Raw genomic sequence first — 44,500 nt, 5'->3', positions numbered from 1 at the left:
CAGAACACAAACCAGCAATCGCCAATCCGCTTGAGTTTCACTAGAACGAAAGACTTCGTCGCCAGCAGCGCCGCCGCCCTCGTTCAGTGAGTGGGCTTATAGAACTAACCCAGGAGAACAGTCAACAGCGCTTTTCGAAAAATTTGATTTTTCTTTCAAGATATTGTTTTTACAGGAAAAGTTTCGGACGACACTCAAATGCGATCATTTCCCGGATTCCGACCGGCCTTACACGGCCACGAAAGATGAACGTCTTTCGACTTTTCGGGGAAAGAACACTCTTTTGTCCCCTGCGCCCCGACATCATCACAATCTGCTGGTCTTAAGAGGCACATGATTCACACAGGCAAATGCAGGCAGACTGCCTTTTCCTGAGTGATTTGACTTCCATGCCCAAAATATGCACATCTTTCGCCCCAGCCAGGATGGCCGATACATGCTCCCACAGACGCCTGATGTAAGGACGCGGACCCGACTGCCATGATGACGGAGAAAATGATGATCCGCTCGTTGGGCAACGAGCCTCCGCTTCTGGCAGACGGCAGACGCGCGCCCGACCGGCGCGAAGTTTCCTTGCGCTGGCTCTCGGGCACGTTCCTCACAGGCATTACATCATCCGTCCTGATGGGTGTCGCCCTTTTTGCCGCCCTTGATGGCCGCCAGCAATTGGCGATCCCCGCCGAAGCCTATGCAAGTGTTGCGGCGGACACGCATGAGGATACGACAGTGGTCCGCGGTGGCCGGCTGATCGCGCCCGCCATCGCCGCAAAACCGTCCGACCGTGCCATCATGGAAGTCTCAACCGTCGTCCACGACGGCGAAAAGGAAGTCGTCCGCCGCCAGCCCTTCGCGCATGTGAAGATGACGCTGGCCGCCAACCATGTGGCGACGGAGGACTATCCGGACTTCGATCCTCTGGCGATCTTTTCCGCCGACGAGCCGCAGCCCGCGCCGCAAAGCCGCACAGGCGCGCTTTACGGCTCCGACGTCGAATCCGAAGTCAGCCTGAAGACCATTCCCTTCCCGACCGGCAAGACCAGCATGCAGATGGCATCCGGCCTGTCGCTCGAGGAGGTCGAAGAGAATGTGCGCTCCAACGGCTCGGTGCTGACCGACGGCAACACGCAGCTCGCAGCCCTTTATTACGTCGATCCGCGTCGTTTCTCCAACGAGGATGCCGATGTCGATCTGACCGCCGGTCTGTCCGCCCGCGTGCTCGAACAGAACATGACGGTCTCCGCATCGGAATCGATCACGCCGCAGACCGAAGAATTCGCCGACGACATCCTGCCGGTGCGCGTCGACACGCCCATCGCCAAGGCGCTGACGGATTCAGGCTATCCGCAGCAATATGCCGATGGCATCGCCGGCTATATCGCGCAGCAACTGGGTTCTGGTGATCTCGACAAGGGCGATGTGCTGCGCATCGGCATCATTCAGAAGGGCGAACAGGCAAAGATCATCCGAGCCAGCGTCTATCGCGGCACGCGCCATCTCGTCACCGTAGCCGTCGACGACAAGGGCAGATATGTGCCCGGCAGCGAGCCGCCGATGTTGGATGCCATCGCCACCGCCTTCGATGACAATTCCTTCGCACCGCCCCCCGGCCAGAACCTGCCGCGCGTCTATGACGGCATCTATCGTGCTGCCCTTTCCTACGGCATGACCAAGGATATGACGGCGCTGATCATCAAGCTGCTCGCCAGCAATGTCGATTTTCAGGCGCAGTTGAGGCCGACCGACAGTCTCGAAGCCTTCTTCTCCGTCGCCGACAGCGCTGGTCAGGCGACCGAGGATTCCGAACTGCTCTATGTCAACGCCCGTTTCGGCGATACGCAGACGCGCTTCTACCGCTTCCAGGACCCCGAAGACGGCACGGTCGATTATTTCGACGAGAACGGCAAGAGCATCCGCCAGTTCCTGCTGCGTAACCCGGTTCCGAACGGCATCTTCAAATCGGGCTTCGGCATGCGCCGCCATCCGATCCTCGGTTTTGCCCGCATGCACACCGGCGTCGATTGGGCTGCACCACGCGGCACGGCGATCATCGCCGCCGGCAACGGCACGGTCGAAAAAGCCGGCTGGGATTCCGGCGGTTACGGCAACCAGACGATCGTGCGCCATGCCAACGGCTATGAATCCTCCTACAATCACCAGAGCGCCATCGCCAAGGGCGTCGTCCCCGGTGCCAAGATCCGCCAGGGCCAGGTGATCGGCTGGGTCGGCACGACGGGCGAATCCACCGGCCCTCACCTGCATTACGAGCTGATCGTCAACGGCACCAAGGTCGATCCGCTGCGCATCCGCCTGCCGGGCGGCAAATCGCTGCAGGGCGAGGCGCTGGCGAAATTCGAAGACGAGCGCAAACGCATCGATACGCTGCTCAACAACCAGACGCCGGACCAGGTGGCGAGCAAGTAGCGTCCATCTACGCTGCTTCCCCTCCAACAAACGGCCCCGACCATCCAACGAAAAATGGCGGCCGAAGCCGCCATTTCTCATTCATCCGGCAAACTGGATTTACGCTGCTTCGCTCACCGTCTGCCTCGTCCTGAACTGCAGCCGGTCCGAACCGCTCGTCACCGTCACCGTCGATCCATCCGGCACCTGGCCGGACAGGATCTGCTCGGCCAGCGGATCCTGCACGAACTTCTGGATCACCCGCTTCAGCGGCCTTGCGCCGTAGACCGGATCGTAACCCTTGTTCGCCAGCCAGTGCCGGGCTTCCTCGTCGAGATCGATGATGATCTTGCGCTCGGACAGCAAAGCCACCAGCCGCTTCAGCTGGATATCGACGATCGCGCCCATCTCCTCGCGCTTCAAGCGATGGAACAGAATGATCTCGTCGATGCGATTCAGGAATTCCGGCCGGAAATGCCCGCGCACGACCTCCATCACCTGCTCGCGAACCGTGTCGCTGTCGTCGCCATCCCTCAGTTGCGTCAGATATTCGGCGCCGAGGTTCGAGGTCATGATGATCATCGTGTTGCGGAAATCGACCGTCCGGCCCTGACCGTCGGTCAGGCGTCCATCGTCCAGCACCTGCAGCAGGATGTTGAAGACGTCGGGATGCGCCTTTTCGATCTCGTCGAACAGCACGACCTGATAGGGTCTGCGACGCACGGCTTCCGTCAGCGCTCCGCCTTCGTCATAACCGACATAGCCGGGAGGTGCACCGATCAGCCGGGCAACGGAGTGCTTCTCCATATATTCCGACATGTCCATGCGCACCATCGCCGTTTCGTCGTCGAAGAGGAAGCGGGCGAGCGCCTTGGTGAGCTCCGTCTTGCCGACGCCGGTCGGGCCGAGGAAGATGAACGAGCCGATCGGCCGGTTCGGATCCTGCAGGCCGGCGCGCGCGCGGCGGACGGCGCGCGACACGGCCTGAACCGCATCGCCTTGGCCGATCACCGATTTCGCCAGTTCGTCTTCCATCCGAAGCAGCTTGTCACGTTCGCCCTCCAGCATCCTGTCGACCGGAATGCCGGTCCAGCGGGAAACGATATGGGCGATATTGTCGGGGGTGACCACCTCCTGCACCATCGCGCCGCGGTCGCCATCCTGCTTCTCGGCATCGACGAGCTGCTTTTCAAGATCGGGAATGACGCCGTAGGTCAGCTCGCCGGCACGCTGGAATTCGCCTTTGCGCTGGGCGATCGCCAGTTCGTTGCGGGCATCATCGAGCTGCTTCTTGAGATCGGCGGCAAGGCCGAGTTTCTGCTTTTCCGCCTGCCAGCGGGCCGTCAGCGCATCGGCCTGTTCCTCGAGATCGGTCACTTCGGTTTCAAGCCGCTTCAGGCGGTCGGCAGACGCGACGTCCGTTTCCTTTTTCAGCGCTTCGCGCTCGATCTTCAGCTGCATGATACGGCGGTCGAGTTCGTCGAGCTCTTCCGGCTTGGAATCCACCTGCATGCGCAACCGCGCTGCCGCCTCGTCCATCAGGTCGATCGCCTTGTCCGGCAGGAAACGATCGGTGATATAGCGGTTGGAAAGCGTCGCCGCAGCCACCAGCGCCGCATCGGCGATGCGCACCTTGTGATGCTGCTCGTATTTTTCCTTCAAGCCGCGCAGGATCGAGATCGTGTCTTCGACCGTCGGTTCATCGACGACGACGGGCTGGAAGCGGCGGGCAAGGGCCGGATCCTTCTCGACATGTTTGCGGTATTCGTCGAGCGTGGTCGCGCCGACGCAATGCAGCTCACCGCGGGCAAGAGCCGGCTTCAGGAGGTTGGAGGCATCCATCGCCCCATCCGCCTTGCCGGCGCCGACCAGCGTGTGCATCTCGTCGATGAACAGGATGATCTCGCCGTTTTCCGCCCGGACTTCATTGAGCACGGCCTTCAGCCGCTCCTCGAATTCGCCGCGGTATTTCGCACCGGCAATCAGCGCGCCCATGTCGAGCGCCATCAGCTTCTTGTCCTTGAGCGATTCCGGCACGTCACCGTTGACGATGCGCAGCGCCAGGCCCTCGACGATCGCCGTCTTGCCGACGCCGGGTTCGCCGATCAGCACTGGATTGTTCTTGGTACGGCGCGAAAGCACCTGGATGGTGCGGCGGATTTCGTCGTCGCGGCCGATCACCGGGTCGAGCTTGCCCTCGCGGGCTTCGGCGGTGAGATCGCGTGCGAACTTCTTCAGCGAGTCAAAACCCTGCTCGGCATTGGAGGAATCCGCCGTCCGGCCCTTGCGGATGTCGTTGATGACCTGGTTGAGGCCCTGGGCCGTCACGCCTGCGTTCTTCAGCGTCGAAAAGGTCGAGGCCGAGGATTCGATCGCCAGCGCCTGCAGCAGGCGCTCGACGGTTACGAAGCTGTCGCCGGCCTTCTTCGCCGCTTCTTCGGCGGTCGAAAGGACCTTAGCGAGCGGTTGTGCCAGATAGATGTTGCCGTTGCCGCCGGAGATCTTCGGCAACTTGGCGAGAGCCGCGTCATTGGCCAGGCGGGCGGCCTTGGCATCGCCGCCGGCGCGCTCGATCAGCGACGCCGCCAGGCCCTGATCGTCGTCGAGCAGGACTTTCAGCACATGTTCGGGCGTGAATTGCTGGTGACCCTGCGCCAGCGCATAGGTCTGGGCGGACTGGATGAAACCGCGCACCCGCTCCGAATATTTCTCGATATTCATATTCTGCCTCCATGGATCGCCCTGCCCTGACGAGGCGCAGACCGATGATTGAGATCGACCCCCTGAAAAGGCAGGTCGCGCTTTGCCCGGCTGGGATTCGGGCGAAGCAGTTCGAAGAGAATATGGTAGCCTGTTCAGCGAGTTTAAAGAGCCCATAAAATGAAAATCCCCGGCACAAGGCCGGGGATTTTCAAGCTAATTCGAGTAGATGGCATGAACGTCACGCTCTCCCTGAAGGGGAAGCGAAATCCTCATTCCGATGTGACGTCAGCCAGCACTGGCGCCTCGGCAGAGGCACCTTCGCCTTCAGCGGCTGCTTCTTCGCCCTCGGCACCCCGACGCGGGCGACGGGGGCGGCTGCCGGTGCTGCGGCGGCGGGGCTGGCGTTCGCGCGGCTGGCCGCCGGCACCTTCCTCGTCCATGGCGACTTCGGCCGGAATGCCTTCGATCTCCGGCTGCGGGCCGGTTCCATCGATGACCTCGGACTGGGGTGCCGGCACAGGCGCCTGAGCGGCTACCGGCTTCGGCTGTGCCTGCGGCTGGTGCTGTCTGCTCTGCTGCGGCTGGTGCGGCCTGCTCTGCGGCGGCTGGACGATAACGACATCGTCGCCGTCATTGTCATTCTCATTGTCATTGTTGTCCATGTCGTCGCCGTCGCGGTCCGCACCGTCGCGATCATTGTACTCGCCGCGATCGTCGCGCTGGAAGCGTTCCTGCATCTGCGCCTGGGCGCTGGCGATGATACGATTATAATGTTCGGCGTGCTGGAGATAATTCTCGGCAATCACGCGGTCGCCGGAGCTTTGGGCGTCGCGGGCGAGCTGTGCGTATTTTTCGGCGATATGCTGCGCAGTACCGCGAATCTTCACATCGGGGCCGGAGCTGTCATAGGTCCGGGTCAGCGGATTGCCGCCCTTGCGGTTGAAATTGTTGTTATTGTTATTTCCACCGCCGCCGCCACCGCCGCCGTTGTTATTGTTGCCACGCCCTCGACCGCGCTTGTTCTGCTGTCCTGGCCTCATAGATCGTTCACCTGAATTCTCTGTTTGTGATGGATACATGGCACCAACCGCCATGACCGGAAAACCGGGTCAGGACCTTTGTGCCGCGAGCATACTGCGCCTTTGCGCCGACCTGCCGCTTGGTTCTCAAGTCAGTTTGACTGATTCACGCATTGGGTCGTGTTCAACCGTTGAAACTCTCGTTTAAAAGAGCGGACCCCCGAGGCAAACCAAGTACCGAACGAATCTCGTTCATTCCTATCTGCCCAACACGTGACCGCAACCTATATTGCTTCACCGGGAAATCCAAGCCTTTTCTTCGCAATAACAATAATGTCCTGTTCAATGCCGCATTATCGTCTCTCACGCGAGCGCGAACACGAGCACCCTGTCGTTCTGACCATAATCTTTTACGGATTTGAGGCACCTGAAGCCCTTCGCTTCAAAGATCGCCGTCACGTCGTTTCGCTGATCGTAGCCGATCTCCAGTCCGACGACCCCATCGGGCCTGATGAACCTTGCCGCATCCTTGGCTATGGCTTTGTAAGCGTCAAGCCCATCCGGGCCGCCATCCAGAGCCGCAGCCGGATCAAATTTGGTCACTTCGGGAGCGAGATCGTGAATGACATTGGAAGCAATATAGGGCGGATTTGAGACAATCGCGTGAAAGGATCCCTGGATGTTCTCGAACCAACTCGACTGTACGACCTGAAAACGATCCTGCAATCCGTTTCTTTCTGCATTCGATCTTGCCGTCAGAAGTGCATCCGCCGATATGTCGCTGCCGACACCTGACGCATCAGGACAGTCGCTCAAAAGCGCAAGGCATATCGCCCCCGTCCCGGTTCCCATGTCAAGGATATGGAGACGGCTTTGCACCTTTGCAAGGTCCTTGAGATAGACGAGAACCGTGTCGACCAGGATTTCCGTATCCGGCCGCGGTTCCAGCGTTTCCGCCGAGAGCCGAAGTGGCAGGCCATAGAATTCCCGCTCGCCGAGAATGCGATGCACCGGCTCATGACCGAGGCGCCGCTCCAGCGCCCTGAAAATCGCTTCGGCTTGCTCAGCAGAAAGCCTCTCGGCCGATCGCGTCAACAGCTCGGTCGGCGACAGTTTCAGAAGGCCCGCGACCAGCAGCCGCGCATCGGTCGCCGGGTCGACGATACCTGCTTCGGTGAAGCGGCGGCGCGCATCGGCAAGCATATCGGCGACCGTCGAGCTCATTGTTGCTCGCCGAGCTGCGCCAGCTGGCTGGCCTGGTAATCGGCCATCAGCGCGTCGACGACCTCCTCGATCTCGCCTTCCATCATCCGGTCGAGCTTATAGAGCGTCAGATTGATGCGATGGTCCGTTACCCGCCCCTGCGGGAAATTATAGGTGCGGATACGTTCCGAGCGATCGCCGGAGCCGACCTGGCTCTTGCGATCGGCAGAGCGCTCGCTATCGGCCCTCTGCCGCTCGGCATCATAAAGCCTGGAGCGCAACACCTGCATCGCCTTGGCGCGATTTTGGTGTTGCGATTTTTCCGAGCTGGTGACGACGATGCCGCTCGGCAGGTGGGTGATGCGCACGGCCGAGTCCGTCGTATTGACGTGCTGGCCGCCAGCACCCGAAGAGCGCATCGTGTCGATGCGGATGTCTTCGGCCCGGATCTCGATGTCGATCTCCTCGGCCTCCGGCAGCACCGCAACCGTTGCGGCCGACGTATGGATACGCCCACCCGCCTCGGTTTCCGGCACGCGTTGCACGCGATGCACCCCGGATTCGAATTTCAGCTTGGCAAAGACGCCCCTGCCGGTGATCGTCGCGATGATTTCCTTGTAGCCGCCGGCTTCGCCCTCGCTCGCCGAGAGCACCTCCACCTTCCAGCCCTTTTCCGCTGCAAAGCGTTCGTACATGCGAAACAGATCGCCGGCGAAAAGGGCCGCTTCCGAGCCGCCCGTGCCGGCGCGGATTTCGAGGATCGCGCTCTTTTCGTCGGCTGCGTCCTTCGGAAGAAGCAGGATCTGCATCTCCTGCTCAAGCACCTCGATCTGCTCTTTCACCTCGGGCAGCTCCAGCTCGGCGAGTTCGCGCATCTCGCGGTCGACCGACCTGTCCTCGAGCAGCGTTTCGAGATCGGCAAGCTCGGAGACCGCCTTCTCATAGACGCGGATCTTCGTCACGACAGGCTGCAGCTCGGAATATTCGGATGCGAGCTTCACATAGACATCGGCAGCCGGGCCAGCCGACATGCGCGCCTCGATCTCGCCGAAACGACGTTCCAGCTCGCGCATCTTTTCAACGGGAAGCTTCGCCACCCTTCACTCCGATTCTTCTTAATCTCTGTCTAAAGGGGAATATTGTGGCTCTCGGCGAAGCGGGCAAGCACCTCGCGCATCGGCATCAAGGCGTGGTGATCGTCCAGCACCTCGTCCATCGCCTTCGTCAGTGCCCCGACATCCAGCCCGAGCAGCATCGCCTTCACCGGCCCGATCGAGGCCGGCGACATCGAAATCGATCGGAAGCCGATGCCGAGCAGCGCCATCGCCGAGATCGGTTTGCTGGCGAGTTCGCCGCAGAGCGTCACCGGTGTCTTGTTCCGGTCCGCCCCGCGCACGATATCGCGCAGGATGCGTAAGAACGGCTTGCCGAGCGGATCGAAGCGGTCCGAAACCCGCGCATTGCCGCGATCGACCGCCATCGAGAACTGGAAGAGGTCGTTCGAACCTACCGAGACGAAATCGACCGCCTCCATCAGTTCATCGAGCTGCCAAAGCAATGCAGGCACCTCCAGCATCGCGCCGAATTGCAGCTTGCGCGGCAGCCCGTGGCCGAAGCGCGACAGATGCTGCACTTCCTTCTGCAAGAGCTCGCGCACCATCTTCAGCTCGGAAACCTCGGTCACCATCGGCACCATCAGCTTCAGCTCGGTGTCGGCCGATGCCTTCAGCAGAGCACGCAACTGGGTGCGCAACAGACCCGGCCGGTCGAGCGACAACCGGATGGCGCGCCAGCCGAGGGCGGGATTTTCTTCCTCATGGCCACGAAAATAGGGCACGACCTTGTCGCCGCCGATATCGAGCGTACGGAAGGTGACGGTGCGGCCCGCCGCCTGCTTTATCACATTGCGGTAGAACTGCTCCTGCTCCTCCGCCTTCGGCATGGTGGAGGCGATCATGAACTGCAGCTCGGTGCGGAAGAGGCCGATGCCCTCGGCACCCGATTCCGAAAGCTGCGGCAGGTCGACCAGCAGGCCGGCATTCATCATCAGCGCAATCCGTTGCCCATCCTTGGTCACCGGCTCGACGGCGCGCAGCGCCCGGAACTGCTCCTGCCGCCTGGCGCGGAAGCGAACCTTCTCCTCGTAGGAACGCCGGTGATCAGCCATCGGCCGCAGATGCACATGTCCCTCGTCGGCATCGATGATCACGGCATCGCCATTCTCGGCGAGCGCCACCACGCCCGCCGCCTGACCGATGACCGGAATGCCCATGGCGCGCGCGACGATCACCACATGGCTCGTTACCGCCCCTTCCTCCAGCACCAGCCCGCGGACATTGGAACGCGGATAATCGAGCAGTTCGGCTGCTCCCATGGCGCGCGCCAGGATGATCGCATCGCTGGGGAAACCTTCGCCGGACGTCCGGCCGGTATAACCGGTCAACTGTCTGAGCAGACGGTTCGCCAGATCCTCGAAATCATGCATGCGTTCGCGCAGATAAGGGTCGGTCAACCGCATCATCCGCGCCTTGGTGTCGCTCTGCACTTTCTCGACGGCTGCTTCCGCCGTCAGGCCGTTGCGGATCGCCTCCTCGAGCTTGCGCACCCAGCCCTGGTCATGCGCAAACATGCGATAGGTTTCGAGCACCTCGCGGTGTTCGCCCTCCATCGACACGTCGCGACGCGACAGCATGTCGTCGATCGAAATCCTGAGCGAGCCCATGGCTTCGGCCAGCCGCCGGATTTCCTTCTCGGCATCCTCGTTCAGCAAGTTGGTGACGACGATGCGCGGCTCGTGCAGCACGACGTAACCGAGGCCGATGCCGTCATTATAAGTATCGCCGTCCACGGTGACCGAACGCGTCAGGTCGAGTTCGAGGCCTGGCTTGGTGATCTTCTTGAGCTCGCCGGTGGCGATCATCTCTGCAAGCACCATCGCCGTCGTCTCGAGCGCTTCCAGCTCTTCCTCGCGATAATTGCGGCTCGCCTTGTTCTGCACAACGAGAACACCGAGCGAGCGCCCGGTCCTGAGGATCGGCACGCCGAGGAAGGAATGGTAGATCTCTTCGCCCGTTTCCGGCAGGTAGCGGAAGGCAGGGTGCGACTGCGCGTCGGAAAGGTTGAGCGGCTGGGCCGAGGCCGCGATCGTGCCGACCAGGCCCTGCCCCATCTTCAGTTGCGCCAGATGCACGGCCTCGCGGTTGAGGCCTTCGGTTGCATAGAGTTCGAGGACACCGTCGGCGCGCAGCACATAGACGGAGCAAACCTCCGCCACCATGTTGCCGGCGATCTGGCGGACGATCCGGTCAAGACGATCCTGCGGCTCCAGCGGCTCCGCCATCAACTCGCGCAGCCGCCTGAGCAGCACGCGCGGACCGCCGGAAAGGTCTCTCATGGCGTCTCAAGCTCCCGAAACAACGCACTCAGTCCCGGCGGGCCGGCCCTCGTCTCCTCAACCTGAAGGGGCAGGCCGCCCACTGGGAATCAATTCTTATCCAGACCGTAGCAGGAATGCAAAGTCCTGACAGCGAGTTCTGCATAGGGACCGTCGATCAGGATGGAAATCTTGATCTCGGAGGTGGTGATCGCCTTGATGTTGATGCCTTTTTCGGCAAGTGCACGAAATGCGGTAGCGGCAACGCCCGCATGGCTGCGCATGCCGATGCCGATGACCGATACTTTCACCAGCCCCGATTCGTTCTGCACGACATCGTAGCCGATCTTCTCCTTATGGTCGCCGAGCACCTTGATCGCCTTCTCGACGTCACCTGATGGCACGGTGAAGGTCATGTCGGTCTTCGACCCGTCCTCGGAAATATTCTGGACGATCATGTCGACATTGATATGGGATTCGGCGAGCGGCCCGAAGATCGCCGCGGAAACGCCCGGCCGGTCGGCAAGACGGCGAAGCGAGATCTGAGCCTCATCCTTGGCATAGGCGATGCCGGTGACTACTTCCTGTTCCACGATTTCATCCTCGTCACAAATCAGCGTTCCGGGCGGGTTCAACAGATCGCCCATGCCCGGAGCATCGGGATCTTCGAATGATGAGCGCACGAAGGTGCGCACCTTGTGTACCATGGCAAGCTCGACCGAGCGCACCTGCAGTACCTTGGCGCCGAGCGAGGCCATTTCCAGCATTTCCTCGAAGGCGATCTTCTTCAGCCTGCGCGCCTTTGGCACGATGCGCGGGTCGGTCGTGTAGACGCCGTCGACATCGGTATAGATATCGCAGCGATCCGCCTTGACAGCTGCCGCGATTGCGACGGCCGAAGTGTCCGACCCGCCGCGCCCGAGCGTCGCGATACGGTTGTCGGGTCCCAGCCCCTGGAAGCCGGAGATCACGGCGACCTGCCCCTCGCCCATCCGTTTGACGATGTCGGAGCCATCGATCTCCATGATCCGTGCCGCGCCGTGCGCGTTGTCGGTGCGGATCGGGATCTGCCATCCCTGCCAGGAACGCGCATTGATATCCATCGCCTGCAATGCGATCGCCAGCAGACCGGAGGTCACCTGCTCACCCGATGCGACCACCGCATCATATTCCCGCGCATCGTAGAACGGAGAATTGGCGCCGATCACCTTCGGCGTGCCCTGGACCCAGCCGACCAGTTCATTGGTCTTGCCGGACATAGCCGACACCACCACCGCCACCTCGTGCCCGGCATCGACTTCGCGTTTTACATGGCGGGCAACGTTCTTGATGCGGTCCAGGTCAGCGACGGACGTGCCGCCGAATTTCATTACAATGCGTGCCATATGCCTCTACCACGACTGGCGCCGGGAAGCGGAAAACCGGACCCGGCATCACGAAAGCTCTGGGGCAGACCGTTTGGGCCAGAGAGCCGGATTCCCAACTTCTGGAATCGCTCTAAAAGCCCAGGCCCCAAAGGCCCCAAGTTGCGGCGTCTCTTAGCGAGTTTGGCGGGGGGAGGCAAGCGCGCGCGACAAAAGCTATTGGCGAGCGGCTCCGTGCTTGTCAGTCCCCTGATCTGCGCCTCTTGACTTATGCCCCCGATCGTCCGACTTCACATGTCACGAATGAAGGAGCGGACGATGACGGAAGGCGCCAGAAGCACGATCGACCAGGGCGAAGTGGACCGCTTCTCGGCGATGGCGGCGGAATGGTGGAGCCCGACCGGCAAGTTCAAGCCGCTGCACAAATTCAATCCCGTCCGGCTCTCCTATATCCGCGACAAAGCCTGCGAGAATTTTAGCCGTGATCCGAAAAGCGCGCGCCCGCTCGAAGGCCTGCGCGTGCTCGATATTGGCTGCGGCGGCGGCCTGTTGTCCGAACCTGTCGCCCGCATGGGCGCCTCCGTCGTCGGCGCCGATCCGTCCGAGAAGAATATCGGCATCGCCTCCACCCATGCGAAGGCCTCCGGCGTTTCGGTCGACTATCGCGCCGTCACCGCCGAGGAACTCACTGAGGCTGGCGAGACCTTCGATATCGTCTTGAACATGGAGGTTGTCGAGCACGTCGCCGATGTAGAATTCTTCATGACCACCTGCGCGAAAATGGTCCGCCCCGGCGGCCTGATCTTCGTTGCCACCATCAACCGCACGATGAAGGCGGCAGCGCTTGCCATCTTCGCCGCCGAGAACATTCTGCGCTGGCTGCCGCGCGGCACGCATCAGTACGAAAAACTGGTACGTCCGGAAGAACTGGAAAAGCCGCTGGTGGCAAGCGGCCTTGAGATCAGCGACCGCACCGGCGTCTTCTTCAATCCGCTGTCGAACCAATGGAACCTGTCCAAGGATATGGACGTGAATTATATGCTGCTGGCGAAGCGGTCGGCATAGTTCGCGCCGTCAATAAGCCGGCTACACTTTCAGCAGCGCGAGATGCAGATAGGCGGCCAGACGCGCCGACTGCATGTCAGTTCACGTCCTCCGGCAAAACGGGAATGGCCGCGATCTCGATGCCTTCTTCCAAGAGCGCCTGCGCCTCGTCGACCGTCGCGTGGCCGATGATACCGCGGGCATCCGCCTCGCCGTAATGGATCTTGCGGGCTTCCTCGGGAAACTGCGTGCCGACGTCCTCGGAATTCGCCTTGACCGCCGCAACGGCCTCCTTGAGTTTTTGCAGGGCCTCGCGGCGCATGGCATCCATCGCCAGCGTCTGCCTCTCGTCCTTCCCGCGCGCGGTCGACACCGAAGGCGCCATCAACAGCTTGGAAATGGCGGCGGAATGACAGACCGGGCAGGTCAGGAAACCGGTTTCGACCTGACGATCGAAATCGGCGCTTTCCGAAAACCAGCCTTCGAATTCATGGGCATTGTCACAGGTGAGGGAATAGCGGATCAAGCGGCGACGCCTCCGGCGATTGCCCCCGCAATCTTCTCGACCGAGAATTCCCGACCATTCCTCAGGTTCGGGATCTTGTCATGTGCGGCCTTGACCGCGGCGGGATCAATCTCGGCGACGATAACCGCCTCGCCGGTGGCGCCGGCCGACGCCAAAACCGTGCCCCAGGGATCGATGATCATCGAATGGCCGAAGGTCTCGCGCCCGTCCTCATGCCGGCCGGCCTGCGCGGCGGCGATGACGAAGACCCCGTTCTCGATCGCGCGTGCCCTGAGCAGGATCTCCCAATGCGCCTCGCCGGTCTGCTTGGTGAAGGCGGCAGGAACTGTCATCACCTCGGCGCCGGCCACCGCCTGGGCGCGGAAGAGCGCGGGAAACCGCACGTCGTAACAGATCGCAAAGCCCATTTCGGCAAAAGGCAGCGACAGGACGCGGGCCTCCGAGCCGGCCGTATAGGCCGCACTTTCACGCCAGCTCTCGCCATTGTCGAGGTCGACGTCGAACATGTGGATCTTGTCGTAGCGATTGAGAACCCTGCCGTCGGGACCGAACAGGAAACCGCGATTGGCGATCTTGCCATCGGCAAGGGCAATCGCCGTCGAACCGACATGCATGTGGATGCCGAGTTCTATGGCGAGCTCTGAGCCGGTCTTGACGATGATATCATGCGCTTCGTCGGCAAGCACGGCGCGTGCCGCTGTACGGTCGCGCTGCAGCATGCCGGTCATCTCGGGAGTCTGCACATAGGTCGCGCCCTGGCCAGCGGCCTCGCGCACCAGCCGCGCCATGGCGGCGGCGTTCTTCACCGGATCGACCCCGGAGCACATCTGGACAGCGGCGGCCTTGAAGCTCATCGGTTCTTCCTCAAGCCGCCAGCAACGGGTCGAGCTTGCCGGCCCGATCGAGCGCAAAGAGATCGTCGCAACCGCCGACATGATCGGCGCCGATGAAGATCTGCGGAAAAGTGGTACGCCCGTTCGACTTGCCGATCATCTCCTGGCGAAGATCCGGCGAAAAGGTCGCGTCGTGCTCGACATATTCGACACCCTTTTCTTCGAGAAGGGACTTGGCGCGGGTGCAATAGCCGCAGAACTGCCGTGTATAGATGGTGACGGGTACCATAATCTCTCCAGACCGATGCCGGGTATTTCTGTCATATAGGCTCGGAGAGAGCCCTTGCAAAGGTCAAAACCGTTATCTCGGCCGCACCCGCCTTGCGCAGTGTCCGGCTTGCCGCGGCGACCGTCGCCCCCGTTGTATAGACGTCGTCGATAAGGACGATGCGCTTGCCGAAAATGTCGTTTTCGCAACCCTTGGCGATCGCAAAAGCGCCCCTGACATTGTCTTCGCGCGCCTTGGCGCCAAGGCCGACCTGCTGGCTGGTGCGCTTGACGCGCATAAGCGTGGCGGCAAGCAGCGGCTTGCCCGAGAGCCTTGCCATATGGCGGGCAAGCTCTGCTGCCTGGTTGAACTTGCGCGTCAGCATACGGCTACGGTGCAGCGGCACCGGGATCAGCGCATCGCAGCTCTCGACCGTCCCGTCGGAAGCGCGCAGCATCCAGGCGGCCATCATCGGCGCCAGATCGGTGCGATCGCGATATTTGAGCCCATGAACGAGATCGCGGACGGCACGGTCGTGGGTCGCCGCCGACCGCAGCCGGTCGAAGGGCGGCGGGTTGGCGATCGCCTCAGCACTGAGGATGCCGGCGCCGAGATCATGCGAGAAGGGAATGCCGAGCACCTCGCAATAGGGCCGTTCGATGAAGCGGATACCGGACCAGCATTTCGCGCAGAGCCCGCGATGGCCGCCGGTGGAAATGCCGCAGACCGAGCAGGCGGGTGGATAAAAGAAATCAGCAAGCGCCGAAAACGGCCGCAAGAGATGCGTCCGCAGGAACTCTGACGGTTTTTCGATGTTGATCAGGCCCATGCCGCAGAGACTAGCGTGTTCTTAGCGAAAGGAAAATCGTCTTGCCGCACAGGCGGCACGAGACTAAGGACATCGCCATGGAAACGATCTTCGACAGAGCCCTGATCGCCGCACATCGCCGCCGCGCGCTTGTAAACAACGACCCGAAAGCCGCCTTCCTGCTCGACATCGCCGCTGAGGAAATGGCCGAGAGGCTTACGGTCGTCGAGCGGACTTTCGAGACCGCCGTCGAACTGCATGGCGCGACCGGTGCTGCCGCCCGGGCCGCACTGGCGACGGGCAAGATCGGCACGATGATCCGCGTCGAAAGCGACAAGGCCTATGCCGGGCCAGGCGAAAACTTGATCGAGGCGCCGCTCGAGGACGTGCCGCTCGAACCGCAATCGGTCAATCTCATCCTTGCGCCGCTCAGCCTGCATCTGACCAACGATACGCCGGGCGTCTTCATCCAGATCCGCCGCGCCCTGAAGCCGGATGGCCTGTTTCTGGCGGCGATCCCCGGCGCCGGAACGTTGCAGGAACTGCGCGAGGTGCTGCTGGCCGCCGAGGTCGAGATGACGGGTGGCGCAAGCCCGCGTGTCATTCCCTTCGCTGATGTGCGCGATGTCGGCAATCTCATGCAACGCGCCGGCTTCACGCTGCCGGTGATCGACGCGGAGAACTACACGGTACGTTATGATTCGCTCTTTCCGCTGATGCGGGATCTGAGAGCGATGGGCATGAGCAATCCGCTTGCAGCCCGCGGCCGCATGCCGCTGACGCGCGCTTTCTTCCTGCGCGCAGCGGAGATCTACGCCGAACGCTATGCCGATCCCGACGGACGCATCCGCGCCACCTTCTCGATCATCTATGTCTCGGGATGGGCTGCGCACGAGAGCCAGCAAAAGCCGCTGAAGCCCGGTTCAGCCAAGGCGCGCCTCGCCGATGCGCTGAAGGTGGACGAGCACAAGCTCAGGCAGTAATGGCCGGTTGCTTCTTCAATTGACGGTCAGATTATTGTTGATCACGTTGAAGACGTCCTGCAGGCTGCCGCTGAAGATTCCTAGAGCGGAGACGAGTGCGCCACCAATGAGGGCGGCGACGAGGCCGTATTCGATCGCCGTCGCACCCCTGTTATCTGCAACAAATGCTTTCAAAAGACGCATGACCCCACCCGCTGCGCGAAACCGACAACAAACGACCAATTCCACGACCATCGGGACGATGGCCGGCATTTTTCAGCAACCGGCGCCGACGCCGTAGCCCTGGACGACGCAGACCGAGCCGGGCGTATCCTGGAGGACGCTGCGGCGGATCGTATAACGCTTGCCGCTTTCGCTCTTCGGGATCGATCCTGTCGTGATCGTATCGAAATCCGCCGGAGCACTGGCAAAGACGCTTTTCTTCGAGGAATCCGCAAGCATTGGCGTCAGGATGAGCGTCAACGCGACCGCTGCCGTGCCGAACAGAAGGGCGATATTCAGCGCACCCGTCCTGCGCGAGGCAGACGAGGCCCGTTCCTTTTCCCGGACAGCTTTCCAGAAATCATCGTCCATGACGTCAAGCCTTTTAATACACGCACGCCAGATGCTTGATTGAGGCCGATCTTTGGCAGAAGGTGTTAAACGATCCATTAATATCCACAGCCGAAAATGGCGTGGCACAATAATAATCAGACAACGCTAAAGTAAATCCTGCAACATCGGGATGAGCGGCTCGTCGGCCGGCGGCATCGGATAATCGCGCAGCGCCTGCGGGCGCACCCATTTCAGCGCCTGACCCTCGCGGCCCTGGGGAATTCCCTCATAGCGCCGGCAGATATAAAGCGGCATCAAAAGGTGGAAGGTCTCGTAGGAGTGGCTGGCGAAGGTCAGCGGCGCAAGGCAGGCGATCTTGGTGTTGATGCCGAGTTCTTCCTCGAGCTCGCGCACCAGCGTTTCCTCCGGCGTCTCACCCCGCTCGACCTTGCCGCCGGGAAACTCCCAGAGCCCGGCGAGCGACTTTCCCTCGGGGCGCTGTGCCAACAGGATACGTCCATCGGCATCGATCAGCGCACAGGCGGCGACCAGCAATATCTTCCGGCCCGCCTCGCTCATCGCGGCTCCTTTTGCCAATAGCAATAATGATAGGCGTCGCGAAAACCGAGGCGCTCGTAGAGTGCGATGGCCGGGCGATTGGACAGCTTCACCTGCAGCCAGGCCGAACGGGCGCTGCGCATGCGCGCCCAGCGTAGCGCCGAGGTCAGGATTTCGGTGCCGAGCCCTTCGCGCCGCCGCGCCTCGGAGACTGAAAGCGACATGATGCCGGCGAGGTCGTTGTCCTGGACGCAGAGCACGGTCGCAAGCGGGCCGTCCGCCGCGTTCTCGATCATGAATAGGCCGGATGGCGGCTTGATTGCCGAAATGATCTCGGCAAGCGCCGGCTTCAGCCTCGGTGGCGCCTGGTCGACGGCGAGGTTGGCGTCGACGAAACGGCCGACATCATGGGTCGGCAGGTGATCGAGCGTATCCGGCAGCTCCGCCTCGGCGAGGTCGCAGGTCATCACCACCGTATCGTCGAAGCGCGTCCAGTTCTGCGCGCGCAGAAGTTCGATCAGCATCGGCGAGGCAAGCGGCGTCTGGCGGACTACGGCGGCGCGGCCATAGGCCTCGAACTTCCGGCTCGCCTTTTCCAGGCGGATTTCGACGTCGCGATGATCCGAGGGATCGAGCGGCACGATCGAGTTCAACCGGTTGGACGGGTGACCGGCCGTCAGCCGCACCTGCCAGCTGCCGTCATATTGCACGGATGCCGCCGGCCAGGCGCGGAAGCCGACGGCCTCCAGCCTGCGCACCAGCGGCAGATTGTGTGAGGAAATGGATGCGTGCGCCAATGAACGATCAGCTCCGATAGTCGCCATTAATGGCAACATATTCCTTGGTGAGGTCGCAGGTCCAGACCGTTGCCGTGCCGGCGCCGAGCCCGATATCGACTTTGACGGGGATATCCTGCGCCTTCATGACGTCCGAGGCAGCCGCCTCGGAATAATCGGGATCACGCTCGCCGTTGACGGCGACCCTGATATCGCCGAACCAGATGGCGAGCCGGTCGCGATCGGCCATCTCGCCGGATTTACCGACGGCCATGACGATACGGCCCCAATTGGCGTCTTCGCCGGCGGCCGCGGTCTTAACCAGCGGCGAATTGGCAATCGACAGCGCGATGCGCTTGGCGGCGGCATCGCTCTCGGCACCCGTCACGGTGATTTCGAGCATCTTGGTGGCGCCCTCGCCATCGCGCACCACCTGCAGCGACAGATCCTTCAGCACCTCGTTGAGTGCGACCCGGAAGGCGGCAAGGCGCGGGTCGTCGGCGCGTTCAATGCGGGCCTGGGCACCCTCGGCCGCGGCACCCGTTGCAAACAGCATCAGTGTGTCGGACGTGGAGGTGTCGCTGTCGACGGTCATGGAATTGAAGGTCGGGCCGACGCCGTCGGACAGAAGCGCCTGCAGCGCGGCAGGCGCAATGTCGGCATCGGTGACGACGAAGGAGAGCATCGTCGCCATATCGGGCGCGATCATGCCGGCGCCCTTAGCGATACCGTTGATCGTCACGGCCACGCCGCCGATTTCGGCGCTGCGGCTCGAAACCTTCGGATAGGTGTCGGTCGTCATGATCGCCTTGGCGGCCTCGAACCAGAAATCGCCGGTCGCTTCGACCTGCATTCGATCCAGAACGCCTGCGAATTTGGTGGCATCGAGCGGCTCGCCGATGACCCCGGTCGAGGCCAGATAGACCTCATTTTCGGCGCAGCCGACCGCAGCGGCAGCCGACTTCGCCGTCAGCGCGGTCGCCTGGCGGCCCTTCAGGCCGGTGAAAGCATTGGCATTGCCTGAGTTGACGACGACGGCGCGGGCGCTGCCATGGGAAAGATTGGCCCGGCAGAAATCCACCGGCGCCGACGGGCATTTCGAGCGGGTAAAAACGCCCGCGACAGCCGCCGGCCTGTCGAAGACCATCAGCAGCACGTCGGTCCGGTTCTTGTACTTGATGCCGGCGGAAGCCGTCGCCATACGCACGCCGCGCAGCGGTGGCATCGAGACGAAGGATTTCGGAGCGAGCGGAGAGACGGAACCGGACATGATGAGACCTGCCAATGAGCATTTCCAGGCGAAATGGAAACCGGTTCGCCGTCCGGAAATGCGACAACAAACGATGCCAGAGCATGATGCCGAAAAGTGTCAGCGGTTTTCGAACGACATCATGCTCAAATTCTTTGATTTAGATCTGGATGTCAGACTTTAGACCGATCAGGCCCCAAGATCATCCGGGATCTAATGAAGGGCCCGGAAGAACCGGGCCCTGATGCGAATTTTACTGCTTCGGCGCCGGGGCGACGGGCTCGCTGCCCGGCTCCGGCTGCTTGTTGGCCTGGTCGTAACCCTTGCGTAGCGTCTCGTCCGTGATCTCGATCTTGGCGGAGGCCTTTGCCTTGTTCAGAAGCTCAAGATACTTGTCGCGCATGACGAGCTGACGAACCTGATCCTGCACCTGCTCGAAAGGCGGCGGCGGAGCGTCGCGCTTATCCTCGACCTTGATGACGTGGAAGCCGAAATCGGTCTTAACCGGTGTCTTGGAATAGGTGCCCTTCTCAAGCGCGAAGGCTGCGTCTTCGAATTCCTTGACCATGCGGCCGCGCGAGAAATAGCCGAGATCGCCGCCTTCCGACTTGTTCGGATCGGTGGACTTTTCCTTGGCGAGTTCGGCAAAATCCTTGCCGGCGTCGAGCTGCTTGATGATGTCCTTGGCTTCGTCCTCGGTCTTGACGAGGATATGACGGGCGTGGACTTCTTCCTGCTTCGGCAGGGCGGCGACTTCCTTGTCGTAGCGGGCCTTGACTTCGTCAGGCGTCACGATGTCGACGACATGCTTTTTGAAGTAGGCATTGTGCAACTCGCGGTCGGTGAGGTACTGCATGCGCTTCTTGAATTCGTCGGTTTGATCGAGCTTCTCGGCCGCAGCGTCGGCAGCGAGCAGTTTCACGTCGATGGCGGCGGAAAGGGCTGCGACCTTCTTCTGGTCATCGGGAAGCTGCGCCAGCTGGGGGTCGAGATTGGCGACGGCGAGGTCGAGTTCCGACTGGTGGATTTCCAGGGTGCCGACCTTGGCGATGACGGCGTCATCGGCATAGGCCGGGGCCTGGAGCGCAACAAAAGTTGCAAACGCCAGAACGGCAAGTTTGTTGGTGCTCAACATGAAATACCCTTCACAGTTACATTGCCGGTTTCAGCATCCCCTGAATCCAGCCCAAAATAGCCATCAACACCGGATTGTGGCCTTTCTGTATCCGCCAAATCCGTTGACATCATTCGACCCCCCTCTTATCTGTCACGCAACCTCGCGTCCAGAACAGTTTCCGGGCGTTTTAAGGCGCGCGCCTGATTTTCGGCTGGGCCGCGGACAAGAAACGCCGCGGATGAATATTGAGAAAGGGCCAGTCATATGGTCAGCTTTGGCGGTATAGCCCGCAAGTTATTTGGGTCTTCCAACGACCGCCGCGTGCGGTCCTACCAGCCGAACGTCACTGCCATCAACTCTATCGAAGAGAAGACGAAGGCCCTGACGGACGAGCAGCTCGCGGCAAAGACCGTGGAGTTTCGCGCCCTGCTCGCAGAGGGCAAGACGCTCGACGACATTCTGATCCCGGCCTTTGCCGTCGTGCGCGAAGCCTCGCGCCGCGTTCTCGGCCTGCGACCTTTTGACGTACAGCTGGTCGGCGGTATGATCCTGCATTCAAATGCGATCGCCGAGATGAAGACCGGCGAAGGCAAGACCCTCGTCGCCACCCTGCCGGTCTATCTGAACGCGCTTTCCGGCAAGGGCGTGCACGTCGTCACCGTCAACGATTACCTCGCCCAGCGCGATGCCGCGACCATGGGCCGTGTCTACGGCTTCCTCGGCATGACTACCGGCGTCATCGTCCACGGCCTTTCCGACGAGGAACGCCACGCGGCCTATGCCTGCGACATCACTTACGCCACCAACAACGAACTCGGCTTCGATTATCTGCGCGATAACATGAAGTACGAGAAGAACCAGATGGTCCAGCGCGGCCACAACTTCGCAATCGTCGACGAAGTGGACTCGATCCTCGTCGACGAGGCGCGCACGCCGCTGATCATCTCCGGTCCGCTCGACGACCGCTCCGAACTCTATAATACGATCGACGCCTACATTCCGCTGCTGGTGCCGAGCGATTACGAGATCGACGAGAAGCAGCGCTCGGCCAACTTCTCCGAAGAGGGCACCGAAAAGCTGGAAAACCTGCTCCGCCAGGCCGGCCTCTTGAAAGGCAACGCGCTCTACGACATCGAGAACGTTGCGATCGTCCACCACGTCAACAACGCGCTGAAGGCCCACAAGCTGTTCCAGCGCGACAAGGACTATATCGTCCGCAACGACGAAGTCGTCATCATCGACGAGTTCACCGGCCGCATGATGCCGGGCCGCCGCTATTCGGAAGGCCAGCACCAGGCGCTCGAAGCCAAGGAAAAGGTGCAGATCCAGCCGGAAAACCAGACGCTGGCCTCGATCACCTTCCAGAACTACTTCCGCATGTACGACAAGCTCGCCGGCATGACCGGCACGGCGCAGACGGAAGCGGAAGAATTCGCCAATATCTACAATCTCGATGTCATCGAGGTCCCGACCAACCTGCCGATCAAGCGCCTCGACGAGGACGACGAGGTCTACCGGACCTTCGACGAGAAGTTCAAGGCGATCATCGAGGAGATCCTCGACGCCCACAAGCGCGGCCAGCCGGTGCTGGTCGGCACCACCTCGATCGAGAAATCGGAACTGCTCGCCGAGCGCCTGCGCAAGCAGGGCTTCGACGACTTCAAGGTGCTGAACGCCCGCTACCACGAGCAGGAAGCCTATATCGTCGCTCAGGCCGGCGTGCCGGGTGCCATCACCATCGCCACCAACATGGCCGGCCGCGGCACCGACATCCAGCTCGGCGGCAACCTCGACATGCGCATTGAGCGCGAGCTCGGCGAAGTCGAAGCCGGTCCGGAGCGTGACGCCCGGATCCAGGCGATCATCGAGGAGATCAAGGAACTCAAGCAGAAGGCGCTCGAAGCCGGCGGCCTCTACGTCATCGCGACCGAACGCCATGAAAGCCGCCGCATCGACAACCAGCTGCGCGGCCGCTCCGGCCGTCAGGGCGACCCTGGCCGCTCGAAGTTCTACCTGTCGCTTCAGGACGACCTGATGCGCATCTTCGGCTCCGATCGCATGGACAGCATGCTGACCAAGCTCGGCCTCAAGGAGGGCGAGGCGATCGTCCATCCCTGGATCAACAAGGCCCTGGAGCGCGCCCAGAAGAAGGTCGAAGCCCGCAACTTCGACATCCGCAAGAACCTCCTGAAGTATGACGACGTTCTCAACGATCAGCGCAAGGTGATCTTCGAGCAGCGCCTCGAACTGATGGAATCGACCAATATTTCCGAGACCGTTTCCGATATGCGCCGTGAGGTGATCGAGGACATGGTCGAAAAGCATATCCCCGAACGTGCCTATGCCGAACAATGGGATGCCGCCGGCCTGAAGACCGGCGCGTTGAACATTCTCAATCTCGACCTGCCGATCGAGGACTGGGTGAAGGAAGAAGGTATCGGCGAAGACGATATCCGCGAGCGCCTGACGGAAGCCACCAATGCCGCCTTCACGGAAAAGGCCGAGCGTTTCGGTGACGACATCATGCATTATGTCGAACGCTCGATCGTCATGCAGACGCTCGATCATCTCTGGCGCGAGCACATCGTCAACCTCGACCATCTGCGCTCCGTCATCGGCTTCCGTGGCTATGCTCAGCGCGATCCGCTGCAGGAATACAAGTCGGAGGCCTTCGAGCTCTTCACCGCGCTGCTCAACAACCTGCGCGAGGCCGTTACTGCCCAGCTGATGCGCGTCGAACTGGTGCAGCAGGCCCCTGCCGAACCAGAACCACCGCTGATGCAGGCCCATCACCTGGATCCGACGACCGGCGAGGATGATTTCGCCCCGGCGATCTACCAGGCGTCGGAAGTCATCGTTTCTCCTGAAAACCGCAACCCGGATGACCCGGCCACATGGGGCAAGGTCGGCCGCAACGAGACCTGCCCCTGCGGCTCCGGCAAGAAATACAAGCACTGCCACGGCGCCTTCGAGCAGGTCTGAGGCAAGCCCGCAAAGATCCGCGAAAATGCCGCCTCCGGGCGGCATTTTCTTTTCTGCGGCAACGCCGGAAATTCGGAATTCTAGCATCGGACTCAAGCTTGATCCGGAACCGTTTCTTAACCCTGTTCTGGCAAGACTTCAGGGGCGATTTGCCTGACCTCAGAGTTTTGCGTGTTCATCATGGCGGTCATAGAAACAGCGGAGAAGATGCTGCCCGCCGGCCTGCGCCCGATTGGCGGCCGGACGCTGCGTTTGCTTGCGGCCGTGCTCACCGAACGCGGCGAGAGGGCGGCCGCCCAGCGCATGGCGCTGACGGCCTTTTCGATCCGCATCCTCAGCGCCGCACTCGCCTTCGTCTCGCAGATCGTGCTCGCCCGGCTGATGGGTGAATATGAATATGGCATCTTCGTTTTCGTCTGGGTGCTGGTCGTCGTCTTCGGCGATCTCTCATGCCTCGGTTTCCACACCGCAATCGTCCGCTTCCTGCCGCAATACAGGGCAGCGGGCGCTTTCGAAGAAATCCGCGGCCTGACCGGCACGGCGCGCATCTTTGCGCTGCTATCAGGTACGGCGGTGCTCGCTGCCGGCATGCTCGGGCTGCATTTCTTCGGCGATATGATCCAGGTCTATTATCTCGTCCCGATCTTCATCGGTCTGCTCGCCATGCCGATGATCGCGCTCGGCGACATTCTGGAAGGGACGTCGCGGGCAAACCATTGGCCGGTGATGGCACTGAGCCCCGTCTATATCGTCCGCCCGATCCTCATCATCCTCTTCATGCTGATTGCGATTGCCATCGGCGCCGATCACACTGCCGTCACCGCGATGCAGGCAGCGCTCGTTGCGACCTACGTCACCGCCCTCGGCCAATATGCCGCAACGCTCTACCGCCTTCGCCGGCATTATGACGACGGCCCGCGCAAGGTCGATTTCCTCGCCTGGTTCAGCGTCGCCTTTCCGATTTTCCTGATCGAGGGCGTGAGCTTCCTGCTCACCAATTCCGATGTCGTCGTCGTCGGCATCTTCCTCGAGCCGCACGATGTCGCCATCTACTTCGCCGCTGCCAAAACGATGGCGCTGGTGCATTTCATCAATTTCTCGGTCAAGGCGGCCTCCGGCCCGCGCTTTTCCTCGATCATCGCCGAAGGCAACCACGGAGAGCTGGCAGCCGCTGCCATCGACGCCGCGCGCTGGACCTTCTGGCCGGCGCTCGGAGTCGGCCTTGTCGTGCTTGCGGCCGGCCATCTGCTGCTGTCGCTCTTCGGCGGCGCTTTTACATCAGGCTATCTGGTCATGGCGATCCTGCTCGCCGGCATCCTCGCCAAATCGCTGGTCGGCCCGGCCGAAACGCTGCTGATGATGGCAGGCAAACAGAACCTCTGCGTCGCGCTCTATGCCGGCGCACTGACGGCCAATGTCGGCCTCAACCTCGCTTTGATCCCGCATTACGGCATCGAAGGCACGGCGATCGCCACGGCCTCCGCCATGGCCGTCGAGGCGATCCTGTTGCATCTCGCCGTGCGCCGCACGCTTGGCATCGTCCTTTTCGCCTTCGCCAGCCCCTCCGCCGCAACGCCAGAAATGAGAGTTCGATAGATGGTGCGTATCCCCCCCGTTACCGAAAGCACCGACAGCGCTGCGAACCGCATGGTGCATGATCTCGCAGCACTGCATTTCGAAGCGCCGCAAGCCGAGGCTCGCGCCGAGATCGGCCGGCCGGGGCGCGAGCTCTGCCTCTATCCGGGTAAGCTCGGCTATGAGCTTCAGGATGAGCTCGATTTCCTTTCCAACCGGGCGATGGAACCGAACGTCTTTTTCTCCGGCCGCTTCCTCGCCCCCGCCATGCCGCGGCTCGAAGACCGGCAGGTGAACTTCGCCCTGATCCGCGACCACAGTGCCGGCCGCAGCCGCATGCGCTTCCTTTTGCCGTTTTCGGTCGACAAGCCGGGTTTTGCCGTCGGCCCGTCGATCATCCGCGGCTGGTCGAACAGTTTCGGTCCGCTCGGCACGCCGCTCGTCGATGGCGAGGATGCCGCCGAGACCCTCGATAATCTCTTCGAGGGACTGACCGCCCGTGATCTCAATCTGCCCGGCATACTGGTTCTGCCGGATCTCAGGCTGAACGGTATCTTCGTGCGCATGGTCAAGGCCGTGGCGCTCAGCCGCAATCTTCCCGTCACCGTCACCAATCCCTACCTGCGCCCGATGCTGCAGAGCGAGGAAGAGGCGCCGGCCTATCTCAGCAAAACCATCGCCTCCTCGCATATGCGCGAGATGCGCCGCCAGTGGCGGCTGCTGGAGGAACAGGGAACGGCGGTCTATACCGTCGCCCGCCAACCGCGCGAAATCCATATCCGCTTCGAGGAATTCCTGGCGATGGAAGCCGGTGGCTGGAAGGGCAAGCGGCGAAGCGCTCTCGTCACCGATCGTTATCACACGGCCTTCGCCCGCGAGGCGGTATCGAACCTTGCCGCCGTCGATGCCGTGCGTATTCACACGATCGATCTCAACGGCAAGGCGATTGCCGCCATCGTCGTGCTGATGATGGGCGGCGAGGCCTATACCTGGAAGACTGCCTACGACGAAAACTATGCCCGCTATTCGCCTGGCAAGCTGCTGATGAGCGAACTCACCGAATGGCATCTCGACGACGCCAATATCGTCCGCTCCGATTCCTGCGCGGTCTCGGATCATCCGATCATGAGCCGCTTCTGGCAGGAGCGCGAGGAGATGGGAACGCTGGTAATCGGCTTGACGCAGAACAGCGACCGCGACATGCGCCAGGTCACCGCCCAGCTGCACATGTACCGCAGTACCCGCAATATGGCGAAGATGCTGCGCGAAAAGATCATGTCGCTTGCCGGCCGGGGCTAAGCATTCCAGCAAAATGCGTAGCGGTTCTATCCCTCGCCAGCGGCCCTTTCGCGTAGCAGCCGTCGGATGACCTTCCCGGTGGTGGTCAGCGGCAATGCATCGATGAATTCCACTTCGCGCGGATATTCGTGCATCGAAAGCCGCGTCTTCACCCATTCCCTGATGTCGGCGGCCAGCGTCTCGCTTGGCTGATGGCCTGGTGAAAGCACGATATAGGCCTTGACGATCTCGGTGCGCACGGTATCGGGTTTGCCGACGGCGGCGGCAAGCTGCACGGCGGGATGGCCGATCAGGCAGTCCTCGATCTCGGCCGGGCCGATGCGATATCCCGACGAGGTGATGACGTCGTCGTCGCGGCCTTCAAAGGTCACATATCCCTCGGCGTCCTGCCGTCCGATATCGCCGGTGAGCAGCCAGCCTTTGGCAAATTTTCGGCCCGTCGCCACCGTGTCGTCCCAGTAGCCGAGGAACATGACAGGATCGGGACTGGCGATGGCGATCTGGCCCGGTTCACCGACGGGCAACTCGTCGCCCGTCTCGCTGACGATCGCAACGCGATGCCCAGGCACCGCCCGTCCGATGGCGCCCGCCTTGGTGACGCCATAGGCAGCGCTGGAAGCGAGCACGAAATTGCACTCCGTCTGGCCGTAGAATTCATTGACGGTGATGCCGAGCGTACCCCGCGCCCACTCATAGGTCTCGCGGCCGAGCGCCTCTCCGGCCGAGCCGATGGTGCGCAGCACCAGATCATATTTCGAGCGCGGATCGGACACTGACCGCATCAATCTCAGCGCCGTCGGCGGGATGAAGGCGTTGCGCACCTTCATCTCGGCCATGATGCGATAGGCCATATGGGCATCGAATTTCTGCGCCGGCGACGAGACGACGGGAACGCCGAGCAGAAGGCTCGGCAGCAGCGCATTGAGCAACCCGCCGGCCCAGGCCCAGTCGGACGGCGTCCAAACCTTATCGCCCGGCCGCGGAAAACGCTCATGGGCGAACTGCATGCCCGGAATATGGCCGGGCAGGACCCGGTGGCCATGCAACGCGCCCTTGGGCGGCCCCGTCGTTCCCGAAGTGAAGATCATCAGCGCCGGATCATCAGGACCGGTTTTGGCGATGTCGAAGACAGGGGGATGGCCATCCACTAGTTCGGCGAAAGCAGTCGCATCAGCATTCGCCCCGTCAATGCTGACGATATGCTTCAACGCCGGCAGGCGTCCGCGGATCTGCCGGATGCGTTCGAGACCGAAGCCGTTGGTGACGACGGCCGCGGCACCTGCCGCCTTCAGCCGGTATTCCAGCGCCTCGACGCCGAAGAGCAGCGCCAGTGGCAGCGCGATCGCGCCGGTCTTGTAGATCGCCACATGTGCGATCACCGTTTCGAAAGATTGCGGCAAGAGCAACGCGACGCGATCGCCGCGTTTGATATCAAGTGAAACGAGCGCATTTGCAAAAGCCGAGGAACGGTCGGCGAGCGCGCGATAGGTCATTGCACGGTGATCGCCGTCGGGGCTGAAATGCTCAAGGCAGACGCGCTCGGGATCCCTCGCAGCCCACTCGTCGCTGACGGCGCGGCCGATATTGAAATCCTCCGGGATCTGCCAGGAGAAATTGCAATAGAGATCGTCATAGCGATGCTGGGATGGCAGCTGCATGGTCGGATTCCGATAAAAATGCTGCATCAGCTAACATCTTGCGGCGCGGATATGCAAGCTGCAGCCTGATTCGACGGCGATGAGCGCGGCTTCAGAAGTCTCAATCACGGATCATTGTGCGCATGCAGCATAGATTTTTCATTTGCCACCCTGCGACTTTGGCCATCTCGCGCTAAATCTTGGGAGGCAGCCTGGGGATTATCAAATTCATCACGGAGTCGTTTCATGGAATACACAAAATTTGGCAAGACCGGTCTCGAAGTGTCGAAGATCTGCTTGGGCTGCATGACCTTCGGCGATCCCGGCCGCGGCAATCATGCCTGGAGCCTGCGGGAAGAAGAAAGCCGGACGATGATCAAGCAGGCGATCGACCTCGGCATCAATTTCCTCGACACCGCCAACACCTATTCCAACGGTTCATCAGAGGAAATCGTCGGCCGTGCCATAAAGGACTTCGCCAAACGCGAGGACATCGTGCTGGCCACCAAGGTGTTCAACCGCATGCGGCCAGGCCCGAACGGCGCCGGCCTGTCGCGCAAGGCGATCTTCGACGAGATCGACAACAGCCTGCGTCGCCTCGGCACCGACTATGTGGATCTCTACCAGATCCACCGCTTCGATTACACGACGCCGATCGAGGAAACGCTGGAAGCGCTGCACGACGTCGTCAAATCGGGCAAGGCCCGTTATATCGGCGCCTCCTCCATGTATGCCTGGCAATTCGCCAAGGCGCTTTATGTCTCCAGGCTGAACGGCTGGACCGAATTCGTCAGCATGCAGGACCACCTGAACCTGCTCTACCGTGAGGAAGAGCGCGAAATGCTGCCGCTTTGCGAGGATCAGAAGATCGCCGTCATCCCCTGGAGCCCGCTTGCCCGTGGCCGCCTGACCCGTGACTGGGACGAGACGACGGCGCGCAGCGAAACCGACGAATTCGGCAAGACGCTCTACACGCAGTCCATCGATGCCGACCGCAAGATCGTCGGGGCCGTGGCCGAAATCGCCAATGCCCGCAACGTCTCCCGCGCCCAGGTCGCAACCGCCTGGATCCTGCAGAAGAGTGCGGTGACCGCCCCGATTATCGGCGCGTCCAAACCGAACCACCTCAAAGACGCCGTTGCCTCGCTCTCAGTCAAGCTTACCGGTGAGGAGATCGCGGCACTGGAAGCACCCTACATCCCGCACGCCATCGCCGGCTTCAAGTAGCCGCTGGCTTTTCGGTCCTCAGGCACATTCAAGGCAGATCCCTCTCCACCTGGAGAGGGAGATCGAAACCATTGCCATTCGCGACTGAGATTATTTCGGGCTTTCAGGATCGAGCTGCCGGCGCATCGTCACCAGAAACTGCTCGGCAAGCGCTCTGTCCTCGACAGCACGAGCAAGAATGACGGCACCCATCATCGATGAGAGTGTCGTCGTCGCATTGGCGCGGCGCTCCTCTTCCGTTTTCCCGGGAACGATATCGGCAAGCGTATCGACCAGCACGGACAGCCCATCGCTGAAGACCGCACGGACCGCGCCGCGGCTGCGGCTGACTTCCTGGATCAGCGTTGCGAAGACGCAGCTGCCGCCCGGATCGTCAACTGTGCGCCAGTGGATATAATGGTCGAGAAGGGCTGCCAGCGGCCGGTCCGGCGATTCGGCAATATGCTCCTTCCAGCGCTCTTCCACCCTATCGATGAGCTTGCGGCTGACCTCAAGCGCCAGGTCGTCCTTCGAACCGAAATGACCGTAAAAGCCGCCATGCGTCAGCCCCGCCGCCTTCATGATGTCGGCGACGCCGACCCCGTCGAAGCCGTTTTCGCGGAAAAGCACGCCGGCAACGCTCAGGATCCTTTCGCGGTTTTCGGCAAATTTCTCGCGGCTGACCCGCATTTGTCATCTCCAGAAATAGTCGCTTGACAAAATATATGACGTCCATCATCAATACGCAAGAAATATGATGATCATCATGTAAAACGGTCCACTATCTTCTAGAACCTGAATTCAAACGGAATCTTGCCCATGGTTTCCACAGCCCTCGCCTCCACCCTTGCCCGGCGCAACATCCATTACGGCTGGGTCGTCGTTGCCGCGACCTTCCTCACCATGCTGGTCACCGCCGGCGCCATGGGCGCACCTGGCGTGCTCATCAAGCCGCTGCAGGACGAATTCGGCTGGGAAACCTCGCAGATTTCCTCGGCCCTTGCGATCCGCCTGATCCTTTTCGGCTTCATGGGTCCGTTCGCCGCTGCCTTCATGAATTATTTCGGCGTGCGCAAGGTCATCGTGTTCGCCTTAGCGCTGATCGGCGCCGGCTTCGTCGGTTCGCTGTTCATGACGACGCTGTGGCAGTTGCTATTGCTCTGGGGCATCGTCGTCGGCTTCGGTACCGGATTGACGGCCATGGTGCTCGCCGCAACGGTCTCCAGCCGCTGGTTCACCAAGCATCGCGGCCTCGTCGTCGGCATGCTCTCGGCAAGCTCGGCAACCGGCCAGCTCGTCTTTCTGCCATTGATGGCGGAGCTGACGGAACGCTACGGCTGGCGCTCGACGGTGTTTTTCGTCTGCGCCATGATCATGGTCGCAGCTCTTGCCGTACTTGCCTTCATGCGCGACCGCCCCGCCGACCTCAACCTGCCCTCCTTCGGCGAAACGCAGGTAACGCCGCCGCCGGCAAGCACTTCGCTTGGCGTCGCGCTGATGACGCCGATCACCGTCCTCAGGGAAATCTCGAAGACCTCGACCTTCTGGATCCTCTTTGCCACCTTCCTCATCTGCGGCCTCAGCACCAACGGCCTGATCCAGACCCATTTCGTCACCCTTTGCGGCGATTTCGGCATCGTGCCAGTGGCCGCCGCCAGTGTGCTGGCTGTCATGGGCATCTTCGATTTCTTTGGCACCATCGGTTCCGGCTGGCTGTCCGATCGCTTCGATAATCGCTGGCTGCTCTTCTGGTATTACGGCCTGCGCGGCCTGTCGCTGCTCTACCTGCCCTTCAGCGATTTCAGCTTTTACGGCCTCTCTATCTTCGCCGTCTTTTACGGCCTCGACTGGATTGCCACCGTGCCGCCGACCGTCAAGATCGCCGCCGACCGCTTCGGCCCTGAAAAGGTCGGCCTCGTCTTCGGCTGGGTCTTTGCCGGACATCAGCTGGGAGCCGCCACCGCCGCCTATGGCGCCGGCCTCTCGCGCACGGAGCTCTCGAGCTACCTGCCCGCCTTCTTCGTCGCCGGCGCCTTCTGCCTGCTGGCCTCGATCCTGGCGGTCACGCTGAAGAAGTCCGGCCTGAGCAACCCGGCATCGGCCGCCGCCCATTGATATCAGACAAGATCCGGCCTCGAAGCGAGGCCGGATCTCTCTACCGGATCAATCCGATAACTTCGCTTGCCCGTCTTGCGCGTCCGGGTGCTCGCATGTTAGACAGCCGCCCGTTCGTATCCGTTGCCCCATTGGCGGAATTGGTAGACGCGCTCGACTCAAAATCGAGTTTCGAAAGAAGTGCTGGTTCGACTCCGGCATGGGGCACCACCAAAATCTTCAAGCTCTTTGTCAGATAGTTCAAGCAACGCAAGCGGACTGCGTCGTCACGCCCCCGCCCGCAATGTGAGAGAGCGGCGAAGACAATATCGTGGTCACAGAACTTCAAAGACTTCGTATTCGACACCGCCCGGACACCTGCCGCCCTTTGCGACCGCGACAATGCTGTTGAGCCACGCATGCGCAGGCGCGGCGGTCTCGAAATACGGTGTCGTGCGCAGATAATATTCCGAAGCGTCGACCGTTTCGCCGCATACCAAACGCTCGTCGACGGCCTGTGACGCACGCCTGACGCCGCGATAGGTCATGAGGACGAGCTCCCCGTCGTCGGCGACGAGGAGGAGCCTGACATCTTGCTGAAATGTGCCGTCGCCACGAGCGAGCAGGAGATCCGAGCCGATCAGCGACGATACTTTTCCTTTCAGGCGCTCCCCTTGGAAATGTCCGCCTGAGACAGGAAAAATCCGCCGGCCGCCGGCAGGTGTCTGCCCAAGCTCCAGCGTCGGATGAAGCGCGATGAAGAGTGTAAACAGGTGCTGAGATTGCAGGGACACAGTAAATCTCCTATTCTTGGCTGTCCCCCAAAACTGCACCAGGGCGTTCCGCCTTCAAAACGTGCTTTGCTTGTCGTCACCACAAGATAAATTGATCGTGAAGGGAAGCTGATCATGCGGCCGTCATTGGAGTCTCTGCGCGTATTGGAAGCCTGTGTCTCGGCCGGCAGCTTCGCGCGGGCAGCCGAACGCTTGTTTCTGACACCGGCGGCGGTCAGCCTTCGTATTCGCACTCTGGAGGCTGAACTCGGTCAGCCGCTATTTATCCGCGCCGGTCGGCGAGTGGTCCCGACGGCCGCCGCCTCCGTTCTGGCAAGTCGGGTCCGGGAGGCATTAACCGGGATCGGTGAGGCGCTTGCAGAATTTCAGGCGGCAACGCCGCCACTCAGGCTCACGGCGCCGCCGACCTTTGCGTCACGCTGGCTTGCACCGCGTCTGGCGCGCTATCCTACGGCTGGAGCTTCCGTCATCGAGGTCGACGTCTCGGCGGAAATACGTGATCCGGGCGCATTCGACGTCGCCATAAGGACGGGTCGCGGTGGATGGGCCGGGCTGGAAGAATATCGGCTCGCTCCCGTAGAAGTGACGCCGATGCTGTCGCCCTCCCTGCTTGGAACGCGGACGCTTCCCGCGCCGGAGGCGCTGGCTGACTTCGAGCTTTTGCCGCACCCTGATTGGGAGCAATGGTTTAAGGAGGCTCAATGCGCGACCCCTCAGGGTTTGCGCTTTTTGGCGGTCGATTACCCCACGCACGAGTTGGATGCCAATGCGGCGCTGGCAGGCGTGGGTGTGGCGCTGTTGTCGCCATCGCTGTTTCGGCCGCTTTTGACCGAGGGCCGGCTGATCGCGCCGTTCCCCCACGTGCTGAGCGGGCCAGCCTGGCATTTCGCGCTCATCCGCGCCAATGACGCGCGCCAAGCGCCGCGGCAGCTCTGCGCATGGCTTCGCGCGCAGGCAGGTGAGGCCGCATAATTCCGAACTAAAGGCACTGTGAAGGCTTGCGCGTGATGGGGCGCCGGCGCTGGCGGCTGTGCGCCAGCGAAAGACGACGCTGCATGACCGCCTCGACCGCCGCCCGTACCCGATAGAATTCTTATTGGCCAAGGTCGCTTTGGCGGCGATCTCAAGTCCCTCCCGAAAGTCGGATATGAGGCCGTCATATCCCGTTCGGCTGGGAGGCTTGTGAAAATACTCAGCGCCTAAGCGAAGCTTACTTATTCTTCAGCAGCCACATCTTGCCGGCCATCGTGATGCCGTAGACGTCTTTTGTTGCGTCGTCATCCAGGTGCCGCCTCTCCAGAAAACCCGGCTCCTTCAACTCGCCCAGCGTCTTGGCAGTGACCGACTTTATTTTCTGAGGCCGCTCTTTCCACCGGTCAGTTTTTGCATAAGTCACCGTCGCGTTCTCGTGCGTCCATTTATTGGCTGGCTGAGGATAAAGGTCTCCATCCCTGGCGAGTTTAAGTGCGGCGATCTGGGACGGCGTAAGCTCAATCATACTAAAAGATCCTGTGCGGGCGGTGCTTGCGCTGGGAACGCGCTGTTACCAAAGGCGTGCTCATAACACCGACAGACGACTTTCACCACTGCATTGAGATATTCTTGCCACAAAAGGCGAAAACCCGGCTCGTCGGAACCGGGCTTCGTCCTTATCGCACATTTTTTCGTTAATTGCAGCGCCGGACCGTCTTGGTGACCTCGCCTTCGTCGGTCTGTCGGGTGACGCTCCTGGTTTCGCAGCCATTATCGCGATAGCGGCGATGCTCACGTTCGCGCACGGCACCGAAAGTGACGCCACGCTCGCTGATGGTGATGCCGGGTCGTACCCGCTCATGGCGATAGCCGTCATCATAAGAACGCTCCCTGACATACACGCTGTCGGCAAGAACAGGCGCTGCAAACGAGCAGGCGGCAAGGGCCGCCACAGTACAGTTCAAGATCATCTTCCGCATGTCGTTTCTCCTTTCTTGATGAAAGGGCAACGAGGCAAGACGCAAGTGGTTCCAACATCGGTGACGGCCCGACCGTGCCGCGGACGACGTCTGCGCCACACCAGCCAGCACTGAGAACGAAAGCCCGAACAGCAGCCCATTCCCAAATCAACTGTTTAATTTTGCTTGCGCTTCGTCCAAAGTGGCCGCCGCTATCACAAGAGAGGGCGGACGTGCATCAGGAAGTAGGACTTATCGCGACGGTCGCCGTCAGTTTCGTTTTCGCAGCGATCCTGGGCTATGGGGCCGACCGGCTTCGGCTGCCGCCACTCGTCGGTTATTTGATGGCGGGCATCCTGATGGGGCCGTTCACGCCGGGCTTCGTCGCCGATACCGCCCTTGCCGGCCAGCTCGCCGAGATGGGCGTCATCCTTTTGATGTTCGGCGTCGGCCTGCATTTTTCCGCCTCCGATCTGCTCGCCGTGCGCGGCATCGCCGTGCCTGGCGCGATCGGACGGATTATCCTTGCCACCCTGTTGGGCATCGGTCTTTGCAAACTCTGGGGCTGGAGCCTAGGCGCCGGCATCGTCCTCGGCCTCAGCCTGTCGGTGGCGAGCACCGTCGTGCTCTTGAAGGCGCTGGAGGAGCGCAATCTCGTCAACGCGGCCAGCGGACGCGTCGCCGTCGGCTGGCTGATCGTCGAGGATCTGGTGATGGTGTTGGCACTGGTGCTGCTGCCGGCGCTGGCAGAGCTTCTGGGTGGCACCGCCAGCACTACGACCAACCATGGCCTCGGTGACCTGCCGTTGGCGCTGACGATCGGCTTGACACTGCTGAAGGTTGTGGCCTTCGCCGCCATGGCGATCTTCCTCGGGCCTCGCATCGTGCCCTGGCTGCTGACGATGATCGCCCGGACCGGCTCGCGCGAACTCTTTACGCTGACGGTGCTGGCGATTGCACTCGGCATCGCCTTCGGCTCGGCGGCGATCTTCGGCGTCTCTTTTGCACTCGGCGCATTTTTCGCCGGCGTCGTCATGAGCGAATCCCAGCTCAGCCACAGGGCGGCCGCCGACTCGCTGCCGCTGCAGAACGCTTTCTCCGTGCTGTTCTTCGTCTCCGTCGGCATGCTCTTCGATCCCTCGATCCTGGTGCGCCAGCCGCTGGCCGTGATCGGCGCGCTGGCTCTCGTCATCCTCGGCAAGGGCATCATCACCTTCCTCATCGTCATCCTGCTCAGATATCCGATCAGCATGGGACTGACATTGGCCGGCGGCCTCGCCCAGATCGGCGAGTTTTCCTTCATCCTCGCCGGCCTCGGCGTCTCACTCGGGCTTTTGCCGCATGAGGGCCAGGATCTGATCCTGGCTGCCGCGATCCTGTCGATCACGCTCAACCCGATCGTGATCTTCGCAACCGACGGCCTGAAGAAATATATCCATTCGAAATGGCCCTCCCTCTGGGAAAGCTACGGCAGGAGCAGGCAGAAGGCGCTCGGCAAAGAACTGGAAAAGATCAGGGCGCTCGGCGAAGAGCGCGAGCGCCAGCATCAACTGAAGATGCAACAGCTGATCGAGACTTTCCCGCTGTTCTCCGAAGTCGACGAGGACGCCCAGGAGGAACTGCTACTGCTCTTCAAGGCAAAATCCGCGCCGCCCGGCGAACGCGTCATCCGCCGCGGCGACCGCGGCGACAGCATGTATTTCATCTCCTCGGGCGCGGTGGAAGTGCGGCTCGCCAGTGGCGCGATCCGCCTGGAGCCGGGCGCCTTTTTCGGCGAAATGGCCCTGCTGACTGGCGCACGGCGCACGGCCGACGTGATCGCCGTCGATTTCTGCCAGTTCGAGGTGCTCGAACGGCGCGACTTCAACATGTTCATGTCTCACCATCCGCATCTGCGCGCCGCCGTTAGCGAAATGGCCCAGAAGCGGACGGAAATGAATGTCCTGCGTCAGCAATGGGAAAAGTCGATGGACCTGTCCTGACGCAAATACCTCCGCATTTTAGCGGCAATCACGCTAGCGTGATGGCTTCAGCCCGCCGGCCAATAGCCATCTGAGCGGAAATCCTCCGGGATCGGGTCGAGCCGCGACAACGTCTCGGCTGCGAAATCGATCTGCAGCGACAAGTATTTAAGAGGCGCCAGCATTGGCACGCCGGTCGCGAATTCCCGGATGCGAGACAGATGATAGCCGCTCTCGCTGATCCGCCGCGCAGCCTCCCGGCGCACGTCCTCTTTGCTTGGCCCGCGCCGCTCTTCGGACCAGTCATCCATTTGCACGGCCCGCCCACGGCCGCCTTCGATCACTTTGAACATTCTCATGCCACCTTGCACGTCGACCCTAAATTAGCTTGCCGCAGAATGGCCGATTCGCAATCTCCCGAAATCTTGGGAGAGGCGCTGACACCCCGCATCACGAAAATTTTTTGACGGCGGTGGCAGGAAGGACACGGGCGAGCATTTACAGCGCCGCGCACGGCCCCTAAAGCTCTTTTGCACTGCAACAGGAAGGAAACGGAATGCTCCGCAGACTTTACGACTGGACCATGTCTCTGGCCGCGCGCAAATCGGCCGAAATCTGGCTCGCCGTCATCGCCTTCGTCGAAAGCTCCATCTTTCTCGTCCCCGCCGACGTACTGTTCCTGCCGATGGCGCTTGCCAGGCCGGAACGCTCCTATCGCTACGCGCTGGTCGCGACCGTCGCCTCTGTACTCGGCGGCATCGCCGGCTGGGCGCTCGGCTTTTACGCCTATGAGACGGTGGCGCGGCCGGTTCTCGAATTCTATGGCAAGCTCGATGCCTTTGAGCAGATGAAGGCCTATGTCACCTACGAGTGGATCCTGCTGCTGCTTGTCACATCAGGTCTTGCGCATCTGCCGCCGATCAAGATCGTGACGATTCTGTCTGGCGTCATTCACGTCAATCTGGGCCTTTTCATTGTTTCGGCGATTATTGCACGCGGCGCGCGTTTCCTCTTCCTCGCCTGGCTGCTGCGCCGCTACGGCGAGCCGATCCGTAACTTCATCGAGAAGCGCCTCGGCCAAATCGTTGGTATCGGTGCCGCTACGGTGATTGTGCTATATGTCGGCTACCGCTCTTTCGCTCACTAGGCGAGGATGATTTTCGGCCGAACAGGCCTAAAATCTCAATCTGCATCTCATGCTCTACTAAACTCGCGGAGCTCCGCCATGACTATTTCCTCGCCGCTCGCCCGCCCCGGCTTTGTCTATTCCATTTTGCTCGCCATCGGTATGGCGGCGGCGGTCGGCACCGCGCTCGGCTTCCAGTATATCGGCGGTTATATTCCCTGTGCCCTCTGCCTGTTGCAACGGCAGCCCTATTATTACGCCATCCCGATCGCGATCCTGGCCGCGATCTCCGAGCTCGTCGGACTGCCGAACTGGATCACCCGGGCGCTCATTCTCGCGGCCGGCATTCTGATGCTGGTGACGGCAGGCATGGGTGTTTATCACGCCGGTGTGGAATGGCACTTCTGGCCCGGCCCGGCCACCTGCTCGACGACGGCAAGCAGCATGACGACCAATGCCGGCGATCTGCTCGGTGAACTCAACACAATCAAGGGCCCGTCCTGCACCGACGCGGCACTGCGCGTGCTCGGCCTGTCTTTTGCGGGCTGGAACGTGATTGCCGGAATCCTGCTCGCAGCCTTCGCCTTTGTCGGCGTTCGCAAGGCCGCCTGATAAAATTATGCAGCATTCGAAGTGCTGCAGCGTCCTTGCCGCCTCTGAAAAGATGCGCGGCGCTGCAGGCCGTTCGATCAGGGCTGCAGTTCGGTATCCCAATAGAGATAGTCGAGCCAGCTTTCATGCAGATAGTTTGGCGGGAACAGCCGGCCGTTATTGTGCAAATCCTGCACCGTCGGCTGGTAGGGCTTCTGCGCCGGGAACATGCCTGCCTGCTTCGGAAGCTTGCTGCCCTTGCGCAGATTGCAGGGCGAGCAGGCTGCCACGACATTCTCCCAGGTGGTCTCGCCGCCATGGGCGCGCGGGATGACGTGGTCGAAGGTCAAGTCGTCATGGGCGCCGCAATACTGGCATTCGAACCGGTCGCGCAGGAAGACGTTGAACCGGGTGAAAGCGGGATTGCGGGACGGCTGAACGTAAGTCTTCAGGCACACGACACTCGGAAGCCGCATCGAAAAGCTCGGCGAAGAAACCGAATGTTCATATTCTGCAATGATGTTCACACGGTCGAGAAATACCGCCTTGATCGCGTCCTGCCAGGACCACAACGACAAGGGGTAATAACTCAGCGGCCGGTAGTCAGCGTTCAGAACGAGCGCCGGCAGGGCCTGTGGGGAGACTGCAATCGTCAAGGGACTCTCCTGATCGATTCGGCATCTGCACCTGTATATTAGGCCGGTTGTTACAGGATTGTGAAGTCCAATAAATTCAGAGGATAAAGGCAATTTGAAGAGTGTTGCCGATCAGCCGATCGGCACCATGTCACGGCGCATCCTCGTGGCATAGTAGGCCCAGAAAAGCCGTGCCGCCACCGAGCGCCACGGCGACCAGACTTCCGAAAGCTCAGCAAGCGCCTTCGCCTGCGGCCGTGCGGCAAGACCGAATGCCGCTCCGACGGCATTCTGCAGCGCGACATCGCCGGCCGGGAAAACATCGGCGTGGCCGCCGCAAAACATCAGATAGACCTCTGCCGTCCACGGCCCGACGCCCTTCAACGCGGTCAGTTCGCCAAGCGCCTCGCCCGGCGGCTTCAGGCAGAGCCCGGAGAGATCGAGACGGCCGGAGGCGACCGCTTCGGCAATCCGCGACAGCGTCTCGGCCTTGGCGCGCGACAGACCGAATTCGCGCCACGCCTCGGCGTGAAGCAGTGCGTAACCTTCCGCCGTCAGCGAACCGACCGCCGGCAGCATGCGCCGCCAGATCGCCTCGGCGCTGGCGCGCGACACCATCTGCGAGACGATGATATGGGCAAGACCGGCAAAGCCGGGCTCGCGCAACCGCAGCGGAATAGGCCCGGCCTCAGTGACTACAGGCGCAAGGCGCGGATCGAGGCGAAGCAGCGCTTCGAGCCCCTGCCTGACGTCATCTTCGTTGCGGATGATCTGCACTTTGCCTCGCTGTGGTTCAAAAACCGAATCCATGGCAGAAGAAAGCATGACCACGAGTGAGCGTCAAAAACCTGTCTTTCGTTTTGCGCCGAGCCCCAACGGACCGTTGCATCTCGGACATGCCCTCTCGGCCCTCATGAACCGCGACATGGCGGAGGCCGAACAAGCGCGCCTGCTGCTGCGCATCGAGGATATCGACCAGGCGCGCTGCACGCCCGAGTTCGAGGCCGGCATCCTCAGGGATCTCGAATGGCTTGATATCGGCTGGGCAAGCCCGGTGCGGCGCCAGTCGGAACATATTCCCGAATATCAGGCGGCGTTGCATGCGCTGATCGAGCGCGGACTGGTCTATCCGGCCTTTCTGACGCGGGGCGAGGTGAAGGCGCGCATCGCTGCCTACGAGGCGGCGGGTGAACCCTGGCCGCACGATCCCGACGGCACCCCGCATTATCCCGCAAGTGATCGCGAGCGTCCGGCAGACGAACGGCGGGACATGCTGACCTCGGGGAAGAAACATGCCTGGCGGCTCGATATGCGCAAAGCGCTCGACCTGATGGGCGAACTGCTGTTCTGGACGGAAACCGGCGACGGCAGGACAGGCGAGATCGCCGCCGAGCCCGACGTCTGGGGCGACGTCATCCTGTCGCGCTCGGATGCGCCGTCGAGCTATCATCTTTCCGTGGTCGTCGACGATGCGCTGCAGGGCGTCACCCATGTCGTGCGTGGGCTCGACCTCTTCCACGCGACATCGGTGCACCGGCTGTTGCAGGTGCTGCTCGGCCTACCGCAGCCGGTCTATCACCATCATCGTCTCATTCTTGGCGCCGATGGCCGCAAGCTTTCGAAAAGCCAAGGCGACAGCGGGCTTGGCGAATTGCGCGCCCAGGGCATGTCAGGGGCGGATATTCGCCGCCTTGTCGGGCTCTGATTGCCTTTCGACACGCTCTCTGCCGACGATCGAAAGCGTGCGGGAGAACATCCGGAAGACGCGGAATTTGATCAGCGCCGCATTGATCTCCGCGCCGATGATGAAGATGACGCCGACCATATAGAGGAAGATCAGCACGATCATGACGGAGGCGAGACCGGCATAGGTTGCCGTATAGTTGGCGAAGGTCGCCAGATAATAGGCAAAGATCAGCGCGCCGGCGAGCCAGAGAAGCAGTGTCAGCAGCACCCCGGGAATGACGTCGAAGACCCGCCGCTTGCCGGCCGGCAGCCAGAGATGCATCACCAGCAGTCCGACGGTCAGAACCACCAGCGTGCCGTAGATGCGCCAGCTGAAGACGATGTCGAGCGTATCGGCAAACAGCGGAAACCATTTCCTCGAATAATCGAGCGCCAGCGGCAGGGCGACCAGCAGAATGCTGATCGCCGTGAAGATGATGACCGCGATCAGCACGTAGCCCAGGCTGGCGAGACGGGTGAAATACCAGGCCCGCGTCTCCTGCACCCGATAGGCGCGATTGAGCGAAATGCGCAGCGCCTCGACACCGTTCGAGGCGAAATATGCGGCCGCCAGCACCGAGATCGTCAGCAGCCCGCCGCGCGGAATGGTCAGCACCTGCAGCACCTGGTCGGCGAGCGGTTTGGCGATCGCCTCGGGCCAGGTGTCGAAGATCAGGTGGATGGCGGTCGAGGAAAATTGATCGGCGCCGAGGAAGCTTGCAAGCGCCGTGCCGAAGATCAGGAAGGGGAAAACCGCAAGCAGGCTCGACAGCGCCACATGGCTTGCCATGGCGAAGCCGTCGTCCTCGACCATGTGACAGATCGCGTCATAGACCACGTCGTAGATCGTGCGTAGCACCTTCGGCATTCCGTCTCCGGCTTTCCAGATTGTATCCTCTGGCCGAATATGGGAAACGAGTCCCATTTTGTACAGGAATCATTCCATGGCGGGAGAGCGCACCATCGTCGTGACCGGATGTTCGTCCGGTATCGGCGCTCATTGCGCACGGGCGCTGAAAGCCGATGGCTGGCGTGTCTTCGCAACGGTGCGCAAGCCGGACGATCTCAAGGGGTTGGAAGCGGAAGGCATCGAAGCCTTCCTGATGGACTATGCCAGGACCGAGACGATTTCCGAGCTGGTCGGCACGGTTCTGGAACGCAGCGGCGGTCGCATCGACGCGCTCTTCAATAACGGCGCCTACGGCCAGCCGGGCGCTGTCGAGGATCTGTCGACGGCAACGCTGCGCGCGCAGTTCGAGGCGAATTTCTTCGGCTGGCATGAACTGACGCGGCAGGTCCTTCCGCCGATGCGCAAACGTGGCCAAGGGCGGATCGTGCAATGTTCGTCGATCCTCGGCGTCGTCCCCTATCGCTTTCGCGGCGCCTACACCGCGTCCAAATTTGCACTCGAAGGCCTCAGCATCACCCTGCGCATGGAGCTGCAGGGCAGCGGCATCCATGTGAGCCTGATCGAGCCGGGACCGATCGCCTCGCGGTTCACCGCCAATGCGCTCGCAAAGATCAAGGAACATATCGACCTCGAGAATTCGCCTCACGCGGTCGATTACATCAGCCAATTGGCGAGACTCGACGGATCGGGGCCGGTCAACCGCCATAAACTCGGCCCGGAAGCGGTCTATTCCGTGTTGAAACACGCATTGAACTCGAAAAATCCGAGGCCACATTATCCCGTAACGACTCCGGCTAAACAGGGCATGTTCCTGAAGCGGCTGCTTCCGGCAGACCTCTTCTACCGCCTGATGCGCTGGACAGACTGACTGAGAAAGCTGAACGCCATGTCCACGGTCACCTATATCCTCGCGATCATCGTCATGGGCGTCGTCGCCCTCGTCCTGATCCGCGGCCTCTTCAACATGATGAAGGGCGGCGATCCCAACCGTTCCAACAAGCTGATGCAGCTTCGTGTGCTGTTGCAGGCGATCGCCGTCATCCTGATCATGGTGACGCTGTGGCTGACCGGCGGCGGCCGCCCGACCTGACCGGGATTCAAGGGGGAAACCATGGTCAAGCTCAACAAGATCTACACGAAAACAGGCGATGACGGTACGACCGGGCTGGTATCCGGTCCGCGCCGGCTCAAAGACGATCTGCGCGTCGAGGCCTACGGCACCATCGATGAGGCCAATTCCGCGATCGGCCTGGCGCGGCTGCACACGGCCGACTTGCCTGAACTCGACGCCATGCTGATGTCGATCCAGAACGATCTCTTCGATCTCGGCGCCGATCTCGCCACCCCCGACACCGGTGAGCCACCGGCCTACGAGCCGCTGCGGATCGCCGAGACGCAGGTCGACCGCGTCGAGCATGATATCGACCAGCTGAACGCCGGTTTGGAGTCGCTGAAATCCTTCATCCTGCCAGGTGGCAGTCCGGCCGCGGCACATCTGCATCTTGCCCGCACGATTGCGCGGCGCGCCGAACGTTTGATGGTGGCGCTTGCTCGCACCGACGGCGAAATCGTCGGCGAGCCGGCGATGAAATACGTCAACCGACTCTCCGATTTCCTCTTCGTCGCCGCGCGTCATGCAAATGACCAGGGCCATGCGGATGTACTTTGGGTTCCGGGAAAAAACAGATAGGCTTGCCGCGTTCACGATCGCCGGGGGGCCTTTATGTTCATACCACTTCACGATGCCAATACGCTGAAACATATCAAGGTTCAGTGGGTGACGCTCGCACTGATCGCGCTGAACATCGCGGTCTGGCTTTTGACCAGCCTGGAGAGCGAACAGGCAGCCCAGGCGACGACCGTCGGTCTCGGCTATATCCCGGCGATTGCCTTCGGCCATGCGATGCTGGCGCAGGGGCTCGAAATCGTGCCGGAACCGCTGACCTACCTTACATACGCCTTCGTCCATACCGGCTTCTGGCATTTGGCTGGCAACATGATCTTCCTCTGGGTCTTTGGCGACAATGTCGAGGATGCGATGGGACATCTGCGCTTCCTGATCTTCTATTTCGTTTGCGCGGCCGCCGGCGCGCTCTGCCACGGCCTGCTGACCATGACCTCGGAAGCGCCGCTGGTCGGCGCATCGGGGGCGGTCTCCGGCGTCGTTGCCGCCTATGTCTTGCTGCATCCGCGCGTCAGGGTCTGGGTGCTGGTGTTTTTCCGTGTGCCGTTGCCCCTGCCGGCCTTCGTGCCGCTACTTTTGTGGATCGGGCAGCAGTTCTTCATGCTGGCGATTGCACCCGATGGCGACGTTTCCTGGGGCGCGCATGTCGGCGGCATCCTTGCCGGGGCTTTCCTGATCCTGGTGTTGCGCCGGCCTGGTGTGCCGCTCTTCGACCGGCAGATCGTCACTCCCCGCGCCGTCAGAAACGACCCGGGCGCCGGCCCGGCCATCGCAGCCGGCACGGACGGGCGGACGGCGCAGCGATTTCCCTGGGGCCGCCGCTAAACAGCTATATTGACGTGAACGTAAACGTCCATATATTGCCGAAGCAAATCGCCTGCCGGCGTCATGCAAGCGTTGAATTTGGAGGAAAAACGCGTATCCATGTCGCCATTCGACAATCGGAGCGGCGCCCAAGCGCGCATTTTCTAAAAAAGTCTCTGAAGCCAGTTTCTCCTGAAGGAAGGACCCCATGAAGATACTCGTGCCAGTCAAACGGGTTGTCGACTACAACGTGAAGATCCGGGTGAAGCCGGACGGCACGGGTGTCGAGCTTGCCAATGTGAAGATGTCGATGAACCCGTTCGACGAGATCTCGGTGGAAGAAGCGCTGCGGCTGAAGGAAGCCGGCAAGGCCGAGGAAGTGGTGGTCGTTTCGATCGGTCCGGCTAAGGCCGAAGAGACGCTGCGCACCGCACTTGCCATGGGCGCCGACCGGGCGATCCTGGTCGAGACCGACGATCAGATCGAGCCGCTCACTGTCGCCAAGATCTTGAAGGCTGTCGCCGATGCCGAACAGCCGGGGCTGATCATCGTTGGCAAGCAGGCGATCGACGACGACAGCAACCAGACCGGCCAGATGCTGGCGGCGCTGATGGGAACCGCCCAAGCGACCTTCGCCTCGAAGATCGAGATCGGGGATGGCAAGGCTCAGGTGACCCGTGAAGTCGATGGCGGCCTGCAGACGATCGAGATCAAGCTGCCGGCGGTGATCACATCAGATCTGCGCTTGAACGAACCGCGTTATGCCTCGTTGCCTAATATCATGAAGG

At 61.5% G+C, this 44,500-nt stretch carries 43 protein-coding genes and 1 tRNA gene (1 of these 44 cut by a window edge); 19 read left to right on the top strand and 25 right to left on the bottom strand.

Annotated elements, in window-relative coordinates:
* Positions 1-480: 480 nt before the first annotated feature.
* Positions 481-2,421, top strand: coding sequence for a M23 family metallopeptidase (locus ACM5SV_RS08950; protein WP_222014470.1), 1,941 nt, complete (start codon positions 481-483; stop codon positions 2,419-2,421).
* Between the two features lie 99 nt (positions 2,422-2,520).
* Here ACM5SV_RS08950 and clpB read toward each other — a convergent pair whose 3' ends face one another.
* The 6 genes from clpB to ACM5SV_RS08920 form a co-directional block, all read right to left on the bottom strand.
* On the bottom strand, positions 2,521-5,121 hold the full coding sequence (gene clpB, locus ACM5SV_RS08945) for an ATP-dependent chaperone ClpB (protein WP_222014471.1): 2,601 nt from the start codon (positions 5,119-5,121) through the stop codon (positions 2,521-2,523).
* A gap of 251 nt (positions 5,122-5,372) precedes the next feature.
* Positions 5,373-6,143 (bottom strand): DUF4167 domain-containing protein, encoded by a 771-nt coding sequence (locus ACM5SV_RS08940; protein WP_222014473.1) that lies wholly within the window; start codon positions 6,141-6,143, stop codon positions 5,373-5,375.
* Positions 6,144-6,485: 342 nt separating this feature from the next.
* Complete coding sequence (gene prmC / locus ACM5SV_RS08935; RefSeq protein ID WP_012759130.1) at positions 6,486-7,346, bottom strand: peptide chain release factor N(5)-glutamine methyltransferase; 861 nt, start codon at positions 7,344-7,346, stop codon at positions 6,486-6,488.
* Positions 7,343-8,422, bottom strand: coding sequence for a peptide chain release factor 1 (gene prfA / locus ACM5SV_RS08930; protein ID WP_222014484.1), 1,080 nt, complete (start codon positions 8,420-8,422; stop codon positions 7,343-7,345). The genes prmC and prfA overlap by 4 nt, the downstream gene beginning before the upstream one ends.
* 29 nt (positions 8,423-8,451) lie before the next feature.
* A complete protein-coding gene (gene ptsP, locus ACM5SV_RS08925) occupies positions 8,452-10,719 on the bottom strand; it encodes a phosphoenolpyruvate--protein phosphotransferase (RefSeq protein WP_222014490.1) in 2,268 nt (755 codons plus the stop codon).
* Positions 10,720-10,808: 89 nt separating this feature from the next.
* Complete coding sequence (locus tag ACM5SV_RS08920; protein WP_011653679.1) at positions 10,809-12,083, bottom strand: aspartate kinase; 1,275 nt, start codon at positions 12,081-12,083, stop codon at positions 10,809-10,811.
* Between the two features lie 297 nt (positions 12,084-12,380).
* Here ACM5SV_RS08920 and ubiG point away from each other — a divergent pair, with 297 nt between their 5' ends.
* Positions 12,381-13,127, top strand: a complete 747-nt coding sequence (gene ubiG, locus ACM5SV_RS08915; RefSeq protein ID WP_012759134.1) for a bifunctional 2-polyprenyl-6-hydroxyphenol methylase/3-demethylubiquinol 3-O-methyltransferase UbiG — start codon at positions 12,381-12,383, stop codon at positions 13,125-13,127.
* A 76-nt stretch (positions 13,128-13,203) separates the two neighbouring features.
* Here ubiG and ACM5SV_RS08910 read toward each other — a convergent pair whose 3' ends face one another.
* From ACM5SV_RS08910 to ACM5SV_RS08895, 4 genes are read right to left on the bottom strand one after another with little or no spacing between them, the layout of a single operon-like run.
* Positions 13,204-13,632 carry a DUF1178 family protein gene (locus ACM5SV_RS08910; RefSeq protein WP_012759135.1) on the bottom strand — a complete coding sequence of 143 codons (429 nt, stop codon included), beginning with the start codon at positions 13,630-13,632 and terminating at the stop codon, positions 13,204-13,206.
* Positions 13,629-14,486: a carbon-nitrogen hydrolase family protein gene (locus tag ACM5SV_RS08905; protein ID WP_128406140.1), complete on the bottom strand. Its 858-nt coding sequence runs from the start codon at positions 14,484-14,486 to the stop codon at positions 13,629-13,631. The genes ACM5SV_RS08910 and ACM5SV_RS08905 overlap by 4 nt, the downstream gene beginning before the upstream one ends.
* Before the next feature lie 10 nt (positions 14,487-14,496).
* On the bottom strand, positions 14,497-14,754 hold the full coding sequence (grxC, locus tag ACM5SV_RS08900) for a glutaredoxin 3 (protein WP_113547925.1): 258 nt from the start codon (positions 14,752-14,754) through the stop codon (positions 14,497-14,499).
* 31 nt (positions 14,755-14,785) lie between these two features.
* Entirely contained in the window at positions 14,786-15,562 is a 777-nt protein-coding gene (locus tag ACM5SV_RS08895) for a ComF family protein (RefSeq protein ID WP_017995296.1), read from the bottom strand.
* Between the two features lie 77 nt (positions 15,563-15,639).
* Between ACM5SV_RS08895 and ACM5SV_RS08890 the strand changes: the two genes are divergently transcribed.
* Complete coding sequence (locus ACM5SV_RS08890; RefSeq protein ID WP_026157486.1) at positions 15,640-16,524, top strand: methyltransferase domain-containing protein; 885 nt, start codon at positions 15,640-15,642, stop codon at positions 16,522-16,524.
* 15 nt (positions 16,525-16,539) lie between these two features.
* Here the strand turns inward: ACM5SV_RS08890 and ACM5SV_RS08885 are convergent, their stop codons facing one another.
* The 6 genes from ACM5SV_RS08885 to ACM5SV_RS08860 all read right to left on the bottom strand — a co-directional run bounded on the left by ACM5SV_RS08885 (position 16,540) and on the right by ACM5SV_RS08860 (position 20,776).
* A complete protein-coding gene (locus ACM5SV_RS08885; protein ID WP_012759140.1) occupies positions 16,540-16,707 on the bottom strand; it encodes a Flp family type IVb pilin in 168 nt (55 codons plus the stop codon).
* Positions 16,708-16,779: 72 nt separating this feature from the next.
* Positions 16,780-17,097, bottom strand: a complete 318-nt coding sequence (locus tag ACM5SV_RS08880) for a hypothetical protein (protein ID WP_222014491.1) — start codon at positions 17,095-17,097, stop codon at positions 16,780-16,782.
* Positions 17,098-17,223: 126 nt separating this feature from the next.
* Positions 17,224-17,637: an 8-oxo-dGTP diphosphatase MutT gene (mutT, locus tag ACM5SV_RS08875; protein ID WP_222014493.1), complete on the bottom strand. Its 414-nt coding sequence runs from the start codon at positions 17,635-17,637 to the stop codon at positions 17,224-17,226.
* Positions 17,634-18,440, bottom strand: a complete 807-nt coding sequence (locus ACM5SV_RS08870) for a GNAT family N-acetyltransferase (RefSeq protein WP_222014495.1) — start codon at positions 18,438-18,440, stop codon at positions 17,634-17,636. Before ACM5SV_RS08870 ends, mutT begins: the two co-directional genes overlap by 4 nt.
* On the bottom strand, positions 18,421-19,662 hold the full coding sequence (gene argJ, locus ACM5SV_RS08865) for a bifunctional glutamate N-acetyltransferase/amino-acid acetyltransferase ArgJ (RefSeq protein WP_222014496.1): 1,242 nt from the start codon (positions 19,660-19,662) through the stop codon (positions 18,421-18,423). Before argJ ends, ACM5SV_RS08870 begins: the two co-directional genes overlap by 20 nt.
* A gap of 232 nt (positions 19,663-19,894) precedes the next feature.
* Positions 19,895-20,776, bottom strand: a complete 882-nt coding sequence (locus tag ACM5SV_RS08860) for a peptidylprolyl isomerase (RefSeq protein ID WP_012759144.1) — start codon at positions 20,774-20,776, stop codon at positions 19,895-19,897.
* A gap of 246 nt (positions 20,777-21,022) precedes the next feature.
* Between ACM5SV_RS08860 and secA the strand changes: the two genes are divergently transcribed.
* The 3 genes from secA to ACM5SV_RS08845 all read left to right on the top strand — a co-directional run bounded on the left by secA (position 21,023) and on the right by ACM5SV_RS08845 (position 26,614).
* The gene (gene secA / locus ACM5SV_RS08855; protein WP_012759145.1) at positions 21,023-23,740 is read left to right on the top strand and encodes a preprotein translocase subunit SecA; all 2,718 of its coding nucleotides are present in this window, start codon (positions 21,023-21,025) and stop codon (positions 23,738-23,740) included.
* Between the two features lie 180 nt (positions 23,741-23,920).
* Complete coding sequence (locus tag ACM5SV_RS08850; RefSeq protein WP_012759146.1) at positions 23,921-25,336, top strand: lipopolysaccharide biosynthesis protein; 1,416 nt, start codon at positions 23,921-23,923, stop codon at positions 25,334-25,336.
* Positions 25,337-26,614 (top strand): GNAT family N-acetyltransferase, encoded by a 1,278-nt coding sequence (locus ACM5SV_RS08845; RefSeq protein WP_222014499.1) that lies wholly within the window; start codon positions 25,337-25,339, stop codon positions 26,612-26,614.
* Between the two features lie 26 nt (positions 26,615-26,640).
* Here ACM5SV_RS08845 and ACM5SV_RS08840 read toward each other — a convergent pair whose 3' ends face one another.
* Positions 26,641-28,272 carry an AMP-binding protein gene (locus tag ACM5SV_RS08840; protein WP_222014501.1) on the bottom strand — a complete coding sequence of 544 codons (1,632 nt, stop codon included), beginning with the start codon at positions 28,270-28,272 and terminating at the stop codon, positions 26,641-26,643.
* A 225-nt stretch (positions 28,273-28,497) separates the two neighbouring features.
* Between ACM5SV_RS08840 and ACM5SV_RS08835 the strand changes: the two genes are divergently transcribed.
* Complete coding sequence (locus ACM5SV_RS08835; protein ID WP_033182090.1) at positions 28,498-29,478, top strand: aldo/keto reductase; 981 nt, start codon at positions 28,498-28,500, stop codon at positions 29,476-29,478.
* 90 nt (positions 29,479-29,568) lie between these two features.
* Here the strand turns inward: ACM5SV_RS08835 and ACM5SV_RS08830 are convergent, their stop codons facing one another.
* Positions 29,569-30,147: a TetR/AcrR family transcriptional regulator gene (locus ACM5SV_RS08830; RefSeq protein ID WP_113547921.1), complete on the bottom strand. Its 579-nt coding sequence runs from the start codon at positions 30,145-30,147 to the stop codon at positions 29,569-29,571.
* Positions 30,148-30,276: 129 nt separating this feature from the next.
* On the opposite strand from ACM5SV_RS08830, the gene ACM5SV_RS08825 reads away from it, so the two are divergent.
* Entirely contained in the window at positions 30,277-31,572 is a 1,296-nt protein-coding gene (locus ACM5SV_RS08825) for an MFS transporter (protein WP_419425177.1), read from the top strand.
* Positions 31,573-31,697: 125 nt separating this feature from the next.
* Positions 31,698-31,782: transfer RNA gene (locus tag ACM5SV_RS08820), tRNA-Leu, on the top strand.
* A gap of 104 nt (positions 31,783-31,886) precedes the next feature.
* On the opposite strand, the gene ACM5SV_RS08815 is transcribed toward ACM5SV_RS08820, so the two are convergent.
* Positions 31,887-32,345 carry a DUF3237 domain-containing protein gene (locus ACM5SV_RS08815; protein ID WP_012759152.1) on the bottom strand — a complete coding sequence of 153 codons (459 nt, stop codon included), beginning with the start codon at positions 32,343-32,345 and terminating at the stop codon, positions 31,887-31,889.
* A 114-nt stretch (positions 32,346-32,459) separates the two neighbouring features.
* Here ACM5SV_RS08815 and ACM5SV_RS08810 point away from each other — a divergent pair, with 114 nt between their 5' ends.
* Positions 32,460-33,317, top strand: coding sequence for a LysR family transcriptional regulator (locus ACM5SV_RS08810; RefSeq protein ID WP_128406146.1), 858 nt, complete (start codon positions 32,460-32,462; stop codon positions 33,315-33,317).
* A 238-nt stretch (positions 33,318-33,555) separates the two neighbouring features.
* Here the strand turns inward: ACM5SV_RS08810 and ACM5SV_RS08805 are convergent, their stop codons facing one another.
* Both ACM5SV_RS08805 and ACM5SV_RS08800 read right to left on the bottom strand, forming a co-directional pair.
* Complete coding sequence (locus tag ACM5SV_RS08805) at positions 33,556-33,843, bottom strand: hypothetical protein (protein WP_012759154.1); 288 nt, start codon at positions 33,841-33,843, stop codon at positions 33,556-33,558.
* Between the two features lie 169 nt (positions 33,844-34,012).
* A complete protein-coding gene (locus ACM5SV_RS08800) occupies positions 34,013-34,297 on the bottom strand; it encodes a hypothetical protein (protein WP_105007503.1) in 285 nt (94 codons plus the stop codon).
* A gap of 212 nt (positions 34,298-34,509) precedes the next feature.
* On the opposite strand from ACM5SV_RS08800, the gene ACM5SV_RS08795 reads away from it, so the two are divergent.
* Entirely contained in the window at positions 34,510-36,258 is a 1,749-nt protein-coding gene (locus ACM5SV_RS08795; RefSeq protein WP_222014503.1) for a cation:proton antiporter, read from the top strand.
* A gap of 47 nt (positions 36,259-36,305) precedes the next feature.
* Here the strand turns inward: ACM5SV_RS08795 and ACM5SV_RS08790 are convergent, their stop codons facing one another.
* On the bottom strand, positions 36,306-36,596 hold the full coding sequence (locus ACM5SV_RS08790; protein ID WP_041935581.1) for a hypothetical protein: 291 nt from the start codon (positions 36,594-36,596) through the stop codon (positions 36,306-36,308).
* 197 nt (positions 36,597-36,793) lie between these two features.
* Here ACM5SV_RS08790 and ACM5SV_RS08785 point away from each other — a divergent pair, with 197 nt between their 5' ends.
* Positions 36,794-37,384 carry a YqaA family protein gene (locus tag ACM5SV_RS08785; RefSeq protein ID WP_419425176.1) on the top strand — a complete coding sequence of 197 codons (591 nt, stop codon included), beginning with the start codon at positions 36,794-36,796 and terminating at the stop codon, positions 37,382-37,384.
* Positions 37,385-37,462: 78 nt separating this feature from the next.
* Positions 37,463-37,975 (top strand): disulfide bond formation protein B, encoded by a 513-nt coding sequence (locus ACM5SV_RS08780; RefSeq protein ID WP_017995314.1) that lies wholly within the window; start codon positions 37,463-37,465, stop codon positions 37,973-37,975.
* Positions 37,976-38,052: 77 nt separating this feature from the next.
* Here ACM5SV_RS08780 and ACM5SV_RS08775 read toward each other — a convergent pair whose 3' ends face one another.
* Complete coding sequence (locus ACM5SV_RS08775; protein ID WP_003543279.1) at positions 38,053-38,610, bottom strand: HNH endonuclease; 558 nt, start codon at positions 38,608-38,610, stop codon at positions 38,053-38,055.
* A gap of 111 nt (positions 38,611-38,721) precedes the next feature.
* Positions 38,722-39,414 carry a DNA-3-methyladenine glycosylase family protein gene (locus ACM5SV_RS08770; RefSeq protein WP_017995315.1) on the bottom strand — a complete coding sequence of 231 codons (693 nt, stop codon included), beginning with the start codon at positions 39,412-39,414 and terminating at the stop codon, positions 38,722-38,724.
* Between ACM5SV_RS08770 and gluQRS the strand changes: the two genes are divergently transcribed.
* Positions 39,413-40,294, top strand: a complete 882-nt coding sequence (gene gluQRS / locus ACM5SV_RS08765; RefSeq protein ID WP_222014505.1) for a tRNA glutamyl-Q(34) synthetase GluQRS — start codon at positions 39,413-39,415, stop codon at positions 40,292-40,294. The genes ACM5SV_RS08770 and gluQRS overlap by 2 nt on opposite strands.
* Here the strand turns inward: gluQRS and ACM5SV_RS08760 are convergent.
* The gene (locus tag ACM5SV_RS08760) at positions 40,259-41,182 is read right to left on the bottom strand and encodes a YihY/virulence factor BrkB family protein (protein WP_012759163.1); all 924 of its coding nucleotides are present in this window, start codon (positions 41,180-41,182) and stop codon (positions 40,259-40,261) included. The two genes, gluQRS and ACM5SV_RS08760, sit on opposite strands and share 36 nt — an antisense overlap.
* Positions 41,183-41,258: 76 nt before the next feature.
* On the opposite strand from ACM5SV_RS08760, the gene ACM5SV_RS08755 reads away from it, so the two are divergent.
* From ACM5SV_RS08755 to ACM5SV_RS08735, 5 genes are all read left to right on the top strand, one after another.
* The gene (locus tag ACM5SV_RS08755; RefSeq protein ID WP_113547916.1) at positions 41,259-42,092 is read left to right on the top strand and encodes an SDR family oxidoreductase; all 834 of its coding nucleotides are present in this window, start codon (positions 41,259-41,261) and stop codon (positions 42,090-42,092) included.
* 18 nt (positions 42,093-42,110) lie between these two features.
* Positions 42,111-42,314, top strand: a complete 204-nt coding sequence (locus ACM5SV_RS08750) for a twin transmembrane helix small protein (RefSeq protein WP_012759165.1) — start codon at positions 42,111-42,113, stop codon at positions 42,312-42,314.
* 21 nt (positions 42,315-42,335) lie between these two features.
* Entirely contained in the window at positions 42,336-42,914 is a 579-nt protein-coding gene (locus ACM5SV_RS08745) for a cob(I)yrinic acid a,c-diamide adenosyltransferase (RefSeq protein WP_012759166.1), read from the top strand.
* 33 nt (positions 42,915-42,947) lie between these two features.
* Positions 42,948-43,733 (top strand): rhomboid family intramembrane serine protease, encoded by a 786-nt coding sequence (locus ACM5SV_RS08740; RefSeq protein ID WP_012759167.1) that lies wholly within the window; start codon positions 42,948-42,950, stop codon positions 43,731-43,733.
* A 187-nt stretch (positions 43,734-43,920) separates the two neighbouring features.
* Positions 43,921-44,500 carry the 5' portion of an electron transfer flavoprotein subunit beta/FixA family protein gene (locus tag ACM5SV_RS08735; protein WP_012759168.1) on the top strand. The gene runs 170 nt beyond the window's last position, so only the first 580 of its 750 coding nucleotides appear in the window; it begins with the start codon at positions 43,921-43,923; the stop codon falls past the right edge of the window.

This window comes from Rhizobium sp. CRRU65 (genome assembly GCF_048551595.1).
Taxonomy (GTDB): domain Bacteria; phylum Pseudomonadota; class Alphaproteobacteria; order Rhizobiales; family Rhizobiaceae; genus Rhizobium; species Rhizobium leguminosarum_J.
The sequence above is the reverse complement of the archived record's forward strand: the minus strand, read 5'-3'. Positions and strand labels throughout refer to the sequence as shown.

Excerpts from the sequence above, each read along its gene's own strand:
- ACM5SV_RS08950 (WP_222014470.1), top strand. The coding sequence starts at position 481 with ATGATGACGGAGAAAATGATGATCCGCTCGTTGGGCAACGAGCCTCCG.
- clpB (WP_222014471.1), bottom strand. The coding sequence starts at position 5,121 with ATGAATATCGAGAAATATTCGGAGCGGGTGCGCGGTTTCATCCAGTCC.
- ACM5SV_RS08940 (WP_222014473.1), bottom strand. The coding sequence starts at position 6,143 with ATGAGGCCAGGACAGCAGAACAAGCGCGGTCGAGGGCGTGGCAACAAT.
- prmC (WP_012759130.1), bottom strand. The coding sequence starts at position 7,346 with ATGAGCTCGACGGTCGCCGATATGCTTGCCGATGCGCGCCGCCGCTTC.
- ptsP (WP_222014490.1), bottom strand. The coding sequence starts at position 10,719 with ATGAGAGACCTTTCCGGCGGTCCGCGCGTGCTGCTCAGGCGGCTGCGC.
- ACM5SV_RS08920 (WP_011653679.1), bottom strand. The coding sequence starts at position 12,083 with ATGGCACGCATTGTAATGAAATTCGGCGGCACGTCCGTCGCTGACCTG.
- ubiG (WP_012759134.1), top strand. The coding sequence starts at position 12,381 with ATGACGGAAGGCGCCAGAAGCACGATCGACCAGGGCGAAGTGGACCGC.
- ACM5SV_RS08905 (WP_128406140.1), bottom strand. The coding sequence starts at position 14,486 with ATGAGCTTCAAGGCCGCCGCTGTCCAGATGTGCTCCGGGGTCGATCCG.
- grxC (WP_113547925.1), bottom strand. The coding sequence starts at position 14,754 with ATGGTACCCGTCACCATCTATACACGGCAGTTCTGCGGCTATTGCACC.
- ACM5SV_RS08895 (WP_017995296.1), bottom strand. The coding sequence starts at position 15,562 with ATGGGCCTGATCAACATCGAAAAACCGTCAGAGTTCCTGCGGACGCAT.
- ACM5SV_RS08890 (WP_026157486.1), top strand. The coding sequence starts at position 15,640 with ATGGAAACGATCTTCGACAGAGCCCTGATCGCCGCACATCGCCGCCGC.
- ACM5SV_RS08885 (WP_012759140.1), bottom strand. The coding sequence starts at position 16,707 with ATGCGTCTTTTGAAAGCATTTGTTGCAGATAACAGGGGTGCGACGGCG.
- ACM5SV_RS08880 (WP_222014491.1), bottom strand. The coding sequence starts at position 17,097 with ATGGACGATGATTTCTGGAAAGCTGTCCGGGAAAAGGAACGGGCCTCG.
- mutT (WP_222014493.1), bottom strand. The coding sequence starts at position 17,637 with ATGAGCGAGGCGGGCCGGAAGATATTGCTGGTCGCCGCCTGTGCGCTG.
- ACM5SV_RS08870 (WP_222014495.1), bottom strand. The coding sequence starts at position 18,440 with ATGGCGACTATCGGAGCTGATCGTTCATTGGCGCACGCATCCATTTCC.
- argJ (WP_222014496.1), bottom strand. The coding sequence starts at position 19,662 with ATGTCCGGTTCCGTCTCTCCGCTCGCTCCGAAATCCTTCGTCTCGATG.
- ACM5SV_RS08860 (WP_012759144.1), bottom strand. The coding sequence starts at position 20,776 with ATGTTGAGCACCAACAAACTTGCCGTTCTGGCGTTTGCAACTTTTGTT.
- secA (WP_012759145.1), top strand. The coding sequence starts at position 21,023 with ATGGTCAGCTTTGGCGGTATAGCCCGCAAGTTATTTGGGTCTTCCAAC.
- ACM5SV_RS08850 (WP_012759146.1), top strand. The coding sequence starts at position 23,921 with ATGGCGGTCATAGAAACAGCGGAGAAGATGCTGCCCGCCGGCCTGCGC.
- ACM5SV_RS08845 (WP_222014499.1), top strand. The coding sequence starts at position 25,337 with ATGGTGCGTATCCCCCCCGTTACCGAAAGCACCGACAGCGCTGCGAAC.
- ACM5SV_RS08840 (WP_222014501.1), bottom strand. The coding sequence starts at position 28,272 with ATGCAGCTGCCATCCCAGCATCGCTATGACGATCTCTATTGCAATTTC.
- ACM5SV_RS08835 (WP_033182090.1), top strand. The coding sequence starts at position 28,498 with ATGGAATACACAAAATTTGGCAAGACCGGTCTCGAAGTGTCGAAGATC.
- ACM5SV_RS08830 (WP_113547921.1), bottom strand. The coding sequence starts at position 30,147 with ATGCGGGTCAGCCGCGAGAAATTTGCCGAAAACCGCGAAAGGATCCTG.
- ACM5SV_RS08825 (WP_419425177.1), top strand. The coding sequence starts at position 30,277 with ATGGTTTCCACAGCCCTCGCCTCCACCCTTGCCCGGCGCAACATCCAT.
- ACM5SV_RS08810 (WP_128406146.1), top strand. The coding sequence starts at position 32,460 with ATGCGGCCGTCATTGGAGTCTCTGCGCGTATTGGAAGCCTGTGTCTCG.
- ACM5SV_RS08805 (WP_012759154.1), bottom strand. The coding sequence starts at position 33,843 with ATGATTGAGCTTACGCCGTCCCAGATCGCCGCACTTAAACTCGCCAGG.
- ACM5SV_RS08800 (WP_105007503.1), bottom strand. The coding sequence starts at position 34,297 with ATGCGGAAGATGATCTTGAACTGTACTGTGGCGGCCCTTGCCGCCTGC.
- ACM5SV_RS08790 (WP_041935581.1), bottom strand. The coding sequence starts at position 36,596 with ATGAGAATGTTCAAAGTGATCGAAGGCGGCCGTGGGCGGGCCGTGCAA.
- ACM5SV_RS08785 (WP_419425176.1), top strand. The coding sequence starts at position 36,794 with ATGCTCCGCAGACTTTACGACTGGACCATGTCTCTGGCCGCGCGCAAA.
- ACM5SV_RS08780 (WP_017995314.1), top strand. The coding sequence starts at position 37,463 with ATGACTATTTCCTCGCCGCTCGCCCGCCCCGGCTTTGTCTATTCCATT.
- gluQRS (WP_222014505.1), top strand. The coding sequence starts at position 39,413 with ATGACCACGAGTGAGCGTCAAAAACCTGTCTTTCGTTTTGCGCCGAGC.
- ACM5SV_RS08770 (WP_017995315.1), bottom strand. The coding sequence starts at position 39,414 with ATGCTTTCTTCTGCCATGGATTCGGTTTTTGAACCACAGCGAGGCAAA.
- ACM5SV_RS08760 (WP_012759163.1), bottom strand. The coding sequence starts at position 41,182 with ATGCCGAAGGTGCTACGCACGATCTACGACGTGGTCTATGACGCGATC.
- ACM5SV_RS08755 (WP_113547916.1), top strand. The coding sequence starts at position 41,259 with ATGGCGGGAGAGCGCACCATCGTCGTGACCGGATGTTCGTCCGGTATC.
- ACM5SV_RS08750 (WP_012759165.1), top strand. The coding sequence starts at position 42,111 with ATGTCCACGGTCACCTATATCCTCGCGATCATCGTCATGGGCGTCGTC.
- ACM5SV_RS08745 (WP_012759166.1), top strand. The coding sequence starts at position 42,336 with ATGGTCAAGCTCAACAAGATCTACACGAAAACAGGCGATGACGGTACG.
- ACM5SV_RS08740 (WP_012759167.1), top strand. The coding sequence starts at position 42,948 with ATGTTCATACCACTTCACGATGCCAATACGCTGAAACATATCAAGGTT.